The following is a 56232-nucleotide window of genomic DNA, read 5'->3' on the forward strand; positions in this document are numbered from 1 at the left end:
AAGCCGCAACCCGAGGTGCAGATCCGGGGGGACGGTCAGAGTGATTTTGAGTCGGTGGGGCGGGTGATGTACGCGGTGCAACGCGCGGGCATCACCAAGGTCGGCTTCATCACCGAGCCGAGCAACTGAAACAGACACAGGCAAGGAGCCCAAAATGGGAATGAATGTAGGAACAAGCGCCAGCGACGAGCCCGAGGTGATCGTGGACATGAACACCACGCCGCTGATCGACGTGATGCTGGTGCTGCTGATCATGTTGATCATCACGATTCCGGCGCAGTTGCACTCGGTGAACCTGGACATGCCGCTGCCCAGCAACGCGGCCAAGAAGGTGGAGCCGGTGGTGATTCGCATCGATGTGGATGCGGCCAGTGTGGTGAACTGGAACGGCAAGCCGGTGGAGGGCCGTGCGGATTTGGAGGCCAAGCTCAAGGAGGCGGTGGCGATGCAGCCGCAGCCGGAGCTGCACATTCGCTCGCACGCCAAGGCCAAGTACGAGGCGACGGCGGGGGTGATGGCCAGTGCGCAGCGCATCGGGCTGACCAAGCTGGGCATTGTGGGCTCTGAGCAGTTCGTCAATTGAGCGCCATGAACTTATTTCCGCGTTTACTCGGTGATGTGGGGGGGACCAATGCGAGGTTTGCCTGGCAGACTTCAGCCAGTGCACCCCTGTCCCACATTCAAGTGCTGTCATGCTCGCAATACCTTGGCATTGCCGAAGCGATTGAGGCTTATCTGACAGGCAACGGTCTGACATCGCCGGTGGCCGCCGGCATCGGGATCGCCAACCCCGTCACGGGCGACCAGGTCGTGATGACCAACCATCATTGGTCGTTTTCAATTCAACAACTGCAACAACAACTGTCTTTGAATCGACTCCAGGTCATCAATGACTTCACAGCCTTGGCCTTGTCATTGCCTTGTCTGACCCCGGAGCAAAAAGTCCAGATTGGCGGCAAGGAGCCCATTCAAAATGCACCTGTGGCCTTGTTGGGCGCGGGCACAGGTTTGGGGGTCTCTGGCTTGATGCCATTGGGCCAACATGTGTTGCCCATTTCTGGCGAAGGTGGCCATGTGACGCTGGCTGCTCAAAATGCCAAAGAGTTTGCGGTCATTGAGCGCATTGGCCAAAAATACGGACATGTGTCGGCTGAACGGGTTTTGTCTGGCCAAGGCTTGGTCGATCTGTATTGGGCTTTAGCCCAGAACACGGGCCTGCCTGCGCAAGCAGTGCAGGCCAGTGAAATTACCCAGTGGGCACTCCAGGACAAAGACCCTTTGAGTCTGGCTTGCCTTGACATGTTTGCAGGCTTTCTGGGATCGGTTGCAGGAGATTTGGCCTTGACTTTGGGCGCTCGGGGTGGCGTCTACATTGGCGGGGGGATTGTGCCCCGCCTGCTGGGATGGTTTGAACACTCCCCTTTTCGCCAGCGTTTTGAGGCCAAAGGCCGATTTGCCACTTACCTCCAAGACATCCCCGTCTGGGTCATTCAAGCGCACGAGTCTCCGGCACTCCTGGGGGCGGCACGGGCACTTGACCAAGCTTGATGCCCATCAAAAAAGCCGCATCAAGCGGCTTTTTTGTGGGTGGCACTTTTGCGAGGGATCAGTCAGCGTACTTGCCAGCTGCGTCCACCGCAGCTTTGATTTTCACCATTTCGGCAGCCACAAATTTCTTGTGCTCAGCCGGATCAGTGCGGTTGTCGGTCACCACCAAAGCGCCCAAGCCTTCGTTCTTTTTGATGAACTCAGGGTCTTTCAGGGCTTTCTTCAGGGCATCGTTCAGCGTTTTGGTGATCGCTGCGGGCGTGCCTTTGGGCGCGTACAAACCGTGCCAGATGGTCAGGTTGAAGTTCTTCAGGCCCATCTCTTGCAAGCTGGGGTAGTGCTTGAGCACAGGGTGTGACGCCAAAGGCTTGGCGGTGGTGACCGCAAAAGCCTTGACACGACCACCCTCGATCTGGCTGGTGGTGTTGGTGGTCTGGTCACACATCACATCGACTTGGCCGCCGATCAAGGCGGTCATGGCGGGCGCGGTGCCACCAAAGGGGATGGTGGTCATCGCGTCTTTGGTCTGCAAGTTGGACTGCCACAAGAGGCCACAAATGTGAGAGGCGGACCCTAAACCGGCGTGAGCGATGTTCAGCTTGCCCGCGTTGGCACGGATGTAGTTTTCAAAGTCGCGGTAGGTGTTGGCGGGCAGCTGGGGCTTGCCGATCAAGGTCATGGGCACGTCGTTGACCATGCCCAAAAACTCGAAGTCTTCCAGTGGTTTGTAGGCAATTTTGCGGTACAGGGCAGGCGTAGCGGCCATGCCGATGTGGAACAACAAAAGTGTGTGGCCATCGGGATTGGCTTTGGCCACTTTGGTGGCACCAATGGTGCCGCCAGCGCCAGCGGCGTTTTCGACCACAAAGTTGCTGCCCGGAATTTGCTTGCGCATGGCTTCGGCCAAATCGCGTGCAACACGGTCAGTGGGGCCACCTGCCGTGAAGGGCACCACGATGGACACAGGCTTGTTGCCAGGGAAAGTTTGGGCTTGTGCCCCGATGGATACGGCGGCCAAAGCGGCCAAGGCAAACCATTGCTTCATTTACTCACTCCTAATTTTGAACGTGGCAGTTTAAACCACCAAGAGTGGCAGAAATTCTCGGTCATGACTGAGTCCGCATGCGGGATATGGCCTTGATGGGCCATGGATTTGGGCCAACAGGCCGCTCTTTGTCTGCATGCGTGCGCCTTGTGCACCTCTTGCACAGTGGCGCATCAGGTTCAAGCGGTCATTGGTAACTGCGGGCGTCCTCGATCACCTTGCCGTCATTGGCCAAGCTGCCCGCAGCGACCAAATGCACCTCACCACGCAGTTTGGTCACATCGCGAACGGCTTCTGACACTCGGGCCTTGAGTGCCTCATCCGCCAAGGTGGCCGTTTCGACGTGCAGCGCCATCTGGTCGTTGGCCATCTCGCCGGTCACCACCAAACGGGCTTTGCTCACTTCGGGAAAGCGCTTGACGATCTCGGCCACTTGGCCGGGGTGCACAAACATGCCGCGAATTTTGGTGGTCTGGTCGGCCCGGCCCATCCAGCCCTTGATGCGCTGACCGGTGCGTCCGGTGGGGCAGGTGCCTGGCAAGATGGCCGACAGGTCGCCCGTGCCAAAACGGATCAAGGGGTAGTCGGGGTTGAGTGTGGTGATGACCAGCTCGCCCACTTCGCCCTCGGGCACCGGGTCGCCGGTGCCGGGGCGCACGATCTCCACAATCACGCCCTCGTCCAGCACCAGGCCTTCACGCGATGCGGTTTCGTAAGCGATCAAGCCCACGTCGGCGGTGGCGTAGCACTGGTAGGCGTCCACACCATGCGCTGTCATCCAGTCGCGCAGGCTGGGCGGGAAAGCCTCGCCCGAAACGAGTGCCTTGCGCAAGCTGGGCAGGGCCACACCCATCTCGGCGGCTTTTTCGAGGATGATTTTCAGGAAACTGGGCGTGCCGATGTAGCCCGCAGGCTGCAACTCGGCCATGGCCGTCACTTGCTGCTCGGTCTGGCCAATGCCGCCAGGGAACACGGTACAGCCCAAGGCATGGGCACCGGTTTCCATCATGGAGCCTGCAGGCGTGAAGTGGTAGCTGAAACAGTTGTGGATCAGCTCGCCCGGGCGAAAGCCCGCCGCGAACATGGTGCGGGCCATGCGCCAGTAATCGGCGCGTGTGCCTTCGGGCTCATAAATGGTGCCGGGGCTGGCAAACACGCGGGTCATGCCTGGGCCAAAACCCAGGGTGCTGAAACCACCAAACACATTGCCGCCTGCCACACGCGCAGCTTTTTGACGCTCCAGCAATTCGTATTTGCGGATGACCGGCAAAGCGGCCAAAGCGGTCCGGCTGTTGACGCTGGCAGCATCGACATCACGCAGCAAATCGGCAAACGCCGGAGCATGGGCTTTGGCGTGTGCGACTTGCGCGGGCAAGGCGGCCATCAAGGCGACTTCACGCGCTTGTGGGCTGCGGGTTTCGAGGGCGTCGTAATGCATCATGGGTGCTGTGCGGGTCAATGGTGGCGCACGCCCCTGCGTGCAAAAAACAGTGTTGTGGGTAAGCCATTCGCGCACAGGGGCACGCGCCCACAAGGGGGAAATTTCGGTTTTCGGACCCTCAAGCCAACCAGCGCTTGCGGCGCTTGTAGCTCTTGACGTCCTTGAAGCTCTTGCGCTCCCCGCCGCCCATGCCCAAGTAAAACTCTTTCACATCTTCGTTGGTGCGCAGGTCTTCGGCCGCGCCGTCCATCACAATGCGGCCCGACTCCATGATGTAGCCGTAGTCGGCGTACTTGAGCGCCATGTTGGTGTTCTGCTCGGCGATCAGGAAGGTGACTTTTTCCTTCTCGTTCAAGTCCTTGACGATGTTGAAGACCTCTTCAACGATCTGCGGGGCCAAACCCATGGAGGGCTCGTCGAGCAACACCATGTTGGGGTTGGTCATCAAGGCGCGACCAATGGCGCACATTTGCTGCTCACCGCCCGAGGTGTAGGCCGCTTGCGAGGTGCGACGGGTTTTGAGGCGCGGGAAATAGGTGTAGACCTTGTCCAAGTTGGCCGCGATTTCGCCCTTGTCGGTGCGGGTGTAGCTGCCGGTCATCAGGTTTTCTTCGATGGTCAGGTGGGCAAAGCAGTGACGGCCTTCCATCACCTGCACCACACCCCGGTTCACCAGGTCGGCAGGTGAGAGGTTTTCGATCCGCTCGCCACGCAGCTCGATCGAGCCCTTGGTCACAGCCCCGCGCTCGCCTTGCAGCAAGTTGGAAATCGCCCGCAGCGTGGTGGTCTTGCCCGCGCCGTTGCCGCCCAGCAAGGCCACAATGCCTTGCTCGGGCACCTGCAGGGACACGCCCTTGAGCACCAGGATGACGTGGTTGTAAATGACTTCGATGCCATTGACGTTCAGAACAATGTTTTTGTCGCTCATGGACTGTGCCTTTTCAAATTCTGGGGTTCAAGCCAAATGAAACCGCTGCACGCAAGGGTTTCATGTGGCATCTGCCGCTGGCGCAAGCCATGGGCAGATGCAGCCCGCCACTTGCGCAGCGGGCTGTTCACCGATCAGGACTGGCAATCCGCAGGGGTGCGGCGTGTGATCTTCTTCTCGGCGGCGTACTTGTCGGCAGCGGCCTTCACCATGGGCTTGATGATCTGCTCATCGGCCTGGTACCAGTCGCTGGAGAACTCCCACTTGCTGCCGTTCCATGTGTGGATACGGGCCCAGTTGGCACCCATGTGGTCAGCGCACGATGTGGAGATGGGACGCAACACACCCTTGAAGCCCAGGGCATCAAGTTTGGGCTGGGTCAGGTTCAGGTTTTCATAACCCCAGCGTGCTTGCTCGCCGGTCATGACTTTGCCCTTGCCGTATTTCTCTTGGGCTTGACGCACACCTTCAACCGCAAACATGGCGCTGAACAAACCGCGCATGTACAGCACTTCACCCACTTCGTCCTTGGGGCCAGTGCCTTGGTTCTTGGCGTGCAACTTCTCCAGCACTTCCTTCACGATCGCAGAGCCCTTTTCGGTGCCGTGCTGCATGGTGATGGCGTTATAGCCTTTGGCACCCATGCCCACGTCTTTGACGTCAGGCTCGGCACCCGCCCACCACACGCCATAGATTTTTTCGCGAGGGTAACCGGTGGCTTGCGCTTCTTTGAGCAAGGTGGAGTTCATGACGCCCCAACCCCAGTTGACCACGTAGTCAGGACGGCTTTGACGGATTTGCAACCAGGTGGATTTTTGTTCCACACCAGGGTGCGTCACAGGCAACAGGCTCAGCTTGAAGCCGTGCATGGCAGCACGCTCTTGCAAGATCGGGATGGCTTCTTTGCCGAAGGGGCTGTCGTGGTACACCAAAGCGATGTGCTTGCCCTTGAGCTTGTCAGCACCACCGGCTTTTTTAGCGATGTCCTGGATGATCACGTCACCGGCCACCCAGTAAGTGCCGGCCAAGGGGAAGTTCCACTTGAACACGCCGCCGTCAGCCGATTCGCTGCGGCCGTAACCTGCGGTGATCAAGGGGATCTTGTCGCCAGGGGCTTTTTCGGTCAGGGCAAAGGTGATGCCGGTGGACAAAGGCTGGAACACGGTTGCGCCGCCGTTCTTGCCTTTCAGGCGCTCATAGCATTCCACGCCGCGGTCTGTGGCGTAGGCGGTTTCGCACTCTTCAAAGCTGAGTTTGACGCCGTTGATGCCACCGCGTGCGTTGACCAGCTTGAGGTAGTCGACATAGCCGTTGGCAAAGGGCACGCCGTTGGGGGCATAAGCGCCGGTGCGGTAGACCAACACGGGGAAAAACTGCTCTTTGGTTTGGGCCGTGGCCACGGTGCTGACCAGCGCACTGGCAAGACCGGCAGCCGCCAACGTGGTGGCCAAGGCGAGTTGACGAAGCTTCATGGTTTGTCTCCTGTTAAAAAAGGGAAGCACTTGGGGTAAAAACACTCGGAAAAATCTCTGCGCATCAGTGCGGGAAGGGCCACAGACGCAGCTTTTGCTTGGCCACCGACCACAGCTTGGCCAGGCCATGCGGCTCCACGATCAGGAACCACACAATCAGCGCACCAAAGATCATGAACTCGGTGTGCGATACGGCAGCCGTCGAGATGCTGACCCCCACCATGTCACCTGCCCAAGGCAGGAACTGGTTCAGGAAAATCGGCAAGATCACGATGAATGCTGCGCCAAAGAAACTGCCCATGATGGAGCCCATGCCGCCGATGATGACCATGAACAGCAACTGGAAGGAACGGTCAATCGAGAAGGCCGCTGGCTCCCACGAACCCAGATGGACAAAGCCCCACAGGCCGCCAGCCACACCGACGATGAACGAACTCACGGCAAAAGCGCTGAGCTTGGCGTACACCGGCCGAATGCCGATCACGGCAGCGGCCACGTCCATGTCACGAATGGCCATCCATTCGCGGCCAATGGCCGAGCGCACCAGATTTTTGGCCAACAAACCAAACACCACCAAAAAGACCAAGCAGAACAGGTACTTTTGCAAAGGGGTGTCGATGGACCAACCCAACACATTCAGGTTGGACACCGAGACCGAGCCCGAGGCATTGTTGTTGGTGAACCAACCCACGCGCAGGAAGGCCCAGTCACAAAAGAACTGCGCTGCCAGCGTGGCCACCGCCAAATACAGGCCTTTGACGCGCAAGCTGGGAATGCCAAAGAACATCCCCACCAAGGTGGCAAAAAAGCCCCCGGCCAACAAAGCCACGATCAGGGGCATGCCCTCGATGCGGATGTAGGTGTTGTAGGCCATGTAAGCCCCGACCGCCATGAAGGCACCGGAGCCGAGCGAAATTTGGCCGCAGTAGCCCACCAAAATGTTCACCCCCAAAGCCGCCAGCGACAGGATGAGGAAGGGGATCAAGATGGCGCGGAACATGTATTCATCGGCAATGAAAGGCACACCGATGAAGGCGAAGGCGATCAGCGCCAGGATGGCCCAGCGGTCTTGCGCAATCGCAAAGATCTGCTGGTCACTGCGGTAAGAGGTCTTGTACTGACCGTTTTCTCTGTAAAACATGCTTTTTCTCCTTACACGCGGTCGATGATTTTTTCGCCGAACAGGCCTTGCGGACGGAACAGCAAGAAGACCAGCGCCAGCACATAAGCAAACCAGATTTCAATACCACCGCCCACATAGGGGCCGAGGTACACCTCGGACAACTTCTCACCCACCCCAATGATCAGGCCGCCGATGATGGCGCCCGGCACGGAGGTCAGGCCGCCCAAAATGATGACCGGCAAGGCGCGTAAAGCCACGGTGGTCAGCGAGAACTGCACCCCCATCTTGGAGCCCCAGATGATGCCGGCCACCAAGGCGGTGAGACCCGCCACGAACCAGACGATCACCCAGATGCGGTTGAGCGGAATGCCAATCGACTGCGCCGCTTGGTGGTCATCGGCCACCGCACGCAAGGCGCGGCCGGTGCTGGTCTTTTGGAAGAACAGCGACAAGACCACCACCAGCAAAGCCGCGATGCAAGCCGCATACACGTCTTCCAGGTTGACCAGCACGCCACCAGGAAACACAGAGTCGAACAAAAACACCGGGTCTTTGGGCATGCCCACGTCGATCTTGTAAATGTCGCTGCCAAAAATGGTCTGACCCAGGCCGTCCAAGAAGTAGGTGATGCCCAAAGTGGCCATCAACAAAGTCACACCTTCTTGGTTGACCAAATGGCGCAGCACCAATCGCTCGATCAGCCAAGCCAAAGCAAACATGATGACGGCCGACAGCGCAAAAGCGATCAGGTTGCCCAAGAACTTGTCTTCAATGCCCAGCCAGCCGGGCACCCATTCAGAAAAACGGGCCATGGCCAAAGCCGCGAACAAGACCATTGCGCCTTGCGCAAAGTTGAACACGCCCGAGGCCTTAAAAATCAGCACAAAACCCAGCGCCACCAGCGCATACAGCATGCCGGCCATGAGACCACCCAGCAAAGCTTCCAGAAAAAATGCCATGTCTTGTTCTCCTTAGTGGCTGGTGCCCAGATAGGCACTGATCACGTCTTCGTTGTTTCGCACTTCTTCGGGGGTTCCGTCGCCGATTTTTTTGCCGTAGTCCAGCACCACCACGCGGTCCGAAATGTCCATCACCACGCCCATGTCGTGCTCGATCAACACGATGGTGGTGCCGAACTCGTCGTTCACATCCAGAATGAAGCGGCACATGTCCTGCTTTTCTTCCATGTTCATGCCAGCCATGGGCTCATCGAGCAAGAGCACCTTGGGCTCCATGGCCAGGGCGCGACCCAAGTCGACCCGCTTTTGTAAACCATAAGGCAATTGGCCCACAGGCGTTTTGCGAAAGGCCTGAATCTCCAAGAAGTCGATGATGTGCTCGACAAATTCCCGGTGCACCTCCTCCTCGCGCTGTGCAGGGCCGATGCGCAGCGCCTGCATGAAGAGGTTGCTTTTGATGTGCAGGTTGCGGCCGGTCATGATGTTGTCGATCACGCTCATGCCCTTGAACAAGGCCAAATTTTGGAAGGTGCGGGCAATGCCCATCTCGGCCACTTGGCGGCTGTTCATGTGGTCAAACTTTTGGCCACGGAAAGTGATGCTGCCCTCTTGCGGTGTGTACACCCCGTTGATGCAGTTGAGCATCGAGCTTTTGCCCGCGCCGTTGGGGCCAATGATGGCCCGCACTTCGTGCTCACGCACGTTGAACGAGATGTCGGTCAGCGCCTTCACGCCGCCGAAACGCAAACTGATGTTGCTGACGTCCAGGATGACGTCGCCGATTTTTTTGGTCATGCTGCTGCCTTCACGGGTGTGAATGTTTTGGCGTCGGAAATCTTGAGCGTGGCGCTGACGCTGCCGGTGCGGCCGTCTTCGAACTTCACCACGGTCTCGATGAACTGCTCGGTCCGGCCTTCGTACAGGCCATCGACCAAGGGTTTGTATTTGTCGGCGATGAAGCCCCGGCGGACCTTGTTGGTGCGGGTCAACTCGCCGTCATCGGCGTCCAGCTCTTTGTGCAAGATCAAGAAGCGCGAAACTTGGCTGCCCGCCAACAGGGCATCTTCGGCCAGGTCGGCGTTGACCTTTTCCACACACTCTTTGATGAGCTGGTACACCTCGGGCTTTTGCGCCAAGTCGGTGTAACCGGCATAGGGCAGGTTACGGCGCTCGGCCCAGTTGCCCACGGCGTCAAAGTCGATGTTGAGCATCACGCACACTTTTTCGCGCTGGTCGCCGTAAGCCACCACCTCTTTGATGTGCTGGAAGAACTTGAGCTTGTTCTCAACATACTTGGGGGCAAACATGGCGCCATCGTTGGCACCACCTTGGATGCGGCCCACGTCTTTCACGCGGTCGATGATCTTCAGGTGACCGTGCGAGTCGATGAAACCCGCATCGCTGGTGTGGTACCAGCCATCAGGCGTCAACACCTCGTCGGTGGCCTTCTGGTTTTTGTAGTAACCCTTGAGCAAACCGGGCGACTTGACCAGGATCTCGCCGTTGTCAGCCACCTTGATCTCCACCCCTTTACACGGCACACCCACGGTGTCGGCACGCGCTTCGTTGTCGGGCTGCAAGCACACAAACACAGCGGTTTCGGTCGAGCCGTAGAGCTGCTTGATGTTCACGCCGATCGAACGGAAAAAAGTGAACAGGTCGGGGCCAATCGCCTCGCCTGCGGTGTAGGCCACACGAACGCGGCTGAAACCCATGTTGTTGCGCAAGGGGCCATACACCATGAGGTTGCCCAAGCCATACACCAATCGGTCCATCAGGCCGACCGACTGGCCGTCCATCAAGGCGGGGCCGACTTTCTTGGCCACGCCCATGAAGTGGTGGAACAGCTTGCGCTTGAAGCTGCCCGCGTCTTCCATGCGGATCATCACGCTGGTCAGCATGCCTTCGAACACGCGGGGGGGGTGCGAAGTAATACGTGGGGCCAATCTCTTTGAGGTCGATGGTCACGGTGGCACCCGACTCAGGGCAGTTGACCACGTAGCCGCACACCAGCCATTGGGCATAGCTGAAGATGTTTTGGCCGATCCAGGCGGGCGGCATGTAGGCCAGCACGTCTTCGGCGCTGGTCAGCTTGTCAAACTCGGCGCCTGCTTCAGCCCGGTCGATCAGGGAACTGTGCGTGTGCACCACACCCTTGGGGTTGCCCGTGGTGCCCGAGGTGAAAAACATCGCGGCCACATCGGTGTAGGCTGCTTTTTCAACTTCTTCGCTAAAGAACTGGGGGTGCTGCTGGGCAAATACCCCGCCTGCAGCGATCAGCTCTTCGAGCGAGCCCAGACCGTCTTCGGTGTACTTGCGCAAGCCGCGTGGATCGTCGTAGTAAATGTGGGTCAGCTGGGGGCACTGCTCGCGCACTTCCAGCATCTTGTCGACCTGCTCCTGGTCTTCCACCACGGCAAAGCGCACTTCGGCGTTGGTGATGGGGAACACGCATTCCGCAGCGGCGGCGTCTTGGTACAGCGGCACAGGAATCGCGCCCAGCGACTGCGCGGCCAGCATGGTGGCGTAAAGACGCGGGCGGTTGGAGCCAACCACGATCAGGTGCTCGCCGCGTTGCAAGCCCGCCTGGTGCAAACCGCAGGCCACGGACCGGACCAAGCCGGCCAAATCCGACCAGCTGGTGGTTTGCCAAATGCCATATTCTTTCTCGCGCAATGCGGGCGCTGTGGGGCGCTCGGCAGCATGCTTGAGCATCAAACGGGGAAACGTTGTTTGCATGACCTGACCTGTCTCCAATAACGGTGCATTGAACGCAATGCGACTGAACTGGGACGGATGTTAGGCAGTCATTTGACGCCAAGTTGTCGTTTGGACGACAATTTAGGGAAGACCCCTAGCTCATCTGACCACTGACTGACAACACCCTTTGAATATGCCCAAAGAAAACACCCTTCACCAGCGCCGCCGTGCACCCACGCCAGCCGAACTCCATGAAGTGCCTTGGTTGAGCCTGCTCACCCCAGAGGAGCGGCTCAAAATTGTTCCTCAATTGGTGGTCAGCGACCCCCAAACCGGAGATTTGGTTTGCAGGGTGGGCAAGCCCGTCACCTATTGGTTTGGTGTGATTTCAGGCTTGCTCAAAATGAGCAGCGACAACGAGAGTGGCCAAACCATGACTTTCACAGGTGTCCCCCCGGGTGGCTGGTTTGGTGAGGGCACCGCCCTCAAGCGCGAGATCTACCGCTACAACATCCAGGCCCTGCGACCCAGTGTGGTGGCAGGCCTTCCCGTGGACACCTTTCATTGGTTGATTGACCACTCTTTGGGCTTCAACCGCTTCATCATGAACCAGCTCAACGAGCGGCTGGGCCAGTTCATCGCCGCCCGCGAACTGGACCGCATGAACAACCCCGAGCTGCGTCTGGCCCGCCACTTAGCGGCATTGTTCAACCCCGTGCTGTTTTCAGGTGTGGGCGAGGTGCTGCGCATCACCCAACAAGAGCTGGCCTATCTGGTAGGCTTGTCGCGCCAACGTGTGAACGAAGCACTGCGCGTGCTGGAGGCTCGGCAACTCATTCGGGTGGAATACGGTGGCTTGCGAATTTTGGACCTTCAAGGACTGCGCACCGCACAGTTTTGAGCCCCCTTTGTCTTGACTTGAGTCATGTGGGTGACGCAAACGGCCCCGTCACTGGGACTAACCCTGTGTTTGACCGCAAGGGCCACCGCTACGCTTCAGCGCGGACAACTCACCCACTTTTTGGAGACCCCTCATGTTCAAGAAAATCGCGACCTGCGCCGCCGTGCTGACGCTCGGCCTGGGTCATGCCATCGCCCAAACCCCAGCTGCCGCCCCACCACCCGCCTGGAAACAAGGCATGGGCGCCGACATGGCCAGCTCCACCCTGGCCCCCTTGGCAGGCAAGCTGACAGTCACCCCTGCGGCCGACATCCCCCTGAACAAACTCAAACTGCCACCAGGCTTCAAGATCGAAATCTGGTCCACAGGCACACCTGGCATTCGCGCCATGAGCCGTGGCGAAAGCGGCAAGATTTACGCCGGCACACGCGGCCTGGGCCGCGTTTATGAGATCAGCGACAACGGCAAAGAGCGCACCAGCCGCGTGCTGGTCGACAAGCTGAACCAACCTGCTGTCACCATGCACAAGGGCAACCTGTACGTCATGGGCATTGACAAGGTGCTGCGCTACGACGGCATCGAAGCCAACCCCAACGCCCAACCGGTGGACATGACAGCCGCCTTCAATTTGCCCCCGCTGCAACACCACAATTGGAAGTACCTGAGCTTTGGCCCGGACGGCAAGCTGTATGTGCCTTTTGGTGCACCTTGCAACATCTGCGAGCCCGGTGCTGAATACGCCCAAATTCGCCGCTACAACGCCGACGGTTCGGGCATGGAAGTGATCGCCAAAGGCGTGCGCAATACGGTAGGCTTTGACTGGCACCCCGTGACCAAAGAAATGTGGTTCAGCGACCACGGCCGTGACTGGATGGGTGACAACGGCCCTGAGGACGAACTCAACCGCATGCCCAAAACAGGCTTGAACTTCGGCTTTCCTTATTGCCACGCCAATGGGGTGCCTGACCGCGACATCAAGAAGGACAATCCCTGCGACGGCGTGACCTTGCCCGTGACCACCATGGGGCCCCATGCTGCCGTGATGGGCGTGCATTTTTACACCGGCAACATGTTCCCTGCCGAGTACAAAAATGCGCTGTTCGTGGCCCGCAAAGGCTCTTGGAACCGCACCCAAAAATTCGGCTTTGACGTGGCCATGGTCAAAACCGATGCCGAAGGCAAAAACGCCCAGGTCACGCCCTTCCTGACCGGCTTCAAGGACGATGCAGACAACAGCTTCTGGGGCCGCCCCACTTACATGCTGCAAATGCCCGATGGTTCGATGCTGGTCTCTGACGAGCAACTGGGTGCCATCTACCGCATCTCGTATGCCAAGTAATGGTCCGTTGAACATCAGGGCGCTGGCAACAGTCGCCCTGATGTTGACCTCGGGCTGCTCCGTGCTGGCGCAAACCACTGCGCCAGCTGTTTCAGGCACAGCCCAGGTCAACGCCAGCATCAAAGCCCCCGAACGCGCCGCCCAATGCATGGCTTGTCATGGACCGGGCGGTGTGTCGCAAATCCCGGCCATTCCCTCATTGGCTGCTCAGCCTCGGGTTTTCATTGAAAACCAGCTGGTGCTGATCCGCGAAGGCCTGCGCGATGTGCCCGCCATGAAAGGCTCGCTCGATGGTGTGCCCGACGCCGAATTGACGGCACTGGCCCGTTACTTTTCTGCACAGCCTGCCCCGGCCATCGCCAAAGGCTCAGTCGATGCCCAAAGCTTTCAGCGCGGCAAAGAATTGGCCAAGGCGGCCCTGTGCGGCACCTGCCACCTGCCCGCACACCAAGGCCGCGACCAAGTGCCCCGGCTGGCCAGCCAGCAAGAGCAGTTCTTGCGCGACGTGATGAAGGAATACCGTGACAAGCCCGGCCCGGGTCGGGACACCGTCATGGCTGCAGCGCTGTATGGCATCAACGATGCGCAACTCAAGGACCTGGCGCACTTTTTTGCGCACAGCCCCTGAAGGGTTCTGATCAAAAAAAGGGACAATGGTCACCCAGCCGACTTGGCCCTTTTTTTGATTCAGCACACCCATGACCCAGCCCCCGGCTTTTAAACGCGCCCCCCGCCCCGAAGGCAAAGGCGACGCTGCTGCCCCCAGCGGTACTTCTCGCCTGAACAAACGCATGGCCGAACTGCGCATGTGCTCGCGCCGCGAAGCCGATGCCTGGATCGAGCAAGGCTGGGTCAAAGTCAATGGCTTGCCCGCCAGCATGGGCCAGCAGGTCACGCTGTCCGACCGCATCACCATCGACAAAGCCGCCGAGCAACAGCAAGACCGACAAGTGACCATCTTGCTGCACAAGCCCATGGGCTATGTGAGCGGCCAGGCCGAAGACGGGCACGAACCGGCCATCACCCTGATCAACCCGCGCAGCCACTGGGGCGGCGACCCGTCCAAGCTGCGCTTTACCCCGCCCCACCTGCGGGGCCTGGCCCCGGCCGGACGCCTGGACATCGACTCCACCGGCATGCTGGTGCTGACACAAGACGGCCGCATAGCCCGTCAATTGATCGGTGAAGACTCCGAGATGGAAAAGGAATACCTGGTGCGCGTGGCCTACACCGGTCACGAAAACACCGCCGCCGCCACGGCCGCATCGGCCACCTATGGCGGCAAAGCCAACCAACTCACCGTGATTGGCGACTTTGACCGCGTGAGTGCCAATGTGCAAGCCGTGTTCCCCAAGACACTCCTTGAACGCCTGCGCCACGGCCTGAGCCTGGACGGCAAACCCCTCAAGCCCGCCAAAGTCGACTGGCAAAACCCCGAGCAATTGCGCTTTGTGCTGACCGAAGGCAAAAAGCGCCAGATCCGCCGCATGTGCGAGCAAGTGGGCCTGAAAGTGGTGGGTCTCAAACGCATCCGCATGGGCGGTGTGCAGTTGGGGCAAATGCCGGCAGGGACTTGGCGGTATTTGGGGCCGAACGAATCGTTTTAAGCTTGCCGTCGGGGCTGAAGCCACCGACCTAAAAAATACCCCGTAGGTCGGCGGCTTTAGCCCCGACAAGCTCACCAACAACCTTTGGAGACGCCCTATGACCCTGAAATTCAAAGCCGCCTTTGTCATCGCCAGCGCACTGACCACGAGCGCGGCCTCAGCCCAAACCGGCAGCCTCAACGCGATTTGCAGCACTGACCAAAGCTGGTGCGAAATGGCCGCCAAAGAGTTCACCAAGGCCACCGGCATCACCGTCAACCAAACCCGCAAAGCCACTGGTGAAGCCTTGGCGCAAATCCGCGCCGAAGCAGCCAACCCCAAGACCGACATCTGGTGGGGCGGCACCGGCGACCCGTTTTTGCAAGCCGCCGAAATCGGTCTGTTGGCACCCTACCGCCCCGACTACCTGAACGACCTGCACGGCTGGAGCGTGCGCCAATACGCCATGACACAAAACATGGTGGGCGGTTTCTACACCAGCGCGATTGGCTTTGGCTGGAACACCGAACTGCTCAAGAAAAAGAAACTGCCTGCGCCCCAATGCTGGTCCGACGTGATCAAGCCCATCTACAAAGGCGAGGTGGAAATCTCACACCCCGCCTCCAGCGGCACGGCCTACACCATCCTGGCAGGGCTGGTGCAGATGATGGGCGAAGACGCGGCTTTTGAGTACATGAAAGCCCTGCACAAAAACGTGACGCAATACACCCGCAGCGGCACCGCCCAAGCGCCCAATGTGGCCAAGGGCGAAGTGGCCGTCGGCATCAGCTTCATCTTTGGCTTTGACGGCTGGCGACACAACAAATACCCCGTGGCCACCGTGGCCCCCTGCGAAGGCACCAGCTACGAAATCGGCGGCATCGCCTTGGTCAAAGGTGCACGCAACGCAGCCAACGCCAAGCGATATTACGACTGGCTCATGAGCCCGGCAGGCCAGAGCATCGGCGCCAAAGCCGACAGCCTGCAAAGCCCGGCCAACAAAACCTTCAAGCCCGATCCGCGCATCCCCTCCATGGACAACGTGCGCCTGATCAAGTACGACTTTGAAAAGTACGGCAAATCTGCCGAGCGCCGCCGACTGTTGGAGCGGTGGAATAAGGAAGTTGGGGCGTTGTCGCAATGAATGGGGCTAGAATTCAAATTTCTTACCATTTCTCGATCGATGAGGCATCTCATGTCCACCACCACAACCCTGTCCAGCAAATTCCAGATCTCGATTCCTAAAGGGGTTCGCGAAGAACAATCTTGGGTGGCGGGCCAAAAATTTGTGTTCATTCCCAAAGGCAAGGGCATGCTGCTCATGCCCATGCCTGAACTCAAAGACTTGGCAGGTTTGGCCAAGAACGCCAAATCCAAAGAGCACCGCGACCGCAAGGATCGGGTGTAATGCCTTCAGCGCCTTCGCTCCGTTGGTGTGTGGTGGACACCTCTGCGTGGATCGAGTTTCTGATGCTCACACCACTTGGCAAAAAATTGGCACCTCACTTTCCCACACAAGATCAATGCATCGTTCCCACGCTGGTTCAATTGGAACTGTCCAAATGGATGCTGCGCGAAATGGGCGAGGACGAAGCCGATCAGGTGATTGCCTACACGCAGGAATGTGTCGTCACACCGCTGGACACAACGATTGCCCTGCTGGCCGCCCAATTGAACAAAGACCACAAACTGGCCACAGCCGATGCCATTGTTTACGCCACTGCCCTGAACAAAGGCGCGACATTGCTGACCTGCGACGCCCATTTCGAGCATCTGCCCCATGTGGTGTACTGGTCCAAAAAAACCATCCATTGAGCGTCAACGTTTACCCCTCTTGAAACCATGCCTGACGCCCCAAGCTAATGGGCGTTTTGGTTTTTTGATCTTTTGTTTTTTACCCCTTTGAATTGATATGAGCAAACAAACCCATGCCTTTCAGGCCGAAGTCGCGCAACTGCTGCACTTGGTCACCCACTCGCTGTATTCCAACCAAGAGATCTTTTTACGCGAGCTGATCTCCAACGCCTCGGACGCCTGCGACAAGCTGCGCTTTGAAGCGCTGAACAACAACGGCCTGTACGAAGACGCGCCCGACTTGCAAGTGCGCTTGTCCTTCGACAAAGCCGCCAAGACGCTGACCATCACCGACAACGGCATCGGCATGACGGCGCAAGAAGCCATCGACCACTTGGGCACGATTGCCAAGAGCGGCACCAAAGACTTCGTGAGCAAGCTGAGCGGCGACCAGAAGTCAGACGCGCAGCTGATCGGCCAGTTCGGCGTGGGCTTTTACTCAGGCTTCATCGTGGCCGACAAGATCACCGTTGAAACCCGCCGTGCAGGCGCGGCAGCAGCCGAAGGCGTGCGCTGGATCAGCGGTGGCACGGGCGACTTCGAGGTCGAAACCATTACCCGCAACGAGCGCGGCACCAGCGTGATCCTGCACCTGCGCGAAGAAGCATTGGAATACGCCAATACATGGAAGCTGAAAGAAATCGTCGGCAAATACTCCGACCACATCAGCCTGCCCATCTTGATGGAAAAGGAAGAGTGGAAAGACGGCGAGCTGATCGAGCCGAACAACGAAGAAGGTGGCCGTCAACCCGGCGGCATGGTCAAGACCGGCGAGTGGGAAACCATCAACAAAGCCAGCGCTTTGTGGACCCGCTCCAAGAAAGACATCACCGACGAGCAGTATGCTGATTTTTACAAACAGATCAGCCGCGACTTTGAAGCCCCGCTGACCTGGACCCACAACCGCGTGGAAGGCAGCACCGAATACACCCAGCTGCTCTACATCCCGTCCAAAGCGCCACAAGACCTGTGGAACCGCGACAAGAAGGCGGGCATCAAGTTGTACGTCAAGCGCGTGTTCATCATGGACGAAGCCGAAGCGCTGATGCCCAGCTACCTGCGCTTTGTGAAGGGCGTGGTGGACTCGGCCGACCTGCCGCTGAACGTGAGCCGCGAGCTGCTGCAAGAAAGCCGCGACGTGAAAGCCATCCGCGAAGGCTGCACCAAGCGCGTGCTGTCGATGCTGGAAGATTTGGCCAAACACGACAAAGCCCCAGAAGCTACCGAAGAAGTCACCGACGTTCTGAGCGACGAAGACAAAGCCAAGATCGGCCAGTATTCCAAGTTCTACGCCGAGTTCGGCGCGGTGCTCAAAGAAGGCTTGGGCGAAGACTTTGGCAACAAAGACCGCCTGTCCAAGCTGCTGCGTTTTGCCTCATCGACCCACGACACCGTGAGTGTCAGCTTTGCCGACTACAAAGCCCGCATGAAAGAAGGCCAGGACGCCATCTACTACATCACCGCAGACACCCTGGCAGCAGCCAAGAACAGCCCGCAGCTCGAAGTCTTCAAGAAAAAAGGCATCGAAGTGCTGCTGATGACCGACCGCGTGGACGAGTGGGCGCTGAACTTTGTGCACGAGTTTGACGGCACCCCGTTGCAAAGCGTGGCCAAAGGCGCGTTTGACCTGGGCAAGTTGCAAGACGAAGAAGAGAAGAAAGCCGCCGAAGACGCGGCCGAAACCTTCAAACCCGTATTGGCCAAGCTCAAAGAAGCGCTCAAAGACAAAGCCGAAGACGTGCGCGTGACCAGCCGCTTGGTGGACAGCCCCGCCTGCCTGGTGGTGACCGACGACGGCATGAGCATGCAGCTCGCCCGCATGCTCAAGCAAGCTGGGCAAAGCGCCCCTGAAGTCAAGCCCGTGCTCGAGGTCAACCCCGAGCACGCGCTGGTCAAAAAGCTCGACGGCTCGGTCCACTTCTACGACCTGGCCCACATCCTGTTTGACCAGGCCCTGCTGGCCGAAGGCGGCTTGCCCGCAGACCCTGCGGCTTATGTGAAGCGGGTGAATGCTTTGCTGAGCTGATCAGCATCTGACCGAACAAAAAGCCCTGCCGGACTAGAGTCTGGCGGGGCTTTTTTGCGTCTGATGCCCTGCAAACCCTTGACGGGCTTGGGTTCTTACAAATCGAAGTTTCAAACTTAGATTTGTAAAAAATGTGCCCGAGCACGGCGACAAGCACTCTTAAGCCCCGGAATGCGGGTCGTCCTTTGGAGCTGCTCTGTTGATTCGGCCTTGTGAAGTTTGATGTGAAAGGCTTATCTTGGGTACAGCGATAAACTCTGCGATCGGTGAGGGGGCCCTGCGGACTGAGCGATGTGTGGTGGTCTGCGAGGCTCTATCGCGGCGAGGGCGCCGCTCCCACATAAAAGGGTTGATGCAAATACCATCGGGCCGAATCAATAAGCTCAGGCCTTCAAAGCCTCCTTGTAAACCGAGTTCACCGGCTGGGCCATCACCTTGCGCAGCAGGGGCTCAAAGCTTTCGATGGGCAGTGTGTCGTAGCTGGCGTCAAATGCGGGATCGTCGTAAAGCGCAATGAACTCTTCGGTGCGGGCGTAGTGGGGGTGGTCTTTGAACATGTCGCGCATGTTTCGGTCCATGCCGATGTGGTGGAAGAAGTTGTAGCCCTGAAAAATGCCGTGGTTTTGCACCATCCACAAATTGGCCTCAGAGACAAAGGGCTTGAGGATGGCGGCGGCAATGTCGGGGTGGTTGTAGGTGCCCAGCGTGTCCCCAATGTCGTGCAGCAAAGCGCACACCACGTATTCATCATCACGCCCGTCGCGCAAGGCCCGGGTGGCGGTTTGGAGGCAGTGGGTGTAGCGGTCCACCGGAAAGCCGCCGTAGTCGCCGTCGAGCAGCTTCAAGTGCGCGATCACGCGGTCGGGCAGCGACTTGGTGAATTGCATGAACTCCCCGGCAATCAGGGCCCAGTCTTGCTGTGTGCTGTCTTGCATGCGAATAAATTGGGCACGGTCGTTCATGGGCACTCCTGAATTTTGAAGCCACCAGCGTACAGGCTCGGATGCCTGCGAACTGTCCAATAGATGACTGCCCAGCAAGGAGCGGGCACCCTTGTTGATCCGGCCCTGTTCAGTTTGAAGTGAAAGGCGTTTCTTGGCATGGCGATGAGCTCTGCGATCAGTGTGGGAGCCCCGCCCTCGGGGCGAGGGTCTTTTTATGGGAGCCTCGCCCTCGGGGCGATTGTTGGTGGTCTGCGGGGCTTTTCGCGACGAGGGCGTCGCTCCTACAGGGAGATGCCCTGCTTTGTGTGGGAGCCCCGCCCTCGGGGCGATTGTTGGTGGTCTGCGGGGCTTTTCGCGACGGGGGCGTCGCTCCTACGGGGACATTGCCCTGCTTTGTGTGGGAGCCCCGCCCTCGGGGCGATTCTTGGTGGTCTGCGAGGATTTTCGCAACGGGGGCGTCGCTCCTACAGGGAGATGCCCTGCTTTTTGTGGGAGCCCCGCCCTCGGGGCGATTCTTGGTGGTCTGCGAGAATTTTCGCGACGGGGGCGTCGCTCCTACAGGGACATTGCCTTGCATTTTGTGGGAACCCCGCATCGGTGCCCAGTAACCCAAAAGACAACCGCCCCATCGTCCATCGGCTAAATTGTCAGAATGAACACCCTTCCCGCCGACCCTGCCCTCATTGATTCCCGTCAAGCCGCCTGGCGTTTGCTGGTCACGCTGGGGCTGGTGGTGCTGGGCAACAGCAGCATGTACATCGTGTCGGTGGTGCTGCCGGAGGTGCAGGCCGAGTTTGGGGTGGGCCGGGCCGATGCTTCGCTGCCTTACACGCTGATGATGATCAGTTTGGGCCTAGGCGGTTTGCTCACGGGCCGCATGGCCGACCGGCACGGCTTGATGCCCGTGCTGTGGGTGGGTGCGCTGGCGGTGTGTGGCGGTTTTGTGTGGGCGGGCATGTCGGGCAGCATTTGGGCTTTTGGCTTGGCGCATGCGCTGATGGGCTTTGTGGGCAGCTCGTCCACCTTTGCGCCCCTGATGGCCGACACCGCTTTGTGGTGGAACCGCCGCCGGGGCATTGCGGTGGCCATTTGCGCCAGTGGCAATTACATCGCGGGCACGATCTGGCCGCCGCTGGTGCAGCGCGGGGTGGAGACCATCGGCTGGCGTCAGACCTACATCATGCTGGGCATTTTTTGCGGCGTGGGCATGTTTTTGCTGGCCACACGCATGCGCCAGCGCCCGCCACTGGTGACCCTCACATCGGCCAACGCGAACGCGCCGGTGCTGGACCGCAGCCGTCCGTTTGGCCTCAAGCCCTCTTTGGCGCAAGGCTTGTTGTGTGTGGCGGGGGTGGCGTGTTGCGTGGCCATGTCCATGCCGCAGGTGCACATCGTGGCCTATTGCACCGACTTAGGGTTTGGCGCGGCACGCGGGGCCGAAATGCTTTCGCTCATGTTGGCCAGCGGCATCGTCAGCCGCTTGGTGTTTGGCGTGATCAGTGACCGCATCGGCGGCATCCGCACATTGCTGCTGGGCTCCATGTTGCAGGGTGTGGCGCTGCTGATGTTTTTGCCGTTTGATGGCATGGTGCCCTTGTACATCGTCTCGGCCATGTTCGGGCTGTTTCAGGGCGGCATCGTGCCGGCCTACGCGATCATCATCCGCGAACACTTTGACCCCAAAGAAGCCGGTGCCCGGGTGGGCGCTGTCATCATGGCCACTTTGGTGGGCATGGCCTTGGGGGGCTGGATGTCGGGCTGGGTGTTTGACCTGACAGGCAGTTACCACGCGGCGTTTTTGAATGGCATCGCGTGGAACTTGCTCAACCTGTGCATTGCGAGCTGGTTGTTTTGGCGGGTTCGAAACACCGAACGCCTCACCACCCGTTGACCCCCAAGTCCCGATGGGGAGTCATGCCACCGTCAAGCACCCCAGGCCAGCCGACGACCGCTGACACGGTCAAACACATGCGCCTGATCGGCTGACCATTGGAGGTGCACCCGTGCTGTACAGCACTCCCACACATCCACACCCCGGTGACCCTTTTGGCAAGGCCACACAAGGTGCGCAATCAGCGACTGGCAAAAAGTACTTGCACCACACGCCAAAAGACCATCACCCAAACCAAGACTGCCGCCCACGACATGAGACCCAAGGTGCCCGCCCAAATGGCCTGCGCACTGGAAGCACCGTGCGCCAAAGCCCGGGTTTGCAACACATCCATCAGCCATAGCCAAATCATGGCGGCACCCACAATGCCCACGGTGCGGGTCACCAGGGTCAAACTGCCCGACAGCCCCCGCGCAGAGTCCGGCAAGGTGGCCACCACTTGCTCGGCATAGGCCACCTGGAACACCCCCAAACCCAGACCCTGGAGCGACAAGGCCAAAGCCATGAATGGCCAAGCTTGCGTCATCGACAGGGCACCCGCCCAAGTCAGCCCCAAAGCCATCGCCAACAGCGCCACATGGCCCACACCCCGAAGATCCATGCGGCGCAGCAATACAGGCGTCAAACCCGAACCGGCCAACACGCCCAAAGCCCAAAGTGACAGCATGGCACCACTGTGCACGTCACTCCAACCTGCTGCAGGCAAGGCATAGGGCAAACTCAGGGCGACGGTGAAACTGCAAAACTGGACCCCCACACTGGCCAGATTGACACCTGCAAAATCTGCATTGCGCCGCATCAGCTGCCACAGGCCCATGACGCTGACCGAGGGGTTACCCTGGCCTGGTGCACTCAATGTTTGCGCACGCAAATGACGGGCCAACCCAGGTGTACACAGCACGGCCAACAACACAATCGGGACCCTGAATCCGTAAACTCCGGACCAACCGACATACCGCATGCTCAAGCCTCCCAAAAACGGGGCCAGCAAACCCGCTGCGGCAAACATGGCACCGTAGATGGACAGTGCACGCGTACGCTGTCCATCCCCCAGCAAACGCATGGCCAACGCAGGTGCGCAAGACAAAGTCAGCGCCACGCCAATGCCCTGCAAAACCCGCCCGGCCAACAACCAGCCGTAGGCCGGGGCAACAGAACACACCCCCAAAGCCAGCGCCGACACCCACAAACCCCAGCGAAACACGCGCAAGTGCCCCCACCGATCCCCCAAGACACCACAAAACAACATCAGGCTGCCGTACGTGATGACATAACAAACCGCCACCCAGCGGATGTCGGCTGTAGCCAAGGCAAAGGCCTCGGTCATGGCCGGAAAGGCCATGTTGACCGCAAAGTCGAGCGGGGCGATGGCGGCACCACAACCGACGATGGCAAAGCCCAGCCAAGGTGTGCCGGAGCGGGACGTGTCAGAGAAGGGGGAAGAAGGCGAAGGCATGGTGGCTCTGCGTGGCTGCAAGCCCCGTGGGGCGCATGGCCCCGTTCGCGCTTGAAACCCTGCCCCGCGCGGGCGGGACAGGGTGGGTCAACACAAGATCACTTGCTGACGGTGGCGTAGTACATCTTGGGCGCATCGTTGGAATTGTGCGCGATGCTCACGTTCTTCTTCATGGACCAAGGGCGCATCTGGTGGTGCAGGGGCACATACAGGGCTTCGTCGCGCGTGATGGCCAAGGCTTCCTTGAGCATGTTGTCGCGCTTGGTCTTGTCCATTTCGGTCTTCATGGCTTCGGTCAGGGCGTCCACCTTGGCGTTGCTGATCTTCAGGAAGTTGAAGTTGCCATCCGAGCCCGTGGTGCGGGTCATGACCAGGGACTGCAGAGAGTACTGCGCGTCGTAAGTGGCCACACCCCAGCCCAGCAGGTAGGCGCTGGAGTCAAAGTTTTGGACTTTGACAATGAAGCTGCTGAAGTTGGTGGCATTGAGCTTGGCGCGGATGCCCACTTTGGCCCACATGTTGACCACGGCCTGACACACCTCTTCGTCGTTCACGTAGCGGTTGTTGGGGCAGTCGAGGGTGAAGTCAAAGCCATTGGCGTAACCGGCATCGGCCAGCAGTTTTTTGGCACCGTCCAGGTCAGGCGGGGAGACCTTGTCCAACTCGGCTGTGTGGCCATTGACGCCAGGCGCCACCATGATGGCCGCTGGCACCGACAGGCCGCGCATGATGCTGCGCTGGATGGCCACCCGGTCAATCGACATGTTCAAGGCTTTGCGCACGCGCACATCCTTGAAGGGGTTGGGGCCTTTGGAGCCGTATTTCAATTCGTTGGAGCCTTGGTCCACGCCAATGAAAATGGTGCGCACTTCCGGGCCATCGAGCACCGACAAAGCCGGAGTGGAGCGCAGGCGGGCCACGTCTTGTGTGGGCAAGTCGGTCACGATGTCCACGTTACCCGCCAACAAAGCAGCGATGCGGGTGGGGTCGGATTTGATGGGGGTGTAGACCACATCGGTCACGTTGCCAGGCAACTTGTCCCACCAGGACTTGTTGGCGGTCATGACCAGGCGCTGATCGGCCACCCACTCCTTGATGACATACGGGCCAGTGCCGTTGGCGTTGGTGGAGGCGAAGGTGATTTCCTTGGCCTTGTAGTCCTGCACTTTTTCGGACTTGTTCTTCACCGCCCAGGCCTTGCTCATGATGAAGAAGGTGGTGAAGCTGTTGAGCAAGGTCGGGTTGGGTTTGTCCAGCACGACGTCAATGGTGTGGTCGTCGATCTTGGTGATGCCTTTGACACCGGCCACATAAATTTGCATGGTGCCTTGTGGCTGGCGGATGCGGTCAAAAGAGAACAGAACGTCGTCGGCGGTGAAGGCCGAGCCATCCTGGAATTTCACATTCTTGCGCAGGTTGAAACGCACCGTGGTGGGGTTGACCACCTGCCAGCTGGTGGCCAGAGAAGGCTCGACCTTGTAGTTGCGGTCGTAGCGCACCAGGGGTTCGTAGGCATGGCCCACGATGTTGTTGGTGGTGGCGTGGTTTTGCGCGTGCGGGTCCAGCGTCAGGATGTCGTTTTGAGCGGCCCACCTGAGTTCGTTGGCCTGCACGGCACTCACGAAGACCAGCGTCGTGGACAAACCACAGGCCAGCGCGAGCAAGCGTGTGGTGCGAAGGATGGGTTTCAACATGCAGATTCCTGTCTTGGTTGTTTGACATTTCATTCTAGGCAGCAGGCTGGGCAGGCGCAAGGCAGAAAACCTAGGGTTTATGCGGTGTCCAAGGGCATGAACGGCTGAGATGATCGTCTTTGCTTCCTCATGTCGACGCACCGTGCTTTGGCATTTTTTGAAACGCTGTATGACCTCGATCCTGATCCAATCGGCCAATGTGCTGGATGTTGAAACACTGAAATTTTTGCCCGACACCGATGTGTGGGTCCTGGATGGACTGATTCAGGCCGTGGGCCCCAAACTGCCCGTGCCCGAAGGCGCACAAACCCTCTCGGCCCAGGGCCTGACCCTGATGCCCGGCCTGATCGACTGCCATGTGCATGTGATCGCCTCACACCTGAACCTGACCTACAACAGCCAGCAGCCCAATGTGTTTGCGACCTTGCGGGCCATCCCCATCATGAAGGGCATGCTGATGCGCGGCTTCACCACCGTGCGCGACGCCGGGGGGGCCGACTGGAACCTGGCCGAAGCCACCCGCACCGACCTGGTCGAGGGGCCACGCATTTTTGCCGCTGGCCGCGCCCTGTCGCAAACCGGCGGCCATGGCGACGGCCGCCCGCGCAGTGACGAACTCGAAACCTGCGCCTGCTCCACCCGTGTGGGGGCGCTGGCGCGTGTGGTCGATGGGGTGGACAACGTGCGCTTGGCCGTGCGCGAAGAGATCATGAAGGGTGCCAACCAGATCAAGATCATGGCCTCGGGTGGCGTGGCTTCGCCCAACGACCCGATCCACTACCTGGGCTACTCCGAGGGCGAGATCTGCGCCATCGTGGACGAAGCCGAGCACGCGGGCACCTATGTCATGGCCCACGCCTACACGCCCAAGGCGATCCGCCGTGCGGTGGACTTTGGCGTGCGCAGCATCGAGCACGGCAACCTGATCGACGCCGACACCTGCACCTTCATGGCCGAGCGTGGCGCATTCATGGTACCCACCCTGATCACCTACGAGGCTTTGGCCAACGAGGGTGCCAGCCTGGGCCTGCCGCCCGTGTCGGTGGCCAAAATCGAAACCGTGCGCAGCCAGGGCCAAAAGGCGCTGGAGATTTTGGCAAAGGCCGGTGTCAAGATGGCGCTGGGCACCGACTTGCTGGGCGAATCACACCGCCACCAATCCGAAGAACTGCGCATCCGCGCCGGCATTTTGGGCGCAGGCGCGACCTTGCAACAAGCCACGGTGAACGCGGCCGAACTGCTCAACATGCCGGGCCAATTGGGCGTGATCAAACCCGGTGCCAAGGCCGACTTGCTGCTGGTGCAAGGCAACCCATTGGCCGACATCTCATGCCTGTTGGGTCAGGGCGAGAACATCCTGTCGATCATGAAGGACGGCAAGTTTTACAAACAAGGCCTGCACGCTTGAGCCTGCAAACCTGCTGCACCCCCGTAGGTCGGCGGCTTTAGCCCCGACACTGGTCTGAATCACCGTCAACGTCGGGGCTAAAGCCGCCGACCTGCAAATCACCGTGGCGCGCTGTGGTGCGCTCACACCACCAGCGGCGCTTCCTGCATCTGCTCGACTTGCTCTTGCAGCATCAGCACCTGGCCGCGCCAGTAGTCGGGCGTGCCGAACCAGGGAAAGTTGACCGGAAAAATCGGGTCTTCCCAACGCCGTGCCAACCATGCGCTGTAGTGGATCAAACGCAAGGTGCGCAGCGGCTCGATCAAGCGCAACTCGGCTCGGTCAAAATCGCGCACTTGCTCATAACCATCGAGCAAAGCCGACAGTTGCTGCGTGCGCTGCGCCCGGTCGCCCGACAGCAGCATCCACAGGTCTTGCACGGCCGGGCCCATGCGGGCGTCGTCCAGGTCCACAAAGTGCGGGCCCCCGCCGGGCAGCTCGGTGGGTGTCCACAAAATATTGCCCGGGTGGCAGTCGCCGTGCAGGCGAATCAAGCGTCGTTCTGAGGCACCTTCTGCCATTTTTTCTTGCACCAGCGCCAGCGCCGCAGCAAAGGCCTCGCGCCATTCGCGCTCAACTTCCAGCGGGATCATTTGGTGCGTTTGCAGCCACTCGGCGGGCTCCAGCGCAAAGGTCTGCACATCGAGTGTGGGGCGGTGCACAAAGGGCTTGGCCGCGCCCACGGTGTGGATGCGGGCCAGAAAACGGCCGATCCATTCGAGCACTTCAAAATCGTCCAGCTCCGGCGTGCGACCGCCGCGCAAAGGGCTAACTGAAAAATCAAATCCGGCGCTTTGGTGCAGGGTCTGGCCGTTCAGCACCAGAGGTGGCACCACAGGCACTTCGGCCGCCAGCAACTCGGCCGCAAAGTCGTGTTCTTCCTGAATCTGTGCCCGGCTCCAGCGGCCGGGCCGGTAAAACTTGAGGACCACGGCCGCGCTGCCCTGAACGGGTTCGTCCAGGTGCGCACGGTACACGCGGTTTTCGTAAGAGCTGAGCGCCAGCAAACGGCCGTCAGGCCACAGGCCCAGATCGGTCAGGGCGTCCATCACCCGGTCGGGGGTGAGTTCGGCGTAGGGGTGCAAGGCGTGGGCATCGGTCATGCAGCGATTGTGGCGCACGCCCCAGACCTCAAACGCTGACCAGTTGCTCGAAAGGCAAACTTTGCTTGACCAAGATCACCGTGCAGGGTGCCTCCATGGCCACCTTGATCGGCACCGTGGCCACAAAGCGCTGCATTTGCAGTCCGTGCGTGGCCGCACCCATGATGACCATGCTGACGTGATTGCCTTCAGCGTACTTAACCAGTGCATCGGCCACATCGTCCGACTCCAGCACATGGAACGAGGTCTGGTGGTCGCGCAGGTCCAGCGGCTGGGCCCACTGCTGCAAACGCGTGAGGTGCCAACGGTGCACGCTGGTTTCATTTTTGTGCGACTCGGTCGTGCTGGTTTCGCCCGAACCAATCACGGTCACGCACGCTAGCCGAGCCCCTGGCCGCAGACCCAAGGAACGCGACACGGCCTCGCGCAATGAGTAAAGCGTGGCATCACTGGCATCTTTGTAGGGCACGGCCACCATGACAATGGGCACCTGCTGGATCTGCTGCGAGGGCAAGGGGCTGGGCTGGTACTGCATGCCCGCCGCACGCAGCCAGCGTTTGAAGTGCACCCAAAAGCCCGTGCCTTGGGTCTGCCTGCCACGTTGGGTTATGCGGATGTCTTGGGTGTGCGTCAGGTCAAACGCCAAGTGCGCGGCCGAGGGGTAGCGCTCTGCCGCCACGGGGGCCAGGCAGCGCAAGATGACCTCTTGCAGCCACTCGGGCATTTCAGGGCGGCGTTTTCGCGGCGGAACCGGGTCCATCCACAAGCGCTGGCGGATGCCGCCTGCGGTGGCGGGTTCACCAAAGGGGGCCTCACCCGTGGCCAGCTGGTACAGCATCACGCCAATGGCAAACACATCGCTGCGCGGATCGCCCCGCACGCCCACCACCTGTTCTGGCGCAATCCAGATCGGCGAGCCCACGGCCTTGCGCAACTCTTCGGCCAGCAAATCCGGGTAATGTGCATGGCACGACAAGCCAAAGTCGAGCAGCAGGGCCGAGCCATCGGGCCGGATCAGCACATTCGCAGGTTTCAGGTCAAGGTGGCACACATTCTGGCGGTGCAGGCTGTGCGCGGCCTTGGCCATGGCCGACCCCAAACGGGCGACCTCTTCAGGCGAGAGCGGCCCACCCCGGTCCAGCCAATGCTGCAAGGTTTGCCCCTGCACGTATTCCATGACCAAATAGGGGATGCGTGACAAATCACCCGCCGCCACAAAGCGCGGCACATGCGGCCCCGTGAGCGTGGGCATGATTTGGTGCTCGATCTCGAAACTGATGATGTTCTCGGCCCCGTCGCCTGCGGTCATGCGCGGGATTTTCATCGCCATGGGAAATTCAGATTCGCGTCGGCTGCCATCTTCAGCAGGCGCGTAACGCACGGTGTAGATGTGCGCCATGCCACCGGCGTGCACACATTCTTCGATCTCGAAGCCGTCGATGACCTCACCGGGTTGCAGCAGTTTCAACGTCCAGTCTCCAGTCGATGGGCAAAATATTCAGGCAAACCGGCCTGCCGAATGGCCTGCGCAGCGGCGGCATGGTCGTAGGGCACGCGGTGAAACGTCAAGCGATTCATCTGCAGGTCATAAATGGCGTACATGGCCCGGGGGTCGCCATCGCGCGGCTGCCCGACCGAGCCCACCGTGGCCACACACGCACGCGAACGTGGCAGCGGTATGCCCACGCCAGGTACGGGCTTGAAAGGCATCAGGCCGCGCCCAGCGCCCTGGTAATACAAAGTCTGGTGGTGCACATGGCCCACCAGCACATGCAAAGCCTGTTGACCGTGATCACCGGCTTGCCCCTCGGCGGCATCCAAACAAGCTTTGGCGGCTCGTTCACTGTCCACGTAGCGCCAAACCTCGGGTTGATGCGCACTGGCGTGCACCAGCAACAAATGATCAAGACGTGCGGTCAAAGGCAGTCCAGCGAGAAAGTCACGCTGCAAAACGCTCAAGCGATCATGGGTCCACATGGCACTGCTGGCACCCATGGAAGCATCACTCACAGGGGGCGCTGCGGCCATGGCGTCATGGTTGCCCTGCAGCACCCATGCCCCTTCCGCATGCAAGACCATGACCTGCTCTAACACCCAGGCTGGGTCGGCACCGTAGCCGACCAAATCCCCTAAAAACGCAAAGCGATCCACCCTTTGCGACTGGGCATGACTCAAGCAAGCACTGAGCGCCTGGCGATTGGCGTGCAAGTCTGACAACATGGCCAGCCTCATGGGGTCTCCTCACAGATTTCGGGTCCTCATCATCACAGATGGGCCTGAAACGAATCTTGCACCCTGCAAGCCTTGACCTTCTTGACCGACATCAAGACAAAGCCATTGCCCATCTCGGTCGGCGCTGTCCGCACTGTCGGTCACCCCCCTGGCGATGCTCGCCCATCAGGAACCGGTAAATCGTGACTCGCGTTTTTCCACAAACGAGCGAACACCTTCTGCGGCATCCTGGCTGGCCGACAGGCGCTGCTGCACCGACATGAAGTCGTGCATGGCCACCAGAGGACCGTGCTCAATGCCCTTGAGCACGTTTTGCCGTGTGGCCACCACCGCCAGCGGCGCTTGCGCCGCGATCTGTCCGGCGATGCGCATGGCCTCGGCCAGCAGGCCCGCCACAGGCACCACCTTTTGCACAAAGTTCAGGCGCAAGGCTTCAGCGCTGTCAAACACATCGGCCGTGAGCAAATGCAAAAGCGCATTGCCCATGCCCGCCCGCTCGGCCATGCGCAGCGTGGCACCGCCCGTGGCCATGATGCCGCGCTGCACCTCGAGCTGCGAAAACCGGCAGTCATCGGCCGCGACCACGATGTCGGCCGCCAGCATCAGCTCGATGCCCAGTGTGTAAGTGATGCCCTGCACCGCCGCCACCATGGGTTTGGTGCGTCGCCGGTAGCCGTCCATGCCCAGGTTGAGCGGGTCCACCAGGCCCAAGGGCACCGCCTTTTCGCCACGCTGCATCAGCGGCGCGATGGTGGGCAAATCCAGCCCGGCAGTGAAATGGTCCCCCGCCGCGCACAGCACGCCCACACGCAGGGCGGGGTCGTCGTCGAGCCGGGTGTAGGCCTCGCCCAACTCGCGGAACATCTTGGGTGTGAAGCCGTTGCGTTTGGCAGGACGGTTGATGCAAATTTGCAGGACTGCGCCGTGCACGGTGCAGTCGATCTGGCCTTCGGGGTGGGGGGTGGTGTTCATGGGCGCATGTTAGGCCCAGGGCCAAAACCCGAGATTCACCGAAGTGACATCTTTGCAGGAGCCCCGCCCTCGGGGCGATGGCTCGTGGTCTGCGAACGCCCCATCGCGGCGGGGGCGCCGCTCCCACAACCCAGCGAGTTCAGTACTTGTAAACGCCTTGGCCGGTCTTGCGGCCCAAGCGGCCTGCGGCCACCATTTCCTTCAGCAGTGGGCTGGGGCGGTATTTGCTGTCACCGAACTCTTTGAGGTAGACCTCCATCACGGCCAGGCACACATCGAGGCCAATCATGTCGGCCAGCGCCAGCGGGCCAATGGGCTGGTTGCAGCCGAGCTTCATGCCCGCGTCAATCGCTTCGGCCTCGGCCAGGCCTTCGCCCAGCACAAAGAAAGCCTCATTGATCATGGGCACCAAAATGCGGTTGACCACAAAGCCGGGCGCGTTTTTCACAGTGATGGGTGTCTTGCCCAGGGCCAAGGCCATGTCGTGCACCGCGTCGTGCGTGGCGTCGCTGGTCTGCAAGCCACGGATGATTTCCACCAAGGCCATCATCGGCACGGGGTTGAAGAAGTGCATGCCGATGAAACGGTCCGCACGCTGAGTGGCCGCAGCCAGTTGCGTGATCGAAATCGACGAGGTGTTGGACGCGATGATCACGTTGGGGGCCAACAGACTGTCGAGCTGCTTCAAGATCTTGACCTTGAGTTCGTGGTTTTCAGTGGCGGCTTCAATGACCAACTGGGCACCCTTGAGGTCGTCGTAGTTGCTGGAGCCTTGGATGCGGGCCAGCGCGGCGGCTTTGTCGGCCTCACTGATTTTTTCTTTCTTGACCAGACGGTCCAAGCTGCTGGCCACGGTGGCCACGCCTTTGGCCACAGCCGCGTCAGAGATGTCGACCATCACCACCTGAATGCCCGACACCGCACACGCCTGTGCGATGCCATTGCCCATGGTGCCTGCGCCAATGATGCCTACGGTCTGGATGCTCATGTTTTCATTCCTTGAAAGTGCGGGGTGCTCAAAACCTTTGATCTTAACGGGGACAGTCAGGCCCCATGCCAGCGACCCATCACCCGCACGTCAAACACGCTGCTTTGGGAATATCTTGAATGTTCATTTTTTGTAATTATTTATAATTCATTTATTTTGACTTCACCATGCAACAGCCTTCTTTGACTCGCTCTTTCAAACCCACCCTCGGCCACGCCATGGTGGCCATTTCTCTGGCCTGGCTTTGCACCCCTGCCTATGCCGAACGGTTCATCGATGTGAACAAGGCCATGGGCGCGGTCAAGTCCCCCAGCCTTCAAAGTTTTTTAAGCGACCTGAATGCCATCCATGTGCAACTGGGCAAAGTCAGTGGCCTGAAAACCCGGCTGATGTTGTCCGACAGCGATGAGGTCAATGCCTACGCCACCCTTGGCAAAGACGATGAAAAACTGATTGTTTTCAACCAAGGTCTGATTTCGTTGATGGAAAACGACCGGGACGCCATTGCGGCGGTGATGTCCCATGAGTTTGCACACCACGGCAAAAACCACATTGAAAACACCCAAACAAGCAACAAAGCATTGGGCGTTTTGGGCGCCGCTGTGGGTGGATTGTTGAGCTACAAATTCGGCATTGGCAGCTTGGGGCAGGACGTTGGCCAACTGGGGGCCAAAGTGATCTCGCGTTCCTTTTCAAGAGACCAAGAGCGCGAAGCCGACCGAGAAGGCCTGCAGTGGATGGTCAACGCGGGTTACAACCCCGTTGGTGCCATTCGGGCACACACCAAATTGCTCAGTCTGGGCGACAGTCAAACGGCCAGCCTGTTCAAAACGCACCCCAGCAGCGTGGAGCGCATTGACAACATGAAAACCGACATTGAAAAAAACCCCCAAGCCAAGGGGCTGGTCAGCGATGCGGTGGTGGTGATCGGGAGCACGCCGGAAACATCCGCTGATGCGAACCCCAAGTAATCACCTCGCCCGATCTGCTTGACCCTGCGAGTCAACCCCGCACCTCTGATCCATGCCATCGGAAAAGAAAGCATCATTTCGATGCGCGGACGGATTGAATAGCTTGACGTGTGGGTCACCTGGCTTGCTGGGCACCCCAAGCGTGGCGTTCAAGGTTCGTGTCGAACCACAGGTTTGGAGGTTCCGCATCCGCTTTTCTTCATAAAGTCGGCGGTTCTTTGCTCAGCTTGTGCCAATTGATCTTTGGCAAGCAATGGCCGAATCGCCTCAACGCCATCGTGTGATCCGGGGAACTTGAAGTGAGCGGCCACAGAAACCCAATGGAAGGAAGACACAAGATCTTTGGGCACATGTTCACCCTCAAAGAGTGTTCTTGCAACGGCGTTCTGGGCCCACGTATTGCAGTTGGACGCTGACTTTTCCCACCATTTGATTGTCTCTACCCGGTCTTGAGTCACACCTGTTCCGTGAAAATAGAGATTACCAAGAAGTGCTTGTGCCGCTGGGTTGCCTTGTTCTGCACTGGCTTTCAAAAAATCAGCTGCACGCGGCGCATCGACAGGACCTCCAATGCCGGCGAGTAAAAACTCCGCAGCATGAAGTTGGCAGTTGACATCTGCGTGATCTGTTGCGCACTGAATGGCGACTTCTCGCGCCGGACCATAGGCCTTGATCTTGAACAGCTTCTGCACGTCATTTGCGGTGACCTCTCTGACTTTGACGCTCACCTGGGCAGATGCACCCAAGGACACGCAGGCGAGGGCGATGAGGAATTTTTGTTTCATGCTCAAAAAAGAACCAAAAAAGTTTGTCGTGATCAACGATATATACCGCAAAACCCGACTGATACATCCAGGCGATGGCATCCAGACTGACTTGGTCCACTAAAAGTCATCGTTGACTCAGGAGTTCATCCATGCACATTGGCTTGATCGTTGGCATTGGACCAGCTGCCACTGGCTACGACTACGACTACCGGCAACTGATCGGGACCCTGGCCCAAAAGTGTACTTTATGGGTACAGGTGTGGGCATGGCATCGCGTTTTTACGGTGTGCTCGATGGCGCGCAAGTGCTTGCGCCAACGGCCATGTTGACAAATGGCATTCAATGAATCCGTTCAGTACAGTGCACCTTGGACTGAGCCAAACCCTCAGGCTTTTGGAGTGGAAATGGCGGAAGTTGTGACGGCAACAATCAGTCCGGTCATGACTAAGAGCAATCCGATGGCCTCCGCAACCGCTGGCACGTGGCCCAAGACAGGCCAGGCCATCAAGGCGGCCAAGCCAGGCGCCAGTGCCGGAAAAACCGCCGCACGCGAAGGCCCAAGCAGCGACACCATTTTGGAATAGGTGTACAGCGTGCCCGCACCTGCAATGACGCCTTGCACCAGCACCTCTACCCACAACACAAAGGGCGCGGCCATGACCAAACCTGCCCCCCTTGTGAACCACGCATAAGCGGGGACATAGGTGAGCAAAGCGCTGATCGAGATCACCGCTGTGGCCAGCAGCGGATCCAGCCTGTGCTTGCGCAGCACGATGCCAAAACCCGCCCACAGCGTCCCGGCAAGCAGGAACATGGCATCGCCGATCGCGGCACGCGGGGTCAGGCTGGACGCATCCACCCCGGACACCAACACCAGGCCCGTCAAAACCACGGCAATGCCCACCACACGACGCGACGTCATGCGGTCCCCCAACACCACAGCACCCAGCACCATGCCCATCACGCTCATGGCGGTGAACGGGAAGACCGCCGCATGACTAGAAGGCGCAAATTGCAAGGCGCCAAACATCAAGAGACCAAAAGGTGTGCCCGCCAGCAGCGCCACCAACAACCACACCCGCCAACGCGTGGTGAATTGCGCCATGTCGCGCCAACACGCCAAAACCAGCACGGGCAGCATCAAGATACCCGCCACACCAAAGCGCAGCACTGTGAGGTCTGGGGACGACAAACCTTTGGCAATGCCCCAGCGGGCAAACACCGTATAGAGCGCACCGATGCTGGCAGCGAGCAGACCCACGGCAATGCCTCGGGCCAATTGGCTGGGATCGGTCTGACGGGTCTGCGGGCGTGACACGGTGCGGGTGTTCATCGGGAAGCCTTGTTCATGTGCCCGCCTCAGTGCTCAATCCTGTGGCAAGTTGGGCTGTGAAACAAAAACATGCAGTGTGATTCAATCCATTCAAAAGAAATAGATGGCATGCTGGACTAATATTTATTCCAATTGAGAATGAATAAGGAAAAACCATGGACAAATTGGCAGCCATGCAGACCTTTGTGCGCGTGGTGGAAAGCGGTAGTTTTTCGGCCGTGGCACGCGAAACACGCAGCACGCAAAGCGGCGTGAGCAAACAAGTCGCAGCGCTTGAACGTGGGCTGGGTGCCCAACTGCTCAGCCGCACCACCCGTTCGTTGGCACTGACCGAGGCGGGTGAGCGATATTTTGCGCAGGCGCGGCGTCTGGTGGCCGAAATCGCCGAAGCGGAGGCCGCGTTGTTACAAGGCGAACAGCAGTTGAGTGGCTGGCTGCGCGTGGCCGCTTCGGTGGGCTACGGCCGACTCAAACTGATGCCCCTGGTGAAAAGTTTTCTCGCTGCACACCCCAAGGTCAAAATGGACCTGCGGCTCAACGATGGTTTCATTGACCTGGTCGAAGAAGGCATCGATGTGGCGGTGCGGATCGGAGAACTGGCCGACAGCTCCTTGGTGGCCAAGCGCATCGGCACCACCCAACGCATGCTGCTCGCCAGCCACGACTACCTGAACACATTGCCCCAAGGCCTGAAAGCGCCAAAGGTTCCGCAAGACTTGCTGCAGCACAATTGCATCGTCTATTCGGAACTCGCTACCCAGAATGCCTGGACATTCAGTGCAGGCCCAGGCGCATCCGAACCCGAGGGCACACAGGTCACTGTCCGCGCACAAGGCAATCTGCAAACCAACAGCAGTGAAGTGATTCGCACATCGGTGCTGTCAGGCATGGGAATTGGCTATTCGCCCACCTGGCTGTTCGAAAAAGAGCTGGAGAACGGAGAGTTGCAAGTGCTGTTGCCCGACTGGCCAGCGCCGCCCTTGCCTGTTCACCTGATCAGCCCCCCACAGAGACGCCAGTCAGCCAAGGTACAAGCGTTTGCACGCCACCTGGCTGCTCACTGAGAGATGCGACACTCGATTCTCAACTCCTGAACCGCTTGCGGGTCAGCGCCAGCGCAATCCAGAACGACACCACTGCAAACGCCGCCAACACCAACACGTTGCGCAGCGGATGCTCTGGCCAGCGGTCCAAAAACAAGGGGCGCACCAAATCCACCGCCACCGACAGCGGCAGCCAGTCGGCGATCACGCGAACGAAGCTGGGCAGTTGCTCTCGCGGAAAAAAGATGCCCGAGAGGAACATCATGGGCGTGAGAAACAGGGTGAAGTAGTAGGTGAAGAAGTCGTAGCCTTTGGCCAGCGCGTTGAAGATCAGCGCCATGCAGCTGAAGGTGATGCCCACGCCCAGCAGCACGGGCCAGGCCACCAGCAGCTTCCAGCTGTGGCTGATGCCCAGGGCCATCATCACACCCAAAATGGCCGTGACAGTGAACAGCGCCTTGAAGGCGGCCCACAGCATTTCGGCCAGCACCACGTCGTCCAGCCGCACTGGGGCGTTCATGATGCCGTCCCAGGTTTTTTGCACATGCATGCGCGAGAACGCCGAGTACAGCGCCTCAAAGGTGGCCGCGTTCATAGCGCTCATGCAGATGCTGCCGCTGGCCAGGAAGAGGATGTACGGCACCTTTTCGCCGCCCAACTCGATCTGCCCGACCAGCGAACCCAGGCCGTAACCAAAGGCCACCAGCCACATGAGCGGCTCGGCGATGTTGCCCACCAGGCTGGGGATGGCGAGTTTTTTCCAGACCAACCAGTTGCGCTGAAACACGGGCCACCAGCGCATCGACAGGCGGGGCGGGGCCCAGATGTTGTTTTGAATTTGACTCATGATCAGCCTTCCTCTCGGATCTGGCGTCCGGTCAACTTCAAAAACAAGTCTTCCAAGTTGGAAGGTCGGTGCAGCGTGCGCAGCGTGGGCCAGGCCTCCAGCGCGTGCATCAGCGCTCGGCTGTCTTGGGTGTAGAAGAACACCGTTTCACCGCTGACCTCCACCCGCCCAGCCAGCGCTTTCAGGCCAACTTCTTGCGCCAGTGCCACCGCGCCTTGGCCAAACACCTCGACCACTTCGGGCTCCAAGTGCTCGGCAATCAAATCGCGGGGTTTGCCTTCGGCGATTTTGCGGCCTTGGTCCAGCACCAACAGGCGACTGCACAGGCGCTCGGCTTCGTCCATGAAATGGGTGGTCAGCAAAATGGACTTGCCTTCTTGCAACAGCACCTGCAGGCGCTCCCACATGAGGTGCCGCGCTTGCGGGTCCAGGCCCGTGGTGGGCTCGTCCAGCATCAAAAGCTGCGGGTGGTTGATGAGGGCGCGGGCCAGACTCAAGCGCCGCTTCATGCCGCCCGACAACTCGCCCGGTTTGGCCTTGGCTTTGTGGCTCAGGGCGCCGAATTCGAGCAGCTGGGGAATGCGCTCGCGGATCACGGCGTCGGGCAGGCCAAAGTAGCGGCCAAAGACCAAGAGGTTTTCTTCCGCCGTGAAGTCCGGGTCCAGCGTGTCCATTTGCGCCACCACGCCCAAGCGGGCTTTGATGGCCAAGGCGTCTTGGGGCATTTGCAAACCGTCGAAATAACGGATTTCACCGCCATCAGGCTGCGACAGGCCCAGGCACATGCGCAGCGTGGTGGTTTTGCCCGCGCCGTTGGGGCCGATCACGCCCAGGCATTCACCGGGCTCGATGTGAAAAGACAGGTCGTTGACCACCGTGGTGTCGCCATAGCGTTTGACCAGGTGTTCGACCGAAAGCAAAGGGGTGTTCATGCCTGGATTGTGCCCTGCCCCCGGGCGGTATTTGCAGGTCGGCGGCTTCAGCCCCGACATGGACCTGCGCCACAGTGGACATCGTCGGACCTGAAGGTACCGACCTACGGGGATATCTGTAGGTCGGCGGCTTTAGCCCCGACATGGACCTGCGGCAAAGCCAGCTGGGCTGCCCGATAAAATCAAGCCCTTCTTCTGAACCGCCCCGGCGGCCCCCACATGTCCAGCTCCTTTTCTGACCGCTTGGCGGTTTTGCCGCAGTACCTGATTCCCAAACAAGCCTTGACCGCCTTTGCGGGCTGGGTGGCGGGCAGCCAGTGGGGGGGCACAACGACAGGCATCATCAACTGGTTCGTCAAGCGCTACAACGTGAACATGAGCGAAGCGGCCAACCCGGACACGGCCAGCTACAAGAGCTTCAACGAATTTTTCACCCGCCCGCTCAAGGCCAGCGCACGGCCCCTGGCCGATGCTGCTTTCGTGAGCCCGGTGGACGGGGCCATCAGCCAGTGCGGCCCGATTTCTGGCGACCAGGTGTTTCAGGCCAAGGGCCACCGCTACAGCACACGCGCCCTGGTGGGCGGAGATGCGGCGCTGGCGGAGCAGTTTCAGGACGGTGAATTTGCCACGCTGTACCTGAGCCCCCGCGACTACCACCGCATCCACATGCCCTGCGCAGGACGCCTGACCCGCATGATCTACGTGCCAGGCGATTTGTTTTCAGTGAACCCGACCACAGCACGCGGTGTGCCGGGCCTGTTTGCCCGCAACGAGCGGGTGGTGTGTGTTTTTGAAGGCGAGCACGGCCCGTTTGTCATGGTGCTGGTGGGCGCGACCATCGTGGGCAGCATGGCCACCGTCTGGCACGGGGTGGTGAACCCGCCACGCGCTGGCCAGATCCGGGAATGGACTTATGAAATGGGCAACATCGCCCTGGCGCAAGGCGAAGAAATGGGCCGCTTTTTGCTGGGCTCCACCGTGGTCATGCTGTTCCCCCAAGGTGTGATGCAGTTCAACAAGGACTGGACAGCCACCCGGCCCATCGTCATGGGCGAGGCCATGGGCAGCTTGGACTGAGAACGGACCAAGTCAGTGCTGAATCGACCGAGGAGACAAGCACTTGACGCCTCGGTCGCTGTTCAAAGACCCCCGATTTTTAACCTTTGACCACCTGAAGCGCCAGCACCAAATCGGCCCAGGCTTTGGCTTTGTCCGCCGGGTTGCGCAGCAAGCTTGAAGGGGGGTAGGTCACCACCACCGGCACCCCTTGGTAGTCGTGCAAGCGGCCCCGCAGCTTGCCCATGGGCTCGGTGCTGCCCAACAGGGACTGAATGGCAAATCGGCCCATGGCCAAAATAACTTGGGGTTGCACCAATGCAACTTGCCGGGACAAGTACGCGGCGCAAACCGCCAACTCACCCGGCTCGGGGTTACGCCCATTCGGGGGGCGGCACTTGACTGCGCTCGTCAGGTGCGCCTCGGTCAGGGCCAAGCCGTCCACTGGCACGGCCCCGGTCGCTGTCCCAGCTGCGCGGCGCGCCCCCACCGCCTTCAGCATGTTGTCCAGCAACACGCCTTCAGGGCCCGCAAAAACCTGCCCCGTTTCTTCGTCTTGCTCGCTGGGCGGGTCCCCCACGACCAGCCACGCGGCTTTGGCTCGTCCAACGCCCAACATGGGGGGCTTGCCTGAAGCGCACAGGGCACAAGCTTTGCAGCCGCTGACCGCGGCCTCCAGGCCCGACCAATCCATCTCGGCCAAGCCTGGGGGCAAGGGCGGGCGCTCTGAGGGCACTGCGCCCAAGGGGGCGGCCGTGACCGGCAACACCCGCTTTGGAGGCACGTCAGGCCGCGCTGGGCGCTCGGGCAGCGATTCGGGTGCGGCGTCCCCAAGCGGTGAAACGGCCAAAGGGGCAAGCGCCTGAGAAGCGGCTTTGGGCGTGGAGACAGTCTGTGCGCTGTGCGCCGGGGGAGGCGCAGGCTCGGCATCGGCTTTGGGCCACCACACGCGCACACCCATTTCGGCCAGCATGGCGCGTTGGCGGTCGTCCAGGTCGAATCGGGTCGGGTCGCTCATGTTGGGGCTCACAGTTTCAAACTCATCACCACCGCGTGTTCACGCTGCTGGCGACCTGCGGGATAGTAATCCTTGCGGATGCTGATCTGCCTGAATCCATAGCGCTGGTAGACCTGCAAGGCGCGCTGGTTGCTTTGGCGCACCTCCAGCCACAGCCATTGGGCACCTTCTTGGCGCGACCACAGCGACAAGGCCTCCAGCATCATGTGGCCCCAACCTTGGCCTTGGCGTGCCGGGGCGACGGTGATGTTGAGCAAATGCATTTCTTCAAAACCGCGCATGGCCAAAAAGTAACCCAGCAACTCGTCATCGAGCCACAGGCATTGGGCCTCAAACAAGGGGTTGATCGAATCCCGAAAATTGCCGCGTGACCAAGGATGGCTGTAAGCGCTTTGCTCAATGGCCATGACTGCATCGAGGTCGTCTTGCGTCATGGGGGCCAGAGTGACCGCATCGCGCATGGCCTGCGATGGTGGGGCCTGCCGTGGTGGGGCATCTGGCTTCATGTCTGGGCCCGTCATGCCTGGGGGGCCGCTTTGGCGCTCGCAGCTTGGGCTTTCATGGCCTCACGCTCGGCGGTGGTGTTGGCCACTTTGTCACGGATGTACAAGGGCATGGCCTGATCGGCCGGCACAGCCAGCCCCTTCGCCCACAAATCGGGGGCCAAACGCAGCAAAGCGGCGGCCGTGGGCAAAGCCACTTCATGCCGGCCTTGCGGCAGCCGTGCGCCATAAACGGCCAAGGCATTGCCTGCCAACAACACAGCTTTGCCCTGCGGTAGGTGGATTTTTTCTGGGGCACTGACCTGCAAAGGGGACGCCTCTTGCCAGTGGCCTTGATCTGGCCCATCCACCTCGGACGAAGGCTGCCAAAGGTAAGCCGCGCTGTACACCTCATCCATGCGTGCATCGAGCATGGCCAGCACCGTCAACGGCGCATCGGGCGGCAGGTGCCCGGCTTGGCACTGCGCAAAGCGGGCCTCTTCGGCCACGGCCAGCAAAGTATCCACCGGCAAAACGGGCAAATCGGCCCCAAACGCCAGACCCTGGGCCACGGCACAGGCCGTGCGCAAACCCGTGAACGAGCCCGGCCCCCGGCCAAACACGATCGCATCAAGCGACGCCAGCGGCATGTCGGCCTCGGCCAACATGGCCAGCACAGCGGGAATCAAGCCACTCGAAGCCTGTGCGCCACCGGGCAGGGTTTGCGTCCAAACCCGATCACCTCGGGCCACCGCCAAAGACAGCACATCGGTGCTGGTGTCAAAGGCCAACCAACGCCATTCTTTTGGCTGAGTGCTCATGGCTTGCTCCCGGATGAAACGGCTCCCGGCGAAACGACCGCTGGCTTGGCCTGGCGCACGCCAAACAAAATCCCACTGGTCACCAGCGCCAGCCCGATCAGCAAATTCCAATGCAAGGGCTCCCCCAAAAACCACACCGCCCCCAAAGCCGACAAGCCCGGCACCAGCGCGGTGATCATGGTCGAGCGCACCGGACCGTAGTGGCGCACCATCTGGGTGAAGGTGATGCCCGAAATGACCACCGAGCCCACACCCTGAAAGACGGCCTGGAACAAAATTTCGGACCAGGGGGTCAGGTGCAGATGCGTGGGCAGAATCGACAAACCCACCAACACAAGAAACAAGGGCACAAAACACACAAAGGCAAATGCCGTGATGGCCATGGTGGCCCGCACCGCATCGAAGCCGTGGCGGCGCACCATCACGCTGTAACTGGCCCAGCACAGGCCTGCCGCCATGAACAGCAAATCGCCCTTCCAGACCTCGCCGCCGTCAAAAGCCATGAGCAAGCTGGCTCCGCCCACCAACACATCGCCCAGCACAATAAAGCCCAGGCCCACCGCCCGCACAGCCGACACTTTTTCACGCAAGAACAGCCAAGCCAGCAAGGTGGTCCACAAAGGCAAGCTGCCCGGCATGAGCACCGAGGCATGCGAGGCCGGCGCGTAAAAAAACCCGGTGTAAGCCAAGATGGCGTACAAAAATCCCCCCAACACCCCCGTTTGCACCGTGGGGCGCAAAGGCAGGGGCGACAAGCCCCACAAAGACCCCACCTGTTGCCCGGCTTGCCGCGCCGGTCGCATGAGCCACCAAGCCCAAGGCAGCAAAACAGCGCTGGCCCCCAAAACACGCGCAAACGCGATGTCCAAAGGCAACAAGCCCCGGGACGCCGAGGCACGCGCAATGACAATGAAACCGGTCCAGATGAGCACCGTGATGACCGCCGAAGCCAGGCCCACAGTTTTTGAAGAAAATCGCATGGCCCGAATCATACGGGGCCGCTGCACAGGTGCGAGCTGTATCGCCATTGATCGAACCGGTCCCCGTTAGACTCGCCCGATGACCCGCTCCCGCGCCAAGCGCCCATTTTTGTTCACCCTGGCCCTGGCTGGCTGTGCAGCCTTGGCGCTGAGTACCGCCTTGTTCTGGCCTGCCCATGCGCAAACTACTGCCCAAGCCACGCTGCCCAAGGATGTCCTGCAAACACTGCAAAAGGCCCAAGTCCCCCCTTCGGCCCTGAGCGTGCTCATCGCCCCACTGCCCAATGGTGCCGCGTCCAGCAACGCCCAGCAACGGCACTTGTTGCACCACGCGCAAGCCAGCGTCAACCCGGCCTCGGTCATGAAGCTGTTCACCACCTATGCGGGTTTGAGCCTGCTGGGGCCTGATCACGTCTGGCGCAACCGGGTGTACACCGATGGCACCTTGCGCGATGGCGTGCTCCAGGGCAACCTGGTCGTGCGCGGCAGCGGAGACCCCAAACTGGTGGTCGAGCGTCTGCAAGAGCTGCTGGCGCAAGTTCGGGCGGCGGGCGTGCGCGAGGTGCGCGGGGACATCGTGCTGGACCGCAGCGTGTTTGACGTGCGCGAACGCAGTGAGCCCTTCGACGACGAACCGCTGCGGCCCTACAACGTGGGGCCAGATGGGCTGTTGCTCAATTTCAAGGCGGTGGTTTACAAGTTCACGCCCAACGCTGCCAGCGGTCAGGTGCAGGTGCGCTTTGAACCACCGCTGGCGGGTTTTTCTGCCCCGATGCAACTGCCACTCAGCCAAGCCCCGTGCAGCGACTGGCGTCGCCAGCTGCAGGCCGACTTCAGCCAGCCGCAGCAGGTGAAGTTTGCAGGCCGTTACCCGACCAGCTGCGGCGAACGCGAATGGCCCGTGGCCTACCCCGAACCCGAGGCCTATGCGCCGCGTGTCATGCAGGCCCTGTGGCAGGCAGCAGGCGGGCAGCTCACGGGACAGGTGCGCTACGGCACTCGCCCTGCATCGGCCAAGCTGCTGCTGGATGCGCCCTCCTTGCCCTTGTCCGAGATCATCAAAGACATCAATAAATTCTCAAACAACGTGATGGCGCAGCAGCTGTACCTGACGCTGTCGAGCGAGATGGGCTCGCCTGGGCGGTTTGAGGCCTCGCGCTTGCGCCTGTCGCAATGGTGGCGACAGGGCTTTGCCGGACACGATGAGCCGGTGCTGGACAACGGCTCCGGTCTGTCGCGCAGCGAGCGCAGCACGGCGCAGGCCCTGACCGCCTTGCTGCAGGCCGCAAATGCCAGCCCGCACGCCAGGCACTTTGTCGACTCGCTGGCCATTGCCGGGGTGGATGGCACCGCCGCCCGCCTGAAAGAGCGCAGCCCCCAATCGCCCGTGATCGGCAACGCCTGGCTCAAAACCGGCTCGTTGCGCGATGTGGCCTCGGTGGCCGGTTATGTGCAGGGCCAAAGCGGACAGCGCTACACCTTGGTGGCCGTGCTGCACCACCCCAACGCCCACCAGGCGCGGGCGGCACTCGACCAGCTGCTCGAATGGACCGTGCGCGACCAAGAGAAAAACACCACAAACACGACCAGCCGCCTCTCGCCTGCCGCCGCACGAGAACGCACGCCAGCGCCACGCCCTTGACCGCAAGCCCTTGTCCTTCCCCCCCACACACGACTGAACATGAACCTGATTGACTGGGTCGGCTCTTTGGCCGCCATCTTGACCACCGCCAGCTTTGTGCCACAGGCCTGGCACACCTTTCGAACCCGTGACGTGAGCGGCATCTCCTTGAGCATGTACAGCCTGTTCACCGTGGGCGTGGCACTGTGGCTGGTCTACGGCATCTTGCTCACCGCCTGGCCCATCATCATCGCCAACGTCATCACCACCAGCTTGGCGCTGATGATTTTGGTGATGAAGCTGCGCTATCGGTGACTCCTGACCCCTTCGATCGCTGGCAGATCGGTAAATACCCCATGGTTTGAAAGCCATCACTGCACTAAAGTGAAAAAAGAACGATTGTTCTTTTAAATCCAATGGAGACACCCCATGAAAACATTGAAGTTCGGCATCTCGATTTTGGGCGCGGCCTTGCTCGCCGCTTGCGGCGGCAGCGATTCGCCACATGGCGCACTGCTCGATAACCCGGTTTTGCTGGCCACACTGACCAAATCTCAATTCGACAGTGGTCCTCTGGTGAACTTGAGTGGCCCAGCCAAATGTGATGTCAAGGTGGTTTCTCTCAACTACGTGACACCCGGCGTCAAGGGCGAAAGTTCTAACGCCTCTGGCGTTTTGTTGCTGCCCACGGGTGCAGGTTGCACCGCCGCAGCGCCTTTGGTGGCCTATGCCAAGGGCACTGACGTGCAAAAGCCCCGCACACTGGCCAACCCGGCAGATGGCGAAACCTTCTTGCTGGCTGCCATGTACGCCAGTCAGGGCTATGCCGTGGTGGCGACCGACTACCTGGGATTTGCCAAATCCAACTACAGCTTCCACCCCTACCTGCACGCAGACTCCGAAGCCACCTCGGTCATTGACTCGATTCGCGCCGCTCGCAACGCCGTGGCATCACAAGGGGCCAGCCTCAATGGCAAAGTCATGCTGACCGGCTACTCACAAGGGGGTCACGCCTCCATGGCCGCACACCGTGCCATTGAGAAAAACCTGTCCACCGAGATCAACGTGGTGGCTGGAGCGCACTTGGCTGGACCGTACAACCTGTCGGGCTCCATGAAACTCACAGAGGCCATTGCGGGTTACCAGTTCTTTGTGCCTTATCTGGTGACGGCCTGGCAAAAGATTTACGGCAATCTGTACAGCGATGTCAAAACTGCCTTCAAGGCCCCCTACGCCGACTGGATTGAAGGCTTGCTGCCTAACTCCACGCTGAACTACACCACGCTGGTGACCAGCGAAAAGCTGCCGGGCATCAATGGAGAAACACCCAACCAAGCCCGCGATGCCCTGTTTCAATCAGCATTCAGCAGCGACATCTTGACCAATCCCAACAATGCCACCTTCCTGGCCGCCAAAAAGAACGACTTGCTGGACTGGACGCCCAAGTCACAACTCATGCTGTGCGGCGGCAGTGGCGACCCCACCGTGCCACCGGCCATACACCAAGACGTCATGAAGAAAGCCTTTGATGACAAAAACCTGAGCAATGTGACCTCGGTCGATGTCGATATGTTCATTGAAGCCAACTACAGTGCCATCAAATCGAACAACCCTGCCACTTATTACGGCAACTACCACGGCACTTACGAGCCACCGTTTTGCCATTACGAGGCCAAAAAGGTGTTTGACTTGGTGAAGTAAACACCCAAGCCCCACACAACAAGGCCCGCTCAGTGCGGGCCTTGTTATTTTGAAGAAGGCAAAAGCCTCAAGCCGCTGCCCGCTGCAATCGGTCACGCACGCCTTCCCACTCGGGTGTGTCGGGCGGCAGCTGCACCCATATTTGTGTCACCCCCCGTGCGTCCAGATCGCGCAAGACGCTGAACAGATCATGCGCGGCCTGTTCAGCGCTTGTGGGCTGTTCGCGCCAGACAACACCTGCGCCGGCGTCAGGGCGTTGAGCCGACCACACCCCCAGGTTGTTGGCATGCGGACCCAGGGCCAACAGCTTGGCGTCGATGTCTTGCGCCAACATCAAGCGCACTTTGGCACGCGGCGCGTAGTGCGATTCGAGCGTGCCCGAGGCGCGTGGGGCGGCTTGGCCCATCACCTCCTGTGGCGCGTCCTTGTCCAGCACCGTTCGGCCGCAAACCGCTTCAATCTGCACTCGGGTGATGTGCCCGGGGCGCAGCAGCACCGGCTCGCCGCGTGTGCAGTCGATGATGGTGGACTCAATGCCCACCGCGCACTCGCCACCGTCCAGAATCAGCAAGTCTTGGCCCAGTTCGGACTGCACATGCGCCGCAGTGGTTGGGCTCACGCGGCCAAAACGGTTGGCGCTGGGCGCTGACACGCCTTGCACACCCAAGACCGCACAGGCTTGCAACAGTTGCTGAGCAACCGGGTGCGACGGGCAGCGCAAACCAATCGAGTCTTGCCCACCCGCCGAGGCCGTGGCCACGCCGCTTTGACGCGGCAGGATCAAGGTCAAGGGGCCGGGCCAAAAAGTATCGATCAAGCGCTGCGCAAATTCGGGCACCTGTGCGGCAAAGAACGGCACCTGCGCGGCGCTGGCCACATGCACGATCAGCGGATGATCGGCCGGACGGCCTTTGGCCACAAAAATCTGGGCCACGGCCGCATCGTCGGTGGCATTGGCTGCCAAGCCGTACACCGTCTCAGTGGGCAGGCCCACCAATTGGCCGTCACGCAGGGCGCGTGCCGCCTGCGAAATGGCGTGTTCGTCTGCCGTCAAGATCATTTCAGAACGCTTCAATGCCGAGCAAGGCCGCCGCTTGCAAGGCCGTGGCGCGAACCGCCTCAGGCGTGGCACCGGTGATGTTCAGGTGCCCCATCTTGCGACCGGGCCTGGCCGACAACTTGCCGTACAGGTGCAAATGCGTGCCGGGCAGCGCCAGAACGGCGTCCCAAGCGGGTGCACCGTTTTCGGTCCACAAATCACCCAGCAGGTTGAGCATGATGGACGGGGAATGCTGGCGTGGCTGCGTGAGCGGCAAACCCGCCAGCGTGCGCACCTGCAGCTCAAACTGCGACTGGTCGCAAGCGTTCAGCGTGTAGTGACCGCTGTTGTGTGGGCGCGGTGCCATCTCGTTGACGACCAACTGGCCGCCTTCGAGGATGAAAAACTCCACACACAGCACGCCCACGTAATGCAGGCCTTCGGCAATGGCACGGGTGGCGGCCACGGCCTGCGCGGCCAAGTGGGTGGGCACAGCGCCTTCGTACACGCTGGTCACGGCCAAAATGCCTTCGCGGTGCAGGTTCAGCTGGACCGGGAAATTCACCATCTGCCCATCGGCCCCACGCGCCACAATGACCGAGCATTCGGCTTGGAGGGGCAGCATTTTTTCAAGCACACAGGGCACGTTCTTGAGCTGATCCCAGGCGGCGCTCAATTCTTCACGGCTCTTGACGCGGATCTGGCCTTTGCCGTCGTAGCCCATGCGGGCGGTCTTGAGGATGCCAGGGAAGAGCTCATCGCTCAGAGCGGCCAATTGCTCTGGCTTGGCGATGACCGCGTGGGGCGCCACAGGCACGCCGCAGCCCACAAAATGGGCTTTTTCGGCCGCGCGGTCTTGCGCAATGGCCACGGCATCGGCACCCGGGGCCACCGGGCGGTGTGCGCCCAGCGTGACCAGCGCGGGCGCGGGCACGTTTTCAAATTCGGTGGTGATGGCGGCGCAGCGCTGCATCAGCTGGGCCAAGCCTTGCTCGTCCAAGTAATCGGTCTGGATGTGGTGGTGGCTCACCAGCCCGGCCGGACTGGCGGTGTCGGGGTCGAGCACGGCGGTGAAATACCCCATGGACTGCGCTGCGTGCACGAACATGCGGCCAAGCTGTCCGCCGCCCATCACGCCCAAGGTGGCGGGCTGGCCGTTGACGATTGCGCCAGGCAACATCACTTTGTGAAGCTTCTTGTTCAGGGGCTTGTTCATGCGGCACCTACCGGGGGCAAGGTCATGGCGCGGGCCATGGCGGTTTGTTCGGCGCGAAAAGCTTCGAGCTTTTGACGCAGAGCAGGGTCGTTGTTGGCCAACATGGCCACGGCAAACAGGGCGGCATTGGCCGCACCGGCTGCGCCAATGGCAAAGGTGGCCACCGGCACGCCCTTGGGCATTTGCACAATGCTGTGCAGCGAATCCACACCCGACAAGGCCTTGGTCTGCACCGGCACGCCCAGCACCGGCACCACCGTCTTGGCCGCGATCATGCCGGGCAAATGGGCTGCGCCGCCCGCGCCCGCGATGATGGCCTGCAAGCCGCGCTCGGCCGCTGTTTGTGCATAGGCAAACATATCGTCGGGCATTCTGTGGGCCGAAACCACGCGGGCATCGTGAGGGATGCCAAACTGTTGGAGAATCTGGACTGCGTGCTGCATGGTGTCCCAGTCGGAGCTGGAACCCATGACGACGCCGATGAGCGCTTGAGTCATTGGGTGCTTTTCGTGATCAATCTTGAATTTTAAGGTTTCACCCCGCGTGGGTTTGAAACACAACCCGGAACACTGCCCGCCATGATGGACGTCACGATACAAAATTTTGAAGCCGAGGTGATTGAAGCCTCCATGACCACGCCCGTGCTGGTGGACTTTTGGGCCCCATGGTGCGGCCCCTGCAAATCGCTGGGCCCCATCCTGGAGCGGGTCGAGACCGCCTATGAAGGCCGCTTCAAGCTGGTCAAGATCAATTCGGACGAAGAACAGCAACTGGCCCAAGCCTTTGGCATCAAAAGCATCCCGACTTGCGTGCTGCTGATGAACGGCCAGCCGGTCGATGGCTTCATGGGTGCCTTGCCCGAGGGACAGGTCAAGCAGTTCCTGGACAAACACCTGCCCGCCCCAGGTGAGCAGCAAGCCCCAGCGCAAGAAGCTCTGCAACCCCATGAAGCCGATGACGCTGACAGCGCCCGCGCCGCACTGGAGCAGGCCTTGGCCACCAACCCCGGCAACGACGATGCACGTTTTGACTTGGTCAAACTGCTGATCGGACACGGTGAGTTGGCCGAAGCCGCCGCCTTGCTGGCCCCGGCCATGGCCCGCATCCCGGTGCCCCTGCGCTTTAAAGCACAAACCCAGTGGCTCAATGCCCTGGAGTTTGTGACCACCGACCCGCGTGGTCAGTGGGACTTGGACCAGTTTGACGCCTTGATCGCCCACAACAAACGTGATTTTGAAAGCCGCTTTGCCAAAAGCCGTCTCTTGATCGCCGTGGGCCAATGGGAAGCGGCCATGGACGAATTGCTCGAAATCATCATGCGCGACAAGAAGTGGGACAACGAAGCCCCCCGCAAAACCTTTGTCGCCCTGCTGGAGCTGATGACCCCGCCCAAGCCCAAAACGCAAGACGCCACCGGTAAATCCGCCGGCGGCATCGAGTTGATGGGCAAAGCCGCGCTGCAAGAAGACCCCCTGTTGGCCATGATCTCCAGCTACCGCCGCAAGCTGAGCATGGCGCTGAACTGAACGACATCTGCCACAACCCCACAGAGCCCCCCGTAGCCCCATAGCCCCATAGCCCCGTAGGTCGGTAGCTTTAGCTCCGACATGGGTTGTTGTGCCGTTGGGCTCTTGTCGGGGCTGAAGCCGCCGACCTACAAATACCGTCCAACGAGGTCAGTGTGCAGGCCCCGCTTGGCGTTCGATGTCCATGCGCATGGACGCCAGCAGGCCGATGGCCATGAGCACCTCGCCCACAACAAACATGGGGCCGACCAGCAAACCCACGATGTCGTCGGCAAAGGCGGGTTTTTTACCCTCGAAGTAATGCCCGACAAACTGGATGATCCAGCCGATCACAAACAAGCCCAAGCCCGCCTGCCAGGCCAGCAGCCCAGCGGCTATGGCCCAGGGCACCAAGCCATGGGCGCAAGCGACCAGCAGGCCATTGACGAGGCTGGTGGCCACGCCCAGCAGCAAAGCACCCCGGGTCAAATACCACAGGCTCGTCAGCCCCCACAGGCACCAAGCCGGGGTCAGCGCCCACTCGCCCCACGCCCATGTCGGCTGGCTCAGCATCATGGCAATGGCCATGAAGATCAAGGGCACCCCCAGCAAATGGGTGGCAATGTTGCGCCGGTCGCGGTGGTAGTGGGCGTACTGCACCATCAGTGCTGAAGCGGATCGGAAAAAACTCATGCGGGTGTCTCCTTTTGTTTCAAGCCCCAAGGACCGACTCATCGCCAGGCGTCTTGTGACCTCCTGCTTCAGGCCATCAGCTTGGTCATGGCTTCTTCGTATTTGGCAGCCGTTTTCTCGATCACCTCTCGCGGCAAGCGAGGTGCAGGCGGGGTTTTGTCCCAGGGCTTGCCGTTGATCTGGGCGGTTTCCAGCCAGTCGCGCAAAAACTGTTTGTCGTAACTGGGCGGGTTAGCGCCTTCCACATAGCTGTCGGCAGGCCAGTAACGCGATGAATCGGGCGTCAACACCTCGTCCATCAACACCAGCGTGCCATCGGCATCCAGGCCAAACTCGAACTTGGTGTCGGCAATGATGATGCCCTTGGTGGCCGCGATGTCACGCGCCGCTTTGTAGAGCTGAATGCTGATGTCGCGGATGCGGGTGGCCAGGTCGACGCCGATCATGGCCACGGTTTGCTCGAAAGTGATGTTTTCATCATGCTCACCCACCGCTGCTTTGGCTGCGGGCGTGTAGATGGGTTCGGGCAGGCGGCTGGCGTTTTTCAGGCCTGCGGGCAGTTTCACGCCGCAAACAGCTTGGTTGTCCTGGTATTCCTTCCAACCGCTGCCGGCCAAATAACCGCGCACCACCGCCTCGACCGGGATGGGTTTGAGGCGCTTGACCAGCATGGAGCGACCGACAACCTGGGGCACCTCTTCTGCGCTCACCACGCTCTCAGGGGCGTCGCCCGTCAGGTGAATGGGGCAAATGTTCAGGCCTTTGGGGCCGAGTTGGTCGAACCAGAACAGCGCCATTTGCGTGAGCAACACCCCTTTGCCAGGAATCGGCTCGCCCATGATCACGTCAAATGCGCTGATGCGGTCCGACGCCACCATCAAGATGCGGTCGTCACCCACCGCGTAGTTGTCGCGCACCTTGCCACGGGCCAGCAGGGGCAAGGAAGTCAGGGCTGAAGTGTGGAGGGCAGAGTTCATGGCTAAACAATCAAGCAACGGCAAAAAAGAAAAAGGCCCGTTGAACAGTCAACGGGCCATTCGCGTCAATTATCGCAGGCTCAGTTCACCACTTGCGCCAGCTCACCCCGGGCATAACGGTCGGCCACCACCTGCAGGTTGTCGCCTTTGATCTTGGGCGCTTGGCCTTCGCAGCCGAACTCCAGATAGCGCTGCTTGCAAATTTGCTTGGCCGCTTCGCGGGCCGGTTTGAGCCATTCGCGGGCGTCGAATTTGTCGGGGTTTTCCACCAAAAACTTGCGCACGGCGGCCGTCATGGCCAGGCGGATGTCGGTGTCGATGTTGATCTTGCGCACACCGAATTTGATGGCTTCCTGGATTTCCTCGACGGGCACGCCATAGGTTTCCTTCATTTGGCCGCCGTACTGGTTGATCAGGGCCAGCAGGTCTTGCGGCACGCTGGACGAGCCATGCATGACCAAATGGGTGTTGGGAATGCGGGCGTGGATTTCTTTGACGCGGCTGATGGCCAGAATGTCGCCCGTGGGCTTGCGGCTGAACTTGTAGGCGCCGTGGCTGGTGCCGATGGCAATGGCCAGCGCGTCCAGACCGGTGGCTTTGACAAATTGCGCAGCTTCTTCGGGGTCGGTCAGCATTTGGCTGTGGTCCAGCTTGCCCACCGCACCAATACCGTCTTCTTCACCGGCTTCGCCCGTCTCCAGATTGCCTAGGCAACCGAGTTCGCCCTCAACCGACACGCCCATTTTGTGGGCCATGTCCACCACGCGGCGGGTCACGTCGACGTTGTAAGCGAAGTCTGCAGGGGTCTTGCCGTCTTCGAGCAAGGAGCCGTCCATCATGACCGATGAGAAACCCAGGTTGATCGCGCCTTGGCAGATGGCGGGACTTTGGCCGTGGTCCTGGTGCATGACCAGGGGAATGTGCGGCCACTGTTCGGTGGCGGCCAAAATCAAGTGCTTGATGAAGGGCTCGCCTGCGTATTTGCGTGCACCAGCGCTGGCCTGCAAGATGACAGGAGCGCCGACTTCGTCGGCCGCCGTCATGACGGCCTGGACTTGCTCCAGGTTGTTGACGTTGAAAGCTGGAATGCCGTAGCCGTTGGCGGCGGCGTGGTCCAGCAGCTCGCGCATTGAAACGAGTGCCATGGTGGTGTGTCCCGGGGAAGTTGAAAATTCAGACAAGTGGGCCTGTACCCAACTTGTAACTTCCATAATTTTACGCCGCCCCACCATGAACCTGAGTGGCACAGGGCGCTTTCAAAGCGCCACCGCTTCAAACCCGAAAGTGTTCGCGTGCCAGGGTTTTGAGTTCTTCATCGGTCTTGGCGCTTTTACAGGCCACAGCCCAGATGTCAAAGGCACCTGGCCGGACCAGCGTAGCGACCCAAGGAAAACCACAGGCATTGAGGGTGCCACGCAACACTTTTTCGGTAAAGCCACAGCGGTGGGCCATGAAGAGATTGCCCGCCCCCATGTAGTTTCTGTGGCCGTACAGGATGTCGATGGGGGCAATGGGGCCGGCCGGTGAGTCATAAGCCGTCTCGGTGAGTTTGTCCTCGGCCACCAAGGCACACACCGACTTCAGGTCTGGGCAGGTGATGACACAAAACCCGTCATCGGCCAACACGCGCACAAATTCGGCCAGCGCCGTGGGCACCTCGTGTGGGTAAAGGTGTTCGATGTTGTGGCTCGAAAAAATGGCATCAACCGACTGGTCATTGACTTGAGACATGTCGGTCATGGAACCCAGGATGTCGGGCTGCACCGTGGGATCGATGTCCAGGCGCAACTCTTGCCAGTGACCGTTGTTGAAGCCTGGGGTGGTGTGTTCCAGGCGGGCGTGGCCTGGGCCGACGTGCAAGAGTTTTTTCATGGTGAATGAGTGTGGTTAAAAGGTGAGATTGCAAGACTTTTAAATGAGAAATTAATGTACAAGAAAAAAACAATACGCGAACTCTGGACATATTTGATTCAAAATTAGTGATACGGACAAATTCGGGTTATTCATGGACCACACACTCAACACAACGCCTCCCACATTGGGACTGGAAGAGGGTCAAGCCGCCTTCAAAAACGGTGACTGGGCACAGTCACTGGCCTTGGCCGGACAATTTTTGGAACACCACAACGACTCGATCGCGGGCTGGATGTTGAAAGCTCGCAGCCTGGTGCAACTCGGTCAATGGGATGCGGCACACGAGGCATTTGCACAGGTCCTTCAAGGGGCACCTGCTGACTACAACGCTTGGCTGGAAACCGGGCATTTGCACTTTGCGCAAGGCCAATTCGCGCAAGCCAGCACCGCCTACGAACGGGCGCTGGCCTTGTCCAACAAGCGCTTTGAGGCGCATTTGGCCTTGGCGCGGGTAGCGCTCGTCAATGGTCAGCAGGCCACGGCCGAGCGCCTCTATGCCAAGGCCATCCAGGCGGCCCAAGGTGTGGATGTGCCCACCCAGCGCCTAGTGCATTGGCGCATGGGCCAGTACCTGCTGGACGCAGGACACGCCCAAGAGGCGACCGTGAGTTTTTCAGATGCCTTGCTGTGGCTCAAGGATGTGAACAAACCCGCTGCCCGCAACCACGTGGCCGAAGTGCAAATGGATTGGGCCTGTGCCTTGATGCGTTTGGACCAACATGAGCGCGCCCTGCAATTGTTCACATCGGCAGCGGCCATGGCGTCACGGGAAAACACCTTGACGCGTTTGGCTGTCTTGAACCAACAACACCACTTTGAGGAACAAGCGCTGGCTGTGGCGCGACGGTGCGTGCAATTGTTTCCACAAAGCGCCGGGGCACACTTGAATCTGGCACATGTGTTGATGGAATGCGGGCAACTGGCTGCGGCTGAAGGGGTCTTAGCGCAAGCCGAAAGCCTGGGGACCATGCCCGGCGCAAAAGATCTGCGGGCCGCATTGGCCGCCAAACTGGGCAATGCCCCAAAGCCTGCGCCTTGACAAGGCATTGACCCCTCGGAACCCCATGGGGATGCGAGGGGTCTTGACGCCCGGGCGCTGTCAGGCGACTTTGCAGATTTTCAGCATGTTGGTGCCCCCGGGTGAACCCATGGGCTCGCCACAAGTGATGGCATACACATCGCCCGTGCTGACAATGCCGCGATCTTTCAGATGCGCCTCGGCCTCGGCCAAAGCGGTGTCACGGTCTGCGCTGGTGTCCATCAGCAAAGGCCGCACGTTGCGGTACAGCGCCATCTTGCGCTGCGAGGTCAACTTGGTGGTCAGTGCATAAATGGGAACATGCACCCGGTGACGGCTCATCCACAAGGCCGTGGAGCCCGATTCGGTCATGGCCACAATGGCTTTGGCCCCCAAGTGGTGGGCCGTGAACAAGGCGCCCATGGCGATCGACTGGTCAATGCGGCTGAACGACTGGCCTTTGAAGTCGGCATCGAGGGCCGGGTCCTCGGCGCTTTCAGCGGCAGCGCAAATCTTGGCCATTTCTTCCACCGTCTCCAGCGGGTATTTTCCCGCAGCGGTTTCAGCGCTCAGCATCACGGCATCGGTGCCGTCGAGCACGGCATTGGCCACGTCCGAGACTTCGGCGCGGGTGGGCACCGGGTTGGTGATCATGCTCTCCATCATCTGGGTGGCGGTGATGACGACCTTGTCATGAACTTTGGCCAACTTGATCATGCGTTTTTGCAAGGCAGGCACAGCGGCGTTGCCCACTTCTACGGCCAAGTCGCCACGGGCGACCATGATGCCGTCGCTGGCTTTGAGAATGGCTTCCAGGTGGGGAATGGCTTCGGCGCGTTCGATCTTGGCAATCAAACCCGGCTTGTGGCCGTATTCGGCACCGGCCACATTGCACAGCTGGCGTGCCATTTCCATGTCGGTGGCGTTTTTGGGAAAGCTCACCGCCACATAGTCGGCACGCAAACTCATGGCGGTTTTGATGTCGTCCATGTCCTTGGCGGTCAGGGCCGGTGCCGTCAAGCCACCGCCTTGCTTGTTGATGCCTTTGTTGTTGGACAACTCGCCGCCCAACTTGACGGTGGTGTGCACTTGCTCACCCTTGACGGCATTGACGGTGAGCACGATCAGCCCATCATTGAGCAACAGCACATCGCCGGCCTTGACGTCGCGGGGCAGCTCTTTGTAATCGAGTCCCACGCCCTGGATGTCGCCAAGCTCGGTGCGCGAGGCGTCCAACACAAAAGGCTCGCCCGGCTCCAGCATGACTTTGCCCTCGGCAAACTTGCCGACACGAATTTTGGGGCCCTGCAAATCGGCCATGATGGCCACTTCTCGGCCAGCGCGTTGCGAGGCCTCACGCACGAGGCGGGCACGGTCCACATGGTCTTGCGCCTTGCCGTGGCTGAAATTGAGCCGGACCACGTTCACGCCAGCGCGGATCATGGCCTCAAGCAGTGCGGGATCGCTGGATGCAGGGCCTAAGGTGGCAACAATCTTGGTGGCGCGACGAGGCATTGAAAATCTCCGTGTTATTCAGTTTCAATTCTCACACGGAATCGGTTACAAATCGGGTTCTTTCGGTGCAACTCAAGGGGCCGGGAGTGCCAGCCTGCAGCGCAGCCTATGGGCTTTTGAAAGCATGTTGACATGTTGATCCTGCAAGATAGCGCCTGTTCCCCTTGGCAAACCCCCTGAATTGATTTTTGTCAGCCCAAAGAAATGCCGGGCCGACTAAACTCCTATATGAGCGATTTACACACAAGCGTCATGACAGCCTTACACACCCCTCACGCCGAACAGCCCATTGCCTTGGACCAACCCCTGCCACACCGCAAAACTTTGCGCGAGTGGCTGATTCCCTTGTCAGGACGCAGCACCGTGCGTGCCTTTGTTCTGCTGTTGCTGGATTACGCTTTGTTTTTCGCCTTGATCACCGGCACCATCGCGCTGGATTCTGTCTGGCTCAAAGTGCTGTGTGCACTGGCAGCCGGTTTTGTGATCGGTCGTCTGTTCATCATTGGCCATGACGCTTGCCATCAGAGCCTGACGCCCCGGCGCGAACTCAACAAAGTGTTGGGCCGCATCGCCTTTTTGCCATCACTGACCCCCTACAGCCTGTGGGACACCGGTCACAACGTGGTGCACCACGGCTACACCAACCTCAAGGGCGTCGACTTTGTTTGGACCCCGCTGACCGCTGCCGAGTTTGAAGCCCTGAGCCCCATGCAAAAGCTGCTCGAGCGTGCTTACCGCAGCGGCTGGGCACCGGGCTTGTATTACATGATCGAAATCTGGTGGAAACGCGAGTTCTTCCCCAACAAAACCCACATGCCCACACGCCGTCCGATTTTCTTCAAGGACAGCCTCTTGGTCAGCCTGTTTGGTGCCACCTGGATCGGCACCATCGCTGCCGCTGCCGTGCTCACCAACCAATCGGTTGGGCTGTCCTTGCTGCTGGGTTTTGTGGTGCCCTTCTTCTTTTGGAACACCATGATCGGCTTTGTGGTCTATGTGCACCACACCCACGTCAAAGTGTCTTGGCATGACAACAAAGCCGCTTGGACCAAAGCGGCACCCTTTGTGTCGACCACGGTGCACCTGACCTTCCCCTTCAACATCGGCGCGATGATGCACCACATCATGGAGCAC

53 protein-coding genes and 1 pseudogene (1 of these 54 only partly in view) are annotated in these 56232 nt (G+C 60.1%); 22 read left to right on the forward strand and 32 right to left on the reverse strand.

Annotation, left to right across the window (positions count from 1 at the left end):
• The 3 genes from AMM41_RS17665 to AMM41_RS17675 form a co-directional block, all read left to right on the forward strand.
• Positions 1–129, forward strand: a 129-nt coding sequence (locus tag AMM41_RS17665; RefSeq protein ID WP_194944857.1) for an ExbD/TolR family protein, incomplete at its 5' end; no start/stop codon positions are given.
• A gap of 25 nt (positions 130–154) precedes the next feature.
• Positions 155–583, forward strand: a complete 429-nt coding sequence (locus AMM41_RS17670) for an ExbD/TolR family protein (protein ID WP_089962391.1) — start codon at positions 155–157, stop codon at positions 581–583.
• A gap of 5 nt (positions 584–588) precedes the next feature.
• Positions 589–1548: a glucokinase gene (locus AMM41_RS17675; RefSeq protein ID WP_089962395.1), complete on the forward strand. Its 960-nt coding sequence runs from the start codon at positions 589–591 to the stop codon at positions 1546–1548.
• A 58-nt stretch (positions 1549–1606) separates the two neighbouring features.
• On the opposite strand, the gene AMM41_RS17680 is transcribed toward AMM41_RS17675, so the two are convergent.
• The 8 genes and pseudogenes from AMM41_RS17680 to AMM41_RS17715 form a co-directional block, all read right to left on the reverse strand.
• A complete protein-coding gene (locus AMM41_RS17680; RefSeq protein WP_089962398.1) occupies positions 1607–2593 on the reverse strand; it encodes a tripartite tricarboxylate transporter substrate-binding protein in 987 nt (328 codons plus the stop codon).
• A gap of 187 nt (positions 2594–2780) precedes the next feature.
• Entirely contained in the window at positions 2781–4034 is a 1254-nt protein-coding gene (locus AMM41_RS17685) for a phenylacetate--CoA ligase family protein (RefSeq protein WP_089962402.1), read from the reverse strand.
• A gap of 118 nt (positions 4035–4152) precedes the next feature.
• Positions 4153–4962, reverse strand: coding sequence for an ABC transporter ATP-binding protein (locus AMM41_RS17690; protein WP_089962405.1), 810 nt, complete (start codon positions 4960–4962; stop codon positions 4153–4155).
• Positions 4963–5096: 134 nt separating this feature from the next.
• Positions 5097–6434, reverse strand: a complete 1338-nt coding sequence (locus AMM41_RS17695) for an ABC transporter substrate-binding protein (protein ID WP_089962408.1) — start codon at positions 6432–6434, stop codon at positions 5097–5099.
• Between the two features lie 64 nt (positions 6435–6498).
• Positions 6499–7575, reverse strand: coding sequence for a branched-chain amino acid ABC transporter permease (locus AMM41_RS17700; RefSeq protein ID WP_089962412.1), 1077 nt, complete (start codon positions 7573–7575; stop codon positions 6499–6501).
• Between the two features lie 11 nt (positions 7576–7586).
• A complete protein-coding gene (locus AMM41_RS17705) occupies positions 7587–8516 on the reverse strand; it encodes a branched-chain amino acid ABC transporter permease (protein ID WP_089962417.1) in 930 nt (309 codons plus the stop codon).
• Positions 8517–8528: 12 nt separating this feature from the next.
• Positions 8529–9311: an ABC transporter ATP-binding protein gene (locus AMM41_RS17710; RefSeq protein WP_089962420.1), complete on the reverse strand. Its 783-nt coding sequence runs from the start codon at positions 9309–9311 to the stop codon at positions 8529–8531.
• A pseudogene (locus AMM41_RS17715) lies at positions 9308–11255 on the reverse strand (long-chain fatty acid--CoA ligase). The gene AMM41_RS17710 and the pseudogene AMM41_RS17715 overlap by 4 nt, the downstream one beginning before the upstream one ends.
• 154 nt (positions 11256–11409) lie before the next feature.
• Here AMM41_RS17715 and AMM41_RS17720 point away from each other — a divergent pair.
• From AMM41_RS17720 to htpG, 8 genes are all read left to right on the forward strand, one after another.
• Positions 11410–12117: a Crp/Fnr family transcriptional regulator gene (locus AMM41_RS17720; RefSeq protein ID WP_089962423.1), complete on the forward strand. Its 708-nt coding sequence runs from the start codon at positions 11410–11412 to the stop codon at positions 12115–12117.
• A 133-nt stretch (positions 12118–12250) separates the two neighbouring features.
• Entirely contained in the window at positions 12251–13456 is a 1206-nt protein-coding gene (locus tag AMM41_RS17725; RefSeq protein WP_089962427.1) for a PQQ-dependent sugar dehydrogenase, read from the forward strand.
• Positions 13457–13496: 40 nt separating this feature from the next.
• Positions 13497–14084 (forward strand): c-type cytochrome, encoded by a 588-nt coding sequence (locus AMM41_RS17730; RefSeq protein ID WP_228769341.1) that lies wholly within the window; start codon positions 13497–13499, stop codon positions 14082–14084.
• A gap of 70 nt (positions 14085–14154) precedes the next feature.
• Entirely contained in the window at positions 14155–15063 is a 909-nt protein-coding gene (locus tag AMM41_RS17735; RefSeq protein WP_089962435.1) for a pseudouridine synthase, read from the forward strand.
• A 97-nt stretch (positions 15064–15160) separates the two neighbouring features.
• On the forward strand, positions 15161–16186 hold the full coding sequence (locus AMM41_RS17740) for an ABC transporter substrate-binding protein (protein WP_089962438.1): 1026 nt from the start codon (positions 15161–15163) through the stop codon (positions 16184–16186).
• A 51-nt stretch (positions 16187–16237) separates the two neighbouring features.
• Complete coding sequence (locus AMM41_RS17745) at positions 16238–16450, forward strand: AbrB/MazE/SpoVT family DNA-binding domain-containing protein (protein ID WP_089962442.1); 213 nt, start codon at positions 16238–16240, stop codon at positions 16448–16450.
• Positions 16450–16857: a type II toxin-antitoxin system VapC family toxin gene (locus tag AMM41_RS17750; protein WP_089962446.1), complete on the forward strand. Its 408-nt coding sequence runs from the start codon at positions 16450–16452 to the stop codon at positions 16855–16857. The genes AMM41_RS17745 and AMM41_RS17750 overlap by 1 nt, the downstream gene beginning before the upstream one ends.
• Positions 16858–16954: 97 nt before the next feature.
• Positions 16955–18922, forward strand: coding sequence for a molecular chaperone HtpG (htpG, locus tag AMM41_RS17755; RefSeq protein WP_089962450.1), 1968 nt, complete (start codon positions 16955–16957; stop codon positions 18920–18922).
• 383 nt (positions 18923–19305) lie between these two features.
• Here the strand turns inward: htpG and AMM41_RS17760 are convergent, their stop codons facing one another.
• Positions 19306–19884: an HD domain-containing protein gene (locus AMM41_RS17760; protein ID WP_089962453.1), complete on the reverse strand. Its 579-nt coding sequence runs from the start codon at positions 19882–19884 to the stop codon at positions 19306–19308.
• A gap of 634 nt (positions 19885–20518) precedes the next feature.
• On the opposite strand from AMM41_RS17760, the gene AMM41_RS17765 reads away from it, so the two are divergent.
• A complete protein-coding gene (locus AMM41_RS17765) occupies positions 20519–21757 on the forward strand; it encodes an MFS transporter (protein WP_089962458.1) in 1239 nt (412 codons plus the stop codon).
• Between the two features lie 181 nt (positions 21758–21938).
• Here AMM41_RS17765 and AMM41_RS17770 read toward each other — a convergent pair whose 3' ends face one another.
• Both AMM41_RS17770 and AMM41_RS17775 read right to left on the reverse strand, forming a co-directional pair.
• Positions 21939–23213, reverse strand: a complete 1275-nt coding sequence (locus AMM41_RS17770) for an MFS transporter (protein WP_146186325.1) — start codon at positions 23211–23213, stop codon at positions 21939–21941.
• A 98-nt stretch (positions 23214–23311) separates the two neighbouring features.
• The gene (locus AMM41_RS17775) at positions 23312–24907 is read right to left on the reverse strand and encodes an ABC transporter substrate-binding protein (RefSeq protein ID WP_089962607.1); all 1596 of its coding nucleotides are present in this window, start codon (positions 24905–24907) and stop codon (positions 23312–23314) included.
• Positions 24908–25076: 169 nt separating this feature from the next.
• On the opposite strand from AMM41_RS17775, the gene AMM41_RS17780 reads away from it, so the two are divergent.
• On the forward strand, positions 25077–26315 hold the full coding sequence (locus AMM41_RS17780) for a metal-dependent hydrolase family protein (protein ID WP_089962465.1): 1239 nt from the start codon (positions 25077–25079) through the stop codon (positions 26313–26315).
• A 122-nt stretch (positions 26316–26437) separates the two neighbouring features.
• Here AMM41_RS17780 and AMM41_RS17785 read toward each other — a convergent pair whose 3' ends face one another.
• From AMM41_RS17785 to AMM41_RS17805, 5 genes are all read right to left on the reverse strand, one after another.
• A complete protein-coding gene (locus AMM41_RS17785) occupies positions 26438–27457 on the reverse strand; it encodes a serine/threonine protein kinase (RefSeq protein WP_089962468.1) in 1020 nt (339 codons plus the stop codon).
• A gap of 28 nt (positions 27458–27485) precedes the next feature.
• Complete coding sequence (locus AMM41_RS17790) at positions 27486–28925, reverse strand: serine/threonine protein kinase (protein WP_089962472.1); 1440 nt, start codon at positions 28923–28925, stop codon at positions 27486–27488.
• Positions 28922–29689, reverse strand: a complete 768-nt coding sequence (locus AMM41_RS17795) for a metallophosphoesterase family protein (RefSeq protein ID WP_089962476.1) — start codon at positions 29687–29689, stop codon at positions 28922–28924. The genes AMM41_RS17790 and AMM41_RS17795 overlap by 4 nt, the downstream gene beginning before the upstream one ends.
• A 165-nt stretch (positions 29690–29854) precedes the next feature.
• Positions 29855–30661: a crotonase/enoyl-CoA hydratase family protein gene (locus tag AMM41_RS17800; RefSeq protein WP_089962480.1), complete on the reverse strand. Its 807-nt coding sequence runs from the start codon at positions 30659–30661 to the stop codon at positions 29855–29857.
• 139 nt (positions 30662–30800) lie between these two features.
• The gene (locus AMM41_RS17805) at positions 30801–31649 is read right to left on the reverse strand and encodes a 3-hydroxybutyryl-CoA dehydrogenase (RefSeq protein WP_089962483.1); all 849 of its coding nucleotides are present in this window, start codon (positions 31647–31649) and stop codon (positions 30801–30803) included.
• A 167-nt stretch (positions 31650–31816) separates the two neighbouring features.
• Here AMM41_RS17805 and AMM41_RS17810 point away from each other — a divergent pair, with 167 nt between their 5' ends.
• Positions 31817–32620 carry a M48 family metallopeptidase gene (locus AMM41_RS17810; protein ID WP_089962486.1) on the forward strand — a complete coding sequence of 268 codons (804 nt, stop codon included), beginning with the start codon at positions 31817–31819 and terminating at the stop codon, positions 32618–32620.
• A gap of 149 nt (positions 32621–32769) precedes the next feature.
• On the opposite strand, the gene AMM41_RS17815 is transcribed toward AMM41_RS17810, so the two are convergent.
• Complete coding sequence (locus AMM41_RS17815) at positions 32770–33405, reverse strand: tetratricopeptide repeat protein (RefSeq protein ID WP_158273313.1); 636 nt, start codon at positions 33403–33405, stop codon at positions 32770–32772.
• 367 nt (positions 33406–33772) lie between these two features.
• Positions 33773–34720 carry a DMT family transporter gene (locus AMM41_RS17820; RefSeq protein WP_089962494.1) on the reverse strand — a complete coding sequence of 316 codons (948 nt, stop codon included), beginning with the start codon at positions 34718–34720 and terminating at the stop codon, positions 33773–33775.
• Positions 34721–34875: 155 nt separating this feature from the next.
• Here AMM41_RS17820 and AMM41_RS17825 point away from each other — a divergent pair, with 155 nt between their 5' ends.
• Positions 34876–35784, forward strand: a complete 909-nt coding sequence (locus AMM41_RS17825) for a LysR family transcriptional regulator (RefSeq protein WP_089962497.1) — start codon at positions 34876–34878, stop codon at positions 35782–35784.
• A 19-nt stretch (positions 35785–35803) separates the two neighbouring features.
• Here AMM41_RS17825 and AMM41_RS17830 read toward each other — a convergent pair whose 3' ends face one another.
• Entirely contained in the window at positions 35804–36610 is an 807-nt protein-coding gene (locus tag AMM41_RS17830) for an ABC transporter permease (protein WP_089962500.1), read from the reverse strand.
• A gap of 2 nt (positions 36611–36612) precedes the next feature.
• Positions 36613–37542 (reverse strand): ATP-binding cassette domain-containing protein, encoded by a 930-nt coding sequence (locus tag AMM41_RS17835; protein ID WP_089962612.1) that lies wholly within the window; start codon positions 37540–37542, stop codon positions 36613–36615.
• A 219-nt stretch (positions 37543–37761) separates the two neighbouring features.
• On the opposite strand from AMM41_RS17835, the gene asd reads away from it, so the two are divergent.
• Complete coding sequence (gene asd, locus AMM41_RS17840) at positions 37762–38619, forward strand: archaetidylserine decarboxylase (RefSeq protein ID WP_089962504.1); 858 nt, start codon at positions 37762–37764, stop codon at positions 38617–38619.
• A 79-nt stretch (positions 38620–38698) separates the two neighbouring features.
• On the opposite strand, the gene AMM41_RS17845 is transcribed toward asd, so the two are convergent.
• Genes AMM41_RS17845 through AMM41_RS17860 form a run of 4 tightly spaced genes read right to left on the reverse strand, consistent with a single transcriptional unit; the run spans position 38699 to position 41899 of the window.
• Positions 38699–39616, reverse strand: coding sequence for a uracil-DNA glycosylase (locus tag AMM41_RS17845; RefSeq protein ID WP_089962507.1), 918 nt, complete (start codon positions 39614–39616; stop codon positions 38699–38701).
• 8 nt (positions 39617–39624) lie between these two features.
• Positions 39625–40077: a ribosomal protein S18-alanine N-acetyltransferase gene (gene rimI / locus AMM41_RS17850; RefSeq protein WP_089962615.1), complete on the reverse strand. Its 453-nt coding sequence runs from the start codon at positions 40075–40077 to the stop codon at positions 39625–39627.
• A 56-nt stretch (positions 40078–40133) separates the two neighbouring features.
• Entirely contained in the window at positions 40134–40919 is a 786-nt protein-coding gene (gene tsaB, locus AMM41_RS17855) for a tRNA (adenosine(37)-N6)-threonylcarbamoyltransferase complex dimerization subunit type 1 TsaB (protein ID WP_089962511.1), read from the reverse strand.
• Positions 40916–41899, reverse strand: a complete 984-nt coding sequence (locus AMM41_RS17860) for a DMT family transporter (RefSeq protein WP_194944859.1) — start codon at positions 41897–41899, stop codon at positions 40916–40918. Before AMM41_RS17860 ends, tsaB begins: the two co-directional genes overlap by 4 nt.
• A gap of 79 nt (positions 41900–41978) precedes the next feature.
• On the opposite strand from AMM41_RS17860, the gene dacB reads away from it, so the two are divergent.
• From dacB to AMM41_RS17875, 3 genes are all read left to right on the forward strand, one after another.
• Positions 41979–43541, forward strand: coding sequence for a D-alanyl-D-alanine carboxypeptidase/D-alanyl-D-alanine endopeptidase (gene dacB, locus AMM41_RS17865; RefSeq protein ID WP_089962518.1), 1563 nt, complete (start codon positions 41979–41981; stop codon positions 43539–43541).
• A 39-nt stretch (positions 43542–43580) separates the two neighbouring features.
• Positions 43581–43835: a SemiSWEET transporter gene (locus tag AMM41_RS17870; protein WP_089962521.1), complete on the forward strand. Its 255-nt coding sequence runs from the start codon at positions 43581–43583 to the stop codon at positions 43833–43835.
• A 114-nt stretch (positions 43836–43949) separates the two neighbouring features.
• On the forward strand, positions 43950–45221 hold the full coding sequence (locus tag AMM41_RS17875; protein WP_089962525.1) for a lipase family protein: 1272 nt from the start codon (positions 43950–43952) through the stop codon (positions 45219–45221).
• Between the two features lie 67 nt (positions 45222–45288).
• On the opposite strand, the gene AMM41_RS17880 is transcribed toward AMM41_RS17875, so the two are convergent.
• The 3 genes from AMM41_RS17880 to purE are packed head-to-tail and all read right to left on the reverse strand — an operon-like array spanning position 45289 to position 47973.
• Positions 45289–46281, reverse strand: coding sequence for an L-threonylcarbamoyladenylate synthase (locus AMM41_RS17880; protein WP_089962529.1), 993 nt, complete (start codon positions 46279–46281; stop codon positions 45289–45291).
• A gap of 1 nt (position 46282) precedes the next feature.
• On the reverse strand, positions 46283–47440 hold the full coding sequence (locus AMM41_RS17885; RefSeq protein ID WP_089962618.1) for a 5-(carboxyamino)imidazole ribonucleotide synthase: 1158 nt from the start codon (positions 47438–47440) through the stop codon (positions 46283–46285).
• Positions 47441–47472: 32 nt separating this feature from the next.
• On the reverse strand, positions 47473–47973 hold the full coding sequence (gene purE / locus AMM41_RS17890) for a 5-(carboxyamino)imidazole ribonucleotide mutase (protein ID WP_089962533.1): 501 nt from the start codon (positions 47971–47973) through the stop codon (positions 47473–47475).
• A gap of 81 nt (positions 47974–48054) precedes the next feature.
• Here purE and trxA point away from each other — a divergent pair, with 81 nt between their 5' ends.
• The gene (trxA, locus tag AMM41_RS17895; protein WP_089962537.1) at positions 48055–49002 is read left to right on the forward strand and encodes a thioredoxin; all 948 of its coding nucleotides are present in this window, start codon (positions 48055–48057) and stop codon (positions 49000–49002) included.
• 150 nt (positions 49003–49152) lie between these two features.
• On the opposite strand, the gene AMM41_RS17900 is transcribed toward trxA, so the two are convergent.
• The 4 genes from AMM41_RS17900 to AMM41_RS17915 all read right to left on the reverse strand — a co-directional run bounded on the left by AMM41_RS17900 (position 49153) and on the right by AMM41_RS17915 (position 52523).
• The gene (locus AMM41_RS17900; protein WP_089962543.1) at positions 49153–49674 is read right to left on the reverse strand and encodes an Mpo1 family 2-hydroxy fatty acid dioxygenase; all 522 of its coding nucleotides are present in this window, start codon (positions 49672–49674) and stop codon (positions 49153–49155) included.
• Between the two features lie 68 nt (positions 49675–49742).
• On the reverse strand, positions 49743–50651 hold the full coding sequence (locus AMM41_RS17905) for a phosphoribosylaminoimidazolesuccinocarboxamide synthase (protein WP_089962546.1): 909 nt from the start codon (positions 50649–50651) through the stop codon (positions 49743–49745).
• A gap of 80 nt (positions 50652–50731) precedes the next feature.
• Positions 50732–51796: a class II fructose-bisphosphate aldolase gene (fba, locus tag AMM41_RS17910; RefSeq protein ID WP_089962549.1), complete on the reverse strand. Its 1065-nt coding sequence runs from the start codon at positions 51794–51796 to the stop codon at positions 50732–50734.
• Positions 51797–51923: 127 nt separating this feature from the next.
• On the reverse strand, positions 51924–52523 hold the full coding sequence (locus AMM41_RS17915; RefSeq protein WP_089962552.1) for a class I SAM-dependent methyltransferase: 600 nt from the start codon (positions 52521–52523) through the stop codon (positions 51924–51926).
• A gap of 133 nt (positions 52524–52656) precedes the next feature.
• On the opposite strand from AMM41_RS17915, the gene AMM41_RS17920 reads away from it, so the two are divergent.
• Positions 52657–53604, forward strand: a complete 948-nt coding sequence (locus tag AMM41_RS17920) for a tetratricopeptide repeat protein (RefSeq protein WP_089962557.1) — start codon at positions 52657–52659, stop codon at positions 53602–53604.
• Positions 53605–53664: 60 nt separating this feature from the next.
• Here AMM41_RS17920 and pyk read toward each other — a convergent pair whose 3' ends face one another.
• A complete protein-coding gene (gene pyk, locus AMM41_RS17925; RefSeq protein WP_089962562.1) occupies positions 53665–55098 on the reverse strand; it encodes a pyruvate kinase in 1434 nt (477 codons plus the stop codon).
• A gap of 252 nt (positions 55099–55350) precedes the next feature.
• On the opposite strand from pyk, the gene AMM41_RS17930 reads away from it, so the two are divergent.
• Positions 55351–56232, forward strand: the 5' portion of a protein-coding gene (locus AMM41_RS17930) for a fatty acid desaturase (protein ID WP_089962566.1). 234 nt of this gene lie beyond the right edge of the window; 882 of the gene's 1116 nt are visible here — the first part of the coding sequence; the start codon lies at positions 55351–55353; the stop codon falls past the right edge of the window.

Origin of the sequence: Limnohabitans sp. 2KL-3, assembly GCF_001269405.1 — a bacterium.
GTDB lineage: Bacteria > Pseudomonadota > Gammaproteobacteria > Burkholderiales > Burkholderiaceae_C > Limnohabitans_A.

Coding starts and splice junctions, on each gene's coding strand:
- AMM41_RS17670 (WP_089962391.1), top strand. CDS start 155: ATGGGAATGAATGTAGGAACAAGCGCCAGCGACGAGCCCGAGGTGATC.
- AMM41_RS17675 (WP_089962395.1), top strand. CDS start 589: ATGAACTTATTTCCGCGTTTACTCGGTGATGTGGGGGGGACCAATGCG.
- AMM41_RS17680 (WP_089962398.1), bottom strand. CDS start 2,593: ATGAAGCAATGGTTTGCCTTGGCCGCTTTGGCCGCCGTATCCATCGGG.
- AMM41_RS17685 (WP_089962402.1), bottom strand. CDS start 4,034: ATGATGCATTACGACGCCCTCGAAACCCGCAGCCCACAAGCGCGTGAA.
- AMM41_RS17690 (WP_089962405.1), bottom strand. CDS start 4,962: ATGAGCGACAAAAACATTGTTCTGAACGTCAATGGCATCGAAGTCATT.
- AMM41_RS17695 (WP_089962408.1), bottom strand. CDS start 6,434: ATGAAGCTTCGTCAACTCGCCTTGGCCACCACGTTGGCGGCTGCCGGT.
- AMM41_RS17700 (WP_089962412.1), bottom strand. CDS start 7,575: ATGTTTTACAGAGAAAACGGTCAGTACAAGACCTCTTACCGCAGTGAC.
- AMM41_RS17705 (WP_089962417.1), bottom strand. CDS start 8,516: ATGGCATTTTTTCTGGAAGCTTTGCTGGGTGGTCTCATGGCCGGCATG.
- AMM41_RS17710 (WP_089962420.1), bottom strand. CDS start 9,311: ATGACCAAAAAAATCGGCGACGTCATCCTGGACGTCAGCAACATCAGT.
- AMM41_RS17720 (WP_089962423.1), top strand. CDS start 11,410: ATGCCCAAAGAAAACACCCTTCACCAGCGCCGCCGTGCACCCACGCCA.
- AMM41_RS17725 (WP_089962427.1), top strand. CDS start 12,251: ATGTTCAAGAAAATCGCGACCTGCGCCGCCGTGCTGACGCTCGGCCTG.
- AMM41_RS17730 (WP_228769341.1), top strand. CDS start 13,497: ATGTTGACCTCGGGCTGCTCCGTGCTGGCGCAAACCACTGCGCCAGCT.
- AMM41_RS17735 (WP_089962435.1), top strand. CDS start 14,155: ATGACCCAGCCCCCGGCTTTTAAACGCGCCCCCCGCCCCGAAGGCAAA.
- AMM41_RS17740 (WP_089962438.1), top strand. CDS start 15,161: ATGACCCTGAAATTCAAAGCCGCCTTTGTCATCGCCAGCGCACTGACC.
- AMM41_RS17745 (WP_089962442.1), top strand. CDS start 16,238: ATGTCCACCACCACAACCCTGTCCAGCAAATTCCAGATCTCGATTCCT.
- AMM41_RS17750 (WP_089962446.1), top strand. CDS start 16,450: ATGCCTTCAGCGCCTTCGCTCCGTTGGTGTGTGGTGGACACCTCTGCG.
- htpG (WP_089962450.1), top strand. CDS start 16,955: ATGAGCAAACAAACCCATGCCTTTCAGGCCGAAGTCGCGCAACTGCTG.
- AMM41_RS17760 (WP_089962453.1), bottom strand. CDS start 19,884: ATGAACGACCGTGCCCAATTTATTCGCATGCAAGACAGCACACAGCAA.
- AMM41_RS17765 (WP_089962458.1), top strand. CDS start 20,519: ATGAACACCCTTCCCGCCGACCCTGCCCTCATTGATTCCCGTCAAGCC.
- AMM41_RS17770 (WP_146186325.1), bottom strand. CDS start 23,213: ATGCCTTCGCCTTCTTCCCCCTTCTCTGACACGTCCCGCTCCGGCACA.
- AMM41_RS17775 (WP_089962607.1), bottom strand. CDS start 24,907: ATGTTGAAACCCATCCTTCGCACCACACGCTTGCTCGCGCTGGCCTGT.
- AMM41_RS17780 (WP_089962465.1), top strand. CDS start 25,077: ATGACCTCGATCCTGATCCAATCGGCCAATGTGCTGGATGTTGAAACA.
- AMM41_RS17785 (WP_089962468.1), bottom strand. CDS start 27,457: ATGACCGATGCCCACGCCTTGCACCCCTACGCCGAACTCACCCCCGAC.
- AMM41_RS17795 (WP_089962476.1), bottom strand. CDS start 29,689: ATGAGGCTGGCCATGTTGTCAGACTTGCACGCCAATCGCCAGGCGCTC.
- AMM41_RS17800 (WP_089962480.1), bottom strand. CDS start 30,661: ATGAACACCACCCCCCACCCCGAAGGCCAGATCGACTGCACCGTGCAC.
- AMM41_RS17805 (WP_089962483.1), bottom strand. CDS start 31,649: ATGAGCATCCAGACCGTAGGCATCATTGGCGCAGGCACCATGGGCAAT.
- AMM41_RS17810 (WP_089962486.1), top strand. CDS start 31,817: ATGCAACAGCCTTCTTTGACTCGCTCTTTCAAACCCACCCTCGGCCAC.
- AMM41_RS17815 (WP_158273313.1), bottom strand. CDS start 33,405: ATGAAACAAAAATTCCTCATCGCCCTCGCCTGCGTGTCCTTGGGTGCA.
- AMM41_RS17820 (WP_089962494.1), bottom strand. CDS start 34,720: ATGAACACCCGCACCGTGTCACGCCCGCAGACCCGTCAGACCGATCCC.
- AMM41_RS17825 (WP_089962497.1), top strand. CDS start 34,876: ATGGACAAATTGGCAGCCATGCAGACCTTTGTGCGCGTGGTGGAAAGC.
- AMM41_RS17830 (WP_089962500.1), bottom strand. CDS start 36,610: ATGAGTCAAATTCAAAACAACATCTGGGCCCCGCCCCGCCTGTCGATG.
- AMM41_RS17835 (WP_089962612.1), bottom strand. CDS start 37,542: ATGAACACCCCTTTGCTTTCGGTCGAACACCTGGTCAAACGCTATGGC.
- asd (WP_089962504.1), top strand. CDS start 37,762: ATGTCCAGCTCCTTTTCTGACCGCTTGGCGGTTTTGCCGCAGTACCTG.
- AMM41_RS17845 (WP_089962507.1), bottom strand. CDS start 39,616: ATGAGCGACCCGACCCGATTCGACCTGGACGACCGCCAACGCGCCATG.
- rimI (WP_089962615.1), bottom strand. CDS start 40,077: ATGCGCGATGCGGTCACTCTGGCCCCCATGACGCAAGACGACCTCGAT.
- tsaB (WP_089962511.1), bottom strand. CDS start 40,919: ATGAGCACTCAGCCAAAAGAATGGCGTTGGTTGGCCTTTGACACCAGC.
- AMM41_RS17860 (WP_194944859.1), bottom strand. CDS start 41,899: ATGCGATTTTCTTCAAAAACTGTGGGCCTGGCTTCGGCGGTCATCACG.
- dacB (WP_089962518.1), top strand. CDS start 41,979: ATGACCCGCTCCCGCGCCAAGCGCCCATTTTTGTTCACCCTGGCCCTG.
- AMM41_RS17870 (WP_089962521.1), top strand. CDS start 43,581: ATGAACCTGATTGACTGGGTCGGCTCTTTGGCCGCCATCTTGACCACC.
- AMM41_RS17875 (WP_089962525.1), top strand. CDS start 43,950: ATGAAAACATTGAAGTTCGGCATCTCGATTTTGGGCGCGGCCTTGCTC.
- AMM41_RS17880 (WP_089962529.1), bottom strand. CDS start 46,281: ATGATCTTGACGGCAGACGAACACGCCATTTCGCAGGCGGCACGCGCC.
- AMM41_RS17885 (WP_089962618.1), bottom strand. CDS start 47,440: ATGTTGCCTGGCGCAATCGTCAACGGCCAGCCCGCCACCTTGGGCGTG.
- purE (WP_089962533.1), bottom strand. CDS start 47,973: ATGACTCAAGCGCTCATCGGCGTCGTCATGGGTTCCAGCTCCGACTGG.
- trxA (WP_089962537.1), top strand. CDS start 48,055: ATGATGGACGTCACGATACAAAATTTTGAAGCCGAGGTGATTGAAGCC.
- AMM41_RS17900 (WP_089962543.1), bottom strand. CDS start 49,674: ATGAGTTTTTTCCGATCCGCTTCAGCACTGATGGTGCAGTACGCCCAC.
- AMM41_RS17905 (WP_089962546.1), bottom strand. CDS start 50,651: ATGAACTCTGCCCTCCACACTTCAGCCCTGACTTCCTTGCCCCTGCTG.
- fba (WP_089962549.1), bottom strand. CDS start 51,796: ATGGCACTCGTTTCAATGCGCGAGCTGCTGGACCACGCCGCCGCCAAC.
- AMM41_RS17915 (WP_089962552.1), bottom strand. CDS start 52,523: ATGAAAAAACTCTTGCACGTCGGCCCAGGCCACGCCCGCCTGGAACAC.
- AMM41_RS17920 (WP_089962557.1), top strand. CDS start 52,657: ATGGACCACACACTCAACACAACGCCTCCCACATTGGGACTGGAAGAG.
- pyk (WP_089962562.1), bottom strand. CDS start 55,098: ATGCCTCGTCGCGCCACCAAGATTGTTGCCACCTTAGGCCCTGCATCC.